At 51.1% G+C, this 56,485-nt stretch carries 65 protein-coding genes (2 of these 65 only partly in view); 23 read left to right on the top strand and 42 right to left on the bottom strand.

Annotation, left to right across the window (positions count from 1 at the left end; genetic code table 11):
* Positions 1-453, top strand: partial view of a transcription-repair coupling factor gene (gene mfd / locus D9736_RS10720; RefSeq protein WP_130258305.1) — the 3' portion only. Its footprint begins 2,994 nt before the window's first position; 453 of the gene's 3,447 nt are visible here — the last part of the coding sequence; its start codon lies beyond the left edge, outside the window; it ends in the stop codon at positions 451-453.
* Between the two features lie 144 nt (positions 454-597).
* A complete protein-coding gene (ldtC, locus tag D9736_RS10715; protein ID WP_165383154.1) occupies positions 598-1,560 on the top strand; it encodes a L,D-transpeptidase LdtC in 963 nt (320 codons plus the stop codon).
* An 80-nt stretch (positions 1,561-1,640) separates the two neighbouring features.
* On the opposite strand, the gene bhsA is transcribed toward ldtC, so the two are convergent.
* Positions 1,641-1,898 (bottom strand): multiple stress resistance protein BhsA, encoded by a 258-nt coding sequence (gene bhsA / locus D9736_RS10710; RefSeq protein WP_000800147.1) that lies wholly within the window; start codon positions 1,896-1,898, stop codon positions 1,641-1,643.
* Positions 1,899-2,138: 240 nt separating this feature from the next.
* Between bhsA and comR the strand changes: the two genes are divergently transcribed.
* Complete coding sequence (comR, locus tag D9736_RS10705; RefSeq protein WP_130258304.1) at positions 2,139-2,771, top strand: TetR family copper-responsive transcriptional repressor ComR; 633 nt, start codon at positions 2,139-2,141, stop codon at positions 2,769-2,771.
* 62 nt (positions 2,772-2,833) lie between these two features.
* On the opposite strand, the gene D9736_RS10700 is transcribed toward comR, so the two are convergent.
* The 22 genes from D9736_RS10700 to yceD all read right to left on the bottom strand — a co-directional run bounded on the left by D9736_RS10700 (position 2,834) and on the right by yceD (position 22,111).
* Positions 2,834-3,373: a glycine zipper 2TM domain-containing protein gene (locus tag D9736_RS10700; protein ID WP_130258303.1), complete on the bottom strand. Its 540-nt coding sequence runs from the start codon at positions 3,371-3,373 to the stop codon at positions 2,834-2,836.
* Positions 3,374-3,599: 226 nt separating this feature from the next.
* The gene (gene ndh / locus D9736_RS10695; RefSeq protein ID WP_130258302.1) at positions 3,600-4,904 is read right to left on the bottom strand and encodes an NADH-quinone dehydrogenase; all 1,305 of its coding nucleotides are present in this window, start codon (positions 4,902-4,904) and stop codon (positions 3,600-3,602) included.
* Positions 4,905-5,301: 397 nt separating this feature from the next.
* Positions 5,302-5,844 carry an alpha/beta hydrolase YcfP gene (gene ycfP, locus D9736_RS10690; protein ID WP_075331716.1) on the bottom strand — a complete coding sequence of 181 codons (543 nt, stop codon included), beginning with the start codon at positions 5,842-5,844 and terminating at the stop codon, positions 5,302-5,304.
* A gap of 22 nt (positions 5,845-5,866) precedes the next feature.
* Complete coding sequence (nagZ, locus tag D9736_RS10685) at positions 5,867-6,892, bottom strand: beta-N-acetylhexosaminidase (RefSeq protein WP_130222875.1); 1,026 nt, start codon at positions 6,890-6,892, stop codon at positions 5,867-5,869.
* 10 nt (positions 6,893-6,902) lie between these two features.
* Positions 6,903-7,727, bottom strand: a complete 825-nt coding sequence (gene thiK, locus D9736_RS10680) for a thiamine kinase (RefSeq protein ID WP_130258301.1) — start codon at positions 7,725-7,727, stop codon at positions 6,903-6,905.
* Positions 7,708-8,349, bottom strand: coding sequence for a penicillin-binding protein activator LpoB (lpoB, locus tag D9736_RS10675; RefSeq protein WP_130205559.1), 642 nt, complete (start codon positions 8,347-8,349; stop codon positions 7,708-7,710). Before lpoB ends, thiK begins: the two co-directional genes overlap by 20 nt.
* Positions 8,350-8,362: 13 nt before the next feature.
* Positions 8,363-8,740: a YcfL family protein gene (locus D9736_RS10670; RefSeq protein WP_130258300.1), complete on the bottom strand. Its 378-nt coding sequence runs from the start codon at positions 8,738-8,740 to the stop codon at positions 8,363-8,365.
* Positions 8,741-8,742: 2 nt separating this feature from the next.
* Positions 8,743-9,102: a purine nucleoside phosphoramidase gene (gene hinT, locus D9736_RS10665; protein ID WP_054445830.1), complete on the bottom strand. Its 360-nt coding sequence runs from the start codon at positions 9,100-9,102 to the stop codon at positions 8,743-8,745.
* Between the two features lie 498 nt (positions 9,103-9,600).
* Entirely contained in the window at positions 9,601-11,034 is a 1,434-nt protein-coding gene (gene ptsG / locus D9736_RS10660) for a PTS glucose transporter subunit IIBC (protein ID WP_000475698.1), read from the bottom strand.
* Between the two features lie 294 nt (positions 11,035-11,328).
* Positions 11,329-12,126, bottom strand: coding sequence for a metal-dependent hydrolase (locus D9736_RS10655; protein ID WP_130205555.1), 798 nt, complete (start codon positions 12,124-12,126; stop codon positions 11,329-11,331).
* A gap of 10 nt (positions 12,127-12,136) precedes the next feature.
* Positions 12,137-13,141: a DNA polymerase III subunit delta' gene (gene holB, locus D9736_RS10650; RefSeq protein ID WP_130258299.1), complete on the bottom strand. Its 1,005-nt coding sequence runs from the start codon at positions 13,139-13,141 to the stop codon at positions 12,137-12,139.
* Positions 13,138-13,779: a dTMP kinase gene (gene tmk, locus D9736_RS10645; protein WP_130205551.1), complete on the bottom strand. Its 642-nt coding sequence runs from the start codon at positions 13,777-13,779 to the stop codon at positions 13,138-13,140. Before tmk ends, holB begins: the two co-directional genes overlap by 4 nt.
* Positions 13,769-14,791 carry a cell division protein YceG gene (yceG, locus tag D9736_RS10640; protein ID WP_064528577.1) on the bottom strand — a complete coding sequence of 341 codons (1,023 nt, stop codon included), beginning with the start codon at positions 14,789-14,791 and terminating at the stop codon, positions 13,769-13,771. The genes tmk and yceG overlap by 11 nt, the downstream gene beginning before the upstream one ends.
* Before the next feature lie 2 nt (positions 14,792-14,793).
* Positions 14,794-15,603 (bottom strand): aminodeoxychorismate lyase, encoded by an 810-nt coding sequence (pabC, locus tag D9736_RS10635; RefSeq protein ID WP_130215902.1) that lies wholly within the window; start codon positions 15,601-15,603, stop codon positions 14,794-14,796.
* Positions 15,604-15,722: 119 nt separating this feature from the next.
* Positions 15,723-16,964 carry a beta-ketoacyl-ACP synthase II gene (gene fabF, locus D9736_RS10630; RefSeq protein ID WP_130205545.1) on the bottom strand — a complete coding sequence of 414 codons (1,242 nt, stop codon included), beginning with the start codon at positions 16,962-16,964 and terminating at the stop codon, positions 15,723-15,725.
* A gap of 89 nt (positions 16,965-17,053) precedes the next feature.
* Complete coding sequence (gene acpP, locus D9736_RS10625; RefSeq protein WP_000103754.1) at positions 17,054-17,290, bottom strand: acyl carrier protein; 237 nt, start codon at positions 17,288-17,290, stop codon at positions 17,054-17,056.
* A 210-nt stretch (positions 17,291-17,500) separates the two neighbouring features.
* Positions 17,501-18,235, bottom strand: coding sequence for a 3-oxoacyl-ACP reductase FabG (gene fabG / locus D9736_RS10620; RefSeq protein ID WP_001008542.1), 735 nt, complete (start codon positions 18,233-18,235; stop codon positions 17,501-17,503).
* A gap of 12 nt (positions 18,236-18,247) precedes the next feature.
* Positions 18,248-19,177: an ACP S-malonyltransferase gene (gene fabD, locus D9736_RS10615; protein ID WP_130215900.1), complete on the bottom strand. Its 930-nt coding sequence runs from the start codon at positions 19,175-19,177 to the stop codon at positions 18,248-18,250.
* Positions 19,178-19,192: 15 nt separating this feature from the next.
* Positions 19,193-20,146, bottom strand: a complete 954-nt coding sequence (fabH, locus tag D9736_RS10610; RefSeq protein ID WP_130205541.1) for a beta-ketoacyl-ACP synthase III — start codon at positions 20,144-20,146, stop codon at positions 19,193-19,195.
* Between the two features lie 67 nt (positions 20,147-20,213).
* Positions 20,214-21,284 carry a phosphate acyltransferase PlsX gene (gene plsX, locus D9736_RS10605; protein ID WP_074399521.1) on the bottom strand — a complete coding sequence of 357 codons (1,071 nt, stop codon included), beginning with the start codon at positions 21,282-21,284 and terminating at the stop codon, positions 20,214-20,216.
* An 80-nt stretch (positions 21,285-21,364) separates the two neighbouring features.
* Positions 21,365-21,538, bottom strand: coding sequence for a 50S ribosomal protein L32 (gene rpmF, locus D9736_RS10600; protein ID WP_000290727.1), 174 nt, complete (start codon positions 21,536-21,538; stop codon positions 21,365-21,367).
* A gap of 51 nt (positions 21,539-21,589) precedes the next feature.
* On the bottom strand, positions 21,590-22,111 hold the full coding sequence (yceD, locus tag D9736_RS10595; protein ID WP_001174481.1) for a 23S rRNA accumulation protein YceD: 522 nt from the start codon (positions 22,109-22,111) through the stop codon (positions 21,590-21,592).
* A 198-nt stretch (positions 22,112-22,309) separates the two neighbouring features.
* Between yceD and yceF the strand changes: the two genes are divergently transcribed.
* Positions 22,310-22,894, top strand: coding sequence for a 7-methyl-GTP pyrophosphatase (gene yceF / locus D9736_RS10590; protein ID WP_064528833.1), 585 nt, complete (start codon positions 22,310-22,312; stop codon positions 22,892-22,894).
* Positions 22,895-23,005: 111 nt separating this feature from the next.
* Here the strand turns inward: yceF and rluC are convergent, their stop codons facing one another.
* The gene (rluC, locus tag D9736_RS10585) at positions 23,006-23,965 is read right to left on the bottom strand and encodes a 23S rRNA pseudouridine(955/2504/2580) synthase RluC (RefSeq protein WP_130258298.1); all 960 of its coding nucleotides are present in this window, start codon (positions 23,963-23,965) and stop codon (positions 23,006-23,008) included.
* A gap of 572 nt (positions 23,966-24,537) precedes the next feature.
* Here rluC and rne point away from each other — a divergent pair.
* The 3 genes from rne (at position 24,538) to D9736_RS10565 (ending at position 28,639) form a co-directional block, all read left to right on the top strand.
* Positions 24,538-27,723 (top strand): ribonuclease E, encoded by a 3,186-nt coding sequence (rne, locus tag D9736_RS10575; RefSeq protein ID WP_130258297.1) that lies wholly within the window; start codon positions 24,538-24,540, stop codon positions 27,721-27,723.
* Positions 27,724-27,857: 134 nt separating this feature from the next.
* Positions 27,858-28,151: a DUF1778 domain-containing protein gene (locus tag D9736_RS10570; RefSeq protein ID WP_130258296.1), complete on the top strand. Its 294-nt coding sequence runs from the start codon at positions 27,858-27,860 to the stop codon at positions 28,149-28,151.
* Complete coding sequence (locus D9736_RS10565; RefSeq protein WP_130205533.1) at positions 28,148-28,639, top strand: GNAT family N-acetyltransferase; 492 nt, start codon at positions 28,148-28,150, stop codon at positions 28,637-28,639. The genes D9736_RS10570 and D9736_RS10565 overlap by 4 nt, the downstream gene beginning before the upstream one ends.
* A gap of 98 nt (positions 28,640-28,737) precedes the next feature.
* On the opposite strand, the gene flgL is transcribed toward D9736_RS10565, so the two are convergent.
* The 11 genes from flgL to flgB all read right to left on the bottom strand — a co-directional run bounded on the left by flgL (position 28,738) and on the right by flgB (position 38,678).
* On the bottom strand, positions 28,738-29,691 hold the full coding sequence (gene flgL / locus D9736_RS10560) for a flagellar hook-associated protein FlgL (protein WP_130215892.1): 954 nt from the start codon (positions 29,689-29,691) through the stop codon (positions 28,738-28,740).
* An 11-nt stretch (positions 29,692-29,702) separates the two neighbouring features.
* The gene (gene flgK, locus D9736_RS10555) at positions 29,703-31,346 is read right to left on the bottom strand and encodes a flagellar hook-associated protein FlgK (protein ID WP_130258295.1); all 1,644 of its coding nucleotides are present in this window, start codon (positions 31,344-31,346) and stop codon (positions 29,703-29,705) included.
* A gap of 65 nt (positions 31,347-31,411) precedes the next feature.
* Positions 31,412-32,353, bottom strand: a complete 942-nt coding sequence (gene flgJ, locus D9736_RS10550) for a flagellar assembly peptidoglycan hydrolase FlgJ (protein WP_130258294.1) — start codon at positions 32,351-32,353, stop codon at positions 31,412-31,414.
* Entirely contained in the window at positions 32,353-33,450 is a 1,098-nt protein-coding gene (gene flgI / locus D9736_RS10545) for a flagellar basal body P-ring protein FlgI (protein WP_130258293.1), read from the bottom strand. Before flgI ends, flgJ begins: the two co-directional genes overlap by 1 nt.
* An 11-nt stretch (positions 33,451-33,461) precedes the next feature.
* Positions 33,462-34,157: a flagellar basal body L-ring protein FlgH gene (gene flgH, locus D9736_RS10540; RefSeq protein WP_130222889.1), complete on the bottom strand. Its 696-nt coding sequence runs from the start codon at positions 34,155-34,157 to the stop codon at positions 33,462-33,464.
* Between the two features lie 43 nt (positions 34,158-34,200).
* Positions 34,201-34,983 carry a flagellar basal-body rod protein FlgG gene (flgG, locus tag D9736_RS10535; protein WP_000625837.1) on the bottom strand — a complete coding sequence of 261 codons (783 nt, stop codon included), beginning with the start codon at positions 34,981-34,983 and terminating at the stop codon, positions 34,201-34,203.
* Between the two features lie 158 nt (positions 34,984-35,141).
* Positions 35,142-35,897, bottom strand: a complete 756-nt coding sequence (gene flgF, locus D9736_RS10530; protein ID WP_130258292.1) for a flagellar basal-body rod protein FlgF — start codon at positions 35,895-35,897, stop codon at positions 35,142-35,144.
* Positions 35,898-35,916: 19 nt separating this feature from the next.
* Positions 35,917-37,122 carry a flagellar hook protein FlgE gene (gene flgE, locus D9736_RS10525; protein ID WP_130258291.1) on the bottom strand — a complete coding sequence of 402 codons (1,206 nt, stop codon included), beginning with the start codon at positions 37,120-37,122 and terminating at the stop codon, positions 35,917-35,919.
* Between the two features lie 24 nt (positions 37,123-37,146).
* A complete protein-coding gene (gene flgD / locus D9736_RS10520; RefSeq protein WP_064528545.1) occupies positions 37,147-37,842 on the bottom strand; it encodes a flagellar hook assembly protein FlgD in 696 nt (231 codons plus the stop codon).
* An 11-nt stretch (positions 37,843-37,853) separates the two neighbouring features.
* On the bottom strand, positions 37,854-38,258 hold the full coding sequence (flgC, locus tag D9736_RS10515; protein ID WP_001196460.1) for a flagellar basal body rod protein FlgC: 405 nt from the start codon (positions 38,256-38,258) through the stop codon (positions 37,854-37,856).
* A 3-nt stretch (positions 38,259-38,261) separates the two neighbouring features.
* Positions 38,262-38,678, bottom strand: coding sequence for a flagellar basal body rod protein FlgB (gene flgB, locus D9736_RS10510; RefSeq protein ID WP_130216143.1), 417 nt, complete (start codon positions 38,676-38,678; stop codon positions 38,262-38,264).
* A gap of 153 nt (positions 38,679-38,831) precedes the next feature.
* Here flgB and flgA point away from each other — a divergent pair, with 153 nt between their 5' ends.
* The 3 genes from flgA to flgN all read left to right on the top strand — a co-directional run bounded on the left by flgA (position 38,832) and on the right by flgN (position 40,280).
* Positions 38,832-39,491 (top strand): flagellar basal body P-ring formation chaperone FlgA, encoded by a 660-nt coding sequence (flgA, locus tag D9736_RS10505; protein ID WP_130258290.1) that lies wholly within the window; start codon positions 38,832-38,834, stop codon positions 39,489-39,491.
* Between the two features lie 74 nt (positions 39,492-39,565).
* Positions 39,566-39,859 (top strand): flagellar biosynthesis anti-sigma factor FlgM, encoded by a 294-nt coding sequence (flgM, locus tag D9736_RS10500; RefSeq protein ID WP_130258289.1) that lies wholly within the window; start codon positions 39,566-39,568, stop codon positions 39,857-39,859.
* A 4-nt stretch (positions 39,860-39,863) separates the two neighbouring features.
* On the top strand, positions 39,864-40,280 hold the full coding sequence (gene flgN / locus D9736_RS10495; RefSeq protein ID WP_130205509.1) for a flagella biosynthesis chaperone FlgN: 417 nt from the start codon (positions 39,864-39,866) through the stop codon (positions 40,278-40,280).
* Between the two features lie 39 nt (positions 40,281-40,319).
* Here the strand turns inward: flgN and murJ are convergent, their stop codons facing one another.
* From murJ to rimJ, 4 genes are all read right to left on the bottom strand, one after another.
* Positions 40,320-41,855: a murein biosynthesis integral membrane protein MurJ gene (murJ, locus tag D9736_RS10490; protein WP_130205507.1), complete on the bottom strand. Its 1,536-nt coding sequence runs from the start codon at positions 41,853-41,855 to the stop codon at positions 40,320-40,322.
* Between the two features lie 109 nt (positions 41,856-41,964).
* On the bottom strand, positions 41,965-42,888 hold the full coding sequence (locus tag D9736_RS10485) for a Gfo/Idh/MocA family oxidoreductase (protein ID WP_130215874.1): 924 nt from the start codon (positions 42,886-42,888) through the stop codon (positions 41,965-41,967).
* A gap of 1 nt (position 42,889) precedes the next feature.
* Entirely contained in the window at positions 42,890-43,537 is a 648-nt protein-coding gene (locus D9736_RS10480) for a YceH family protein (RefSeq protein WP_064528533.1), read from the bottom strand.
* 10 nt (positions 43,538-43,547) lie between these two features.
* On the bottom strand, positions 43,548-44,132 hold the full coding sequence (gene rimJ, locus D9736_RS10475) for a ribosomal protein S5-alanine N-acetyltransferase (RefSeq protein WP_130205501.1): 585 nt from the start codon (positions 44,130-44,132) through the stop codon (positions 43,548-43,550).
* Between the two features lie 235 nt (positions 44,133-44,367).
* Between rimJ and mdtH the strand changes: the two genes are divergently transcribed.
* From mdtH to D9736_RS10425, 10 genes are all read left to right on the top strand, one after another.
* Entirely contained in the window at positions 44,368-45,576 is a 1,209-nt protein-coding gene (mdtH, locus tag D9736_RS10470; protein WP_130215870.1) for a multidrug efflux MFS transporter MdtH, read from the top strand.
* Positions 45,577-45,639: 63 nt separating this feature from the next.
* On the top strand, positions 45,640-46,287 hold the full coding sequence (grxB, locus tag D9736_RS10465) for a glutaredoxin 2 (protein WP_064670262.1): 648 nt from the start codon (positions 45,640-45,642) through the stop codon (positions 46,285-46,287).
* Positions 46,288-46,420: 133 nt separating this feature from the next.
* Positions 46,421-46,981 (top strand): lipoprotein, encoded by a 561-nt coding sequence (locus D9736_RS10460; RefSeq protein WP_032183927.1) that lies wholly within the window; start codon positions 46,421-46,423, stop codon positions 46,979-46,981.
* Between the two features lie 105 nt (positions 46,982-47,086).
* Positions 47,087-48,133, top strand: coding sequence for a dihydroorotase (pyrC, locus tag D9736_RS10455; RefSeq protein WP_130215868.1), 1,047 nt, complete (start codon positions 47,087-47,089; stop codon positions 48,131-48,133).
* Between the two features lie 73 nt (positions 48,134-48,206).
* Positions 48,207-48,452, top strand: coding sequence for a DNA damage-inducible protein I (gene dinI, locus D9736_RS10450; protein WP_001217771.1), 246 nt, complete (start codon positions 48,207-48,209; stop codon positions 48,450-48,452).
* A gap of 283 nt (positions 48,453-48,735) precedes the next feature.
* Positions 48,736-48,990, top strand: a complete 255-nt coding sequence (gene bssS, locus D9736_RS10445) for a biofilm formation regulator BssS (RefSeq protein ID WP_000414435.1) — start codon at positions 48,736-48,738, stop codon at positions 48,988-48,990.
* 114 nt (positions 48,991-49,104) lie between these two features.
* Positions 49,105-50,223, top strand: coding sequence for an N-methyl-L-tryptophan oxidase (gene solA / locus D9736_RS10440; protein ID WP_130258288.1), 1,119 nt, complete (start codon positions 49,105-49,107; stop codon positions 50,221-50,223).
* Between the two features lie 47 nt (positions 50,224-50,270).
* Entirely contained in the window at positions 50,271-50,384 is a 114-nt protein-coding gene (locus tag D9736_RS10435; RefSeq protein ID WP_001253741.1) for a YceO family protein, read from the top strand.
* 261 nt (positions 50,385-50,645) lie between these two features.
* Positions 50,646-51,212: a cytochrome b gene (locus D9736_RS10430; protein WP_130258287.1), complete on the top strand. Its 567-nt coding sequence runs from the start codon at positions 50,646-50,648 to the stop codon at positions 51,210-51,212.
* A 3-nt stretch (positions 51,213-51,215) separates the two neighbouring features.
* Positions 51,216-51,791 carry a YceI family protein gene (locus D9736_RS10425; RefSeq protein ID WP_064528519.1) on the top strand — a complete coding sequence of 192 codons (576 nt, stop codon included), beginning with the start codon at positions 51,216-51,218 and terminating at the stop codon, positions 51,789-51,791.
* A 41-nt stretch (positions 51,792-51,832) separates the two neighbouring features.
* Here D9736_RS10425 and D9736_RS10420 read toward each other — a convergent pair whose 3' ends face one another.
* Positions 51,833-52,885 carry a rhodanese-related sulfurtransferase gene (locus D9736_RS10420; protein WP_130222911.1) on the bottom strand — a complete coding sequence of 351 codons (1,053 nt, stop codon included), beginning with the start codon at positions 52,883-52,885 and terminating at the stop codon, positions 51,833-51,835.
* A 223-nt stretch (positions 52,886-53,108) separates the two neighbouring features.
* Between D9736_RS10420 and lpxL the strand changes: the two genes are divergently transcribed.
* The 3 genes from lpxL to D9736_RS10405 all read left to right on the top strand — a co-directional run bounded on the left by lpxL (position 53,109) and on the right by D9736_RS10405 (position 55,884).
* Positions 53,109-54,029 (top strand): kdo(2)-lipid IV(A) lauroyltransferase, encoded by a 921-nt coding sequence (gene lpxL, locus D9736_RS10415; RefSeq protein ID WP_130258286.1) that lies wholly within the window; start codon positions 53,109-53,111, stop codon positions 54,027-54,029.
* Between the two features lie 171 nt (positions 54,030-54,200).
* Positions 54,201-55,427, top strand: coding sequence for a multidrug efflux MFS transporter MdtG (gene mdtG / locus D9736_RS10410; RefSeq protein WP_130215860.1), 1,227 nt, complete (start codon positions 54,201-54,203; stop codon positions 55,425-55,427).
* A gap of 82 nt (positions 55,428-55,509) precedes the next feature.
* The gene (locus tag D9736_RS10405) at positions 55,510-55,884 is read left to right on the top strand and encodes a MysB family protein (protein WP_130205483.1); all 375 of its coding nucleotides are present in this window, start codon (positions 55,510-55,512) and stop codon (positions 55,882-55,884) included.
* Here D9736_RS10405 and D9736_RS10400 read toward each other — a convergent pair whose 3' ends face one another.
* Positions 55,885-56,112 carry a YceK/YidQ family lipoprotein gene (locus D9736_RS10400; protein WP_130205481.1) on the bottom strand — a complete coding sequence of 76 codons (228 nt, stop codon included), beginning with the start codon at positions 56,110-56,112 and terminating at the stop codon, positions 55,885-55,887.
* Between the two features lie 172 nt (positions 56,113-56,284).
* On the bottom strand, positions 56,285-56,485 hold the 3' portion of the coding sequence (gene mdoH, locus D9736_RS10395) for a glucans biosynthesis glucosyltransferase MdoH (RefSeq protein ID WP_130222068.1). 2,343 nt of this gene lie beyond the right edge of the window; 201 of the gene's 2,544 nt are visible here — the last part of the coding sequence; the start codon falls outside the window, past its right edge; its stop codon occupies positions 56,285-56,287.

Below are 56,485 nucleotides of genomic sequence, written 5' to 3'. Positions count from 1 at the left end.
AGCCAGCAAACAGAAGTCGAGCTGCGGATGCCGTCGCTATTGCCAGATGATTTCATCCCTGACGTGAACACGCGTCTGTCGTTCTACAAACGTATTGCCAGCGCCAAAACGGAAAACGAACTGGAAGAGATCAAAGTCGAGCTTATCGATCGCTTCGGCCTGCTGCCTGATCCGGCGCGTACCCTGCTGGATATTGCCCGTCTGCGCCAGCAAGCGCAGAAACTGGGGATCAGGAAGCTGGAAGGTAATGAGAAAGGCGGCGTGATCGAATTTGCCGAGAAGAATCACGTAAATCCAGCCTGGCTGATTGGTTTACTGCAAAAACAGCCGCAGCATTATCGCCTTGATGGCCCGACGCGCCTGAAGTTTATTCAGGATTTGAGCGAGCGGAAAACGCGTATCGAATGGGTTCGCCAGTTTATGCGTGAACTGGAAGAGAACGCGATCGCTTAATGGTGAGATCGGGGGCGTTTCTGCGCCCCCATCTGCAACATTTACAAATTCTTTGCACTTCCCTGCACTATCCGACACTGTCACCATCCATAATTCAGGCTTATCTTTTTATTACAATAACCTTATATTTATTATGGATTTTTGGTGATGATCAAAATGCGTTTTTCTCGCTGGCTGACGTTTTTTACGTTCGCTGCTGCCGTGGTGCTGGCACTACCGGCAAAAGCCAATACCTGGCCGCTGCCGCCAGCGGGCAGTCGTCTGGTTGGCGAAAATAAATTTCATGTAGTGGAAAATGACGGTGGGTCGCTGGAAGCGATCGCCAAAAAATATAACGTCGGCTTTCTCGCTCTGTTACAGGCTAACCCCGGCGTTGATCCTTACGTGCCACGCGCGGGTAGCGTGTTAACGATCCCATTGCAAACCCTACTACCAGACGCGCCGCGCGAAGGCATTGTGATCAACATTGCGGAGCTGCGTCTCTATTACTACCCACCGGGTAAAAATTCAGTGACCGTGTATCCCATCGGCATTGGTCAGTTGGGTGGTGACACGCTGACACCGACAATGGTGACCACCGTTTCTGACAAGCGTGCAAACCCAACCTGGACGCCAACGGCAAACATTCGCGCGCGGTATAAAGCACAGGGAATTGAGTTGCCTGCGGTAGTTCCGGCTGGACCAGATAACCCTATGGGCCATCATGCGATTCGTCTGGCGGCCTATGGCGGCGTTTATTTGCTTCACGGTACGAACGCCGATTTCGGCATTGGCATGCGGGTAAGTTCTGGCTGTATTCGTCTGCGTGATGACGATATCAAAACACTCTTTAGCCAGGTCACCCCAGGCACCAAAGTGAATATCATCAACACGCCGATTAAAGTCTCTGCCGAACCAAACGGTGCGCGTCTGGTTGAAGTGCATCAGCCGCTATCAGAGAAGATTGATGATGATCCGCAGCTATTGCCGATAACGCTGAATAGTGCAATGCAATCATTTAAAGATGCAGCGCAAACTGACGCTGAAGTGATGCAGCATGTGATGGATGTCCGTTCCGGGATGCCGGTAGATGTGCGCCGTCATCAACTGAGCCCACAATCGCTGTAACTCCCGGATAAAAAAATCCCCGCGGCACAGTATTCGCGGGGAAAAAAGCAGCAATAGCGGGCATTAATGAGGGTTAATGCTTATTTATAAATGACTGCCGTTCCGTGGAGGGTATTCGGACCGGTTACTGAAGTAATACGGAAAGATTTTGCGCCCATCTCATCCGCTTTTTGTGCCAGCTGTTCTTCCAGCGATCCCAGATTTGTCCCCGCGTTAGCACTAATAGTACCCACTTTTTGTTGGCCTTCTGGTGTTGCCTGAACTTCGACAGCCGCAAAGCTGGCAAATGACATGGAACTTAAAATCGCCGCAGCGATGAGGGTTTTTACGTTTTTCATAATAGTGGCCTTATGCAGGTGAATGGCGTCGCAAGAAATTACTTAACGATCGATAACTAAATGATAGATGTGATCTGGATCACATACAAGAAGTTTTTTATAACAATCATTAATTAAATTAAAAAACTTTAAATTTCAGTTAAATAGAGAGTTTTTATTTTTCTATTTTCTGGACTGGTGAAGGGAGGTGATTATTTTTATAATAACCATTCATTCACAGCCACCAGGTACAATGGCATCATGGCAACAGACTCAACACATTGTGTAAAAAAAAGCCGTGGCCGCCCAAAAGTGTTCGACAGGGAAGCCGCGCTTGATAAGGCCATGAAATTGTTCTGGCAGCACGGTTATGAAGCGACTTCCCTTGCGGACCTCGTTGAAGCGACCGGAGCCAAAGCGCCAACGCTCTACGCGGAATTTACCAACAAAGAGGGGTTATTTCGCGCCGTACTCGACCGTTATATCGATCGCTTTGCCGCTAAGCATGAAGCGCAGTTGTTTTGTGAAGAAAAAAGCGTGGAGTCTGCACTGGCGGACTATTTCGCTGCCGTTGCCAGCTGCTTTACCAGCAAAGACACCCCCGCGGGTTGCTTTATGATTAACAACTGCACCACGCTTTCAGCGGATTCGGGCGATATTGCTCATACGGTGAAATCACGTCACGCAATGCAAGAACGCACCTTGCAGCAGTTTTTAAGTCAACGCCAGGCACGCGGGGAAATTCCCGCCCACTGTGACGTAACGCATCTTGCGGAATTTCTTAATTGTATTATTCAGGGGATGTCGATAAGCGCCCGTGAAGGCGCATCGCTGGAAAAACTGATGCTGATTGCCCGGACAACGCTGCGTTTATGGCCTGAACTGGTGAAGTAAGACGCAAAAAAAAGCCCCTCAGCCTGAGCGAATGAGGGGCTAAATTGCAGAGTACAGCCTTGTTATACTTTGTTATTCAGAACCAGTTGCCCATTGTTATCTAATGGGATTTGCGTACCCGGATCGCTGTTCATCCGAATTTTGCCCTGCTGATCGCCAATCTTATAGGTCACATCATAACCGAGCATTTTTTCTGACTTGTCATACACCGTTTTACAACGCTGCTGCGTGGTAGTGTAAGTATCGCTTTCCTGGAGAGAGCCCTGGATCTGGTTACCGGCATATCCACCACCCAGCGCCCCCACAACAGTGGCGACATCTTTACCGCGACCACCGCCAAACTGATGCCCTATCACCCCGCCAGTGACGGCCCCGAGGACCGAACCAGCAATGCGGTTTTCATCCTGCACCGGTCGGCGATGGGTCACCGTGACATTGCGACACTCCTGACGCGGTGTTTTAACCGTTTCCTTGATTGGGGTTGCTGAGACAACCTGAGCGTATTGCGGGCCACGTTCAAACACGTTCAGACTGGCCACTGCCGCTACGCCAAGCGCAGCCGCTACACCAATCCCGATACCCGCCAACATTGATTTATTCACGGGAACACCTCCTTCTTTGCAGTTATGACAATCATGCAAGCGAAGGGGAAAAGCAGCTATCAGACAGAAGATGAAAAGCGTGGGAATAGCTGGAAATACTTAAGGATTCGGAGGAGTCTGAAGGAATGCCTGATGCGACGCTTAACGCGTCTTATCAGGCCTACCGCTCGTACCATTTGTCCAGGGCGGATGAGGCGTTTACGCCACATCCGCCAGTGTACGTCGATTAATGCAACTTCAAACGCGGACGGATAACGCGGTTGATACTGCCCACCAGCATCATTAATCCGGTTTTAAAGTAGCCATGCAGCGCAATCTGATGCATTCGGTATAGCGAGATGTACACAAAGCGCGCAATTCGTCCTTCAATCATCATTGAACCGCGCGTCAGGTTACCCATCAGGCTACCGACGGTGGAGAAGTTGGACAGTGATACCAACGAACCGTGATCCTTATACTGATAATTTTTCAGCGGTTTACCGTTCATCTGCGCCAGAATGTTGTTCATTGCGCAGGTCGCCATCTGATGTGCGGCCTGAGCGCGCGGCGGTACAAAGCCCCCTTCCGGACGCGGGCATGACGCACAGTCGCCAATAGCGTAAATGTCTGGATCGCGCGTGGTTTGCAGCGTCGGTTCCACCACCAGTTGGTTGATACGGTTGGTTTCAAGACCACCAATATCTTTCAAGAAATCTGGTGCTTTTATCCCGGCAGCCCACACCATCAGATCGGCCTGAATATATTCACCATCTTTAGTGTGCAAACCGCCTTCATCGGCACTGGTAACCATAGTTTGCGTCAGCACGCGAACGCCCAGTTTCGTTAACTCATTGTGAGCCGCAGCAGAGATACGCGGCGGTAACGCTGGCAAAATTCGCTCTCCCGCTTCCACCAGAGTAACGTTCAGAGCTTCGTTGGTCAGCCCTTTGTAACCGTAACTGTGCAGTTGCTTGACCGCGTTGTGCAATTCGGCAGAGAGCTCTACGCCGGTCGCGCCGCCGCCAACAATCGCAATATTCACTTTGCCATTGGCGCCCAGGTTAGCAGAAAACTTCAGGAACAGATTCAGCATCTCCTGATGGAAACGACGTGCCTGATGCGGGTTATCAAGGAAAATGCAGTTCTCTTTTACGCCCGGCGTGTTGAAATCGTTAGAGGTGCTACCCAGCGCCATCACCAGCGTGTCGTAAGCAATTTTCCGCTCTGGAACTAACAATTCACCTTTTTCGTCGCGCAGTTCAGCAATGGTGATTGTTTTCGCTTCACGAACGATATCAACCACAGACCCCAGCTGAAACTGGAAACCATGATTACGCGCATGGGCCAGATAGCTCAGCGCATCAACGCCTTCATCGAGCGATCCGGTCGCCACTTCGTGCAGCAACGGTTTCCACAGGTGACTATGGTTACGATCGACCAACGTTATTTTGGCTTTTTTCTTGCGCCCCAGCTTATCTCCAAGCTGTGTTGCCATTTCCAGCCCACCAGCACCGCCGCCGACAATCACAATTTTTTTCAATGGCGTAGTCAACGTGACCCCCTTAAATTTATTAACCAATTGTTAACTAATAGTTATTAATATAGCTCTTAATTAACAACAGGTTACAGCAATGAAAATGTTCTTCGCTATTGAGAATAACATGAATGGTGCATTGGTCATACCAAAATTGATGTTAATCAAGTTTTGTTGCTGAAAAGATAGGCGGATTTACCTGTTGAGATCAAAAAACAGATTTTATTGTTTACTATTCGAGCTAATTCAGGAGAGTGATGCGTATATGGAGGGCGTTTGGTAGGCCTGATAAGACGCGAACGGCGTCGCATCAAGCACATTGCCAGTGTCGGATGCGGCGTGAACGCCTTATCCGACCTACAGAATCCGGGGTCGCATCAGGTACCGACAAGGTTACCTGATGCGACGATGCCAATTAACCGAGGGTTTTGAATGCTTTAATGCGCTGCAAATGCGGAGAGATATTTTTGAATTTGTGTGTCTGCTCTTCGTCCCAGACAATCTCGTAATAATGATGCAACTCTTCAGATGTCCGCTGACTGTTAAGCGCTTCATCGTGACGCGACAAAATCACCAGGCAACGATCGCGATTCTTCTCACGGAAGTTGGTCACACACTTGGTGGCAATATCGGCATACTCTTCCGGGCGATCAATCTTCCCTTCCATGTTCTCATAAGGGAACAAATTGGGATTGAAGATCACCTGGCGAATATCACAGAGAAAACCAATCCGCTCTGCCCAATAACCGCCCAGACCAACACCACAAATGAGCGGGCGCTCGTCGACGTTCAGTTGCAGCATTTTGTCCACTTCTTTGAGCAAATGCTGCATATCATGTTTCGGATGCCGCGTACTGTAGCTTATTAGCCGTACATCCGGGTCAATAAACTGCAATTGTAAGACTTTCTCGTGGTTACCCGGACTGTTAGAGTCAAAACCGTGCAAATAGATAATCATCGCTTCCTCACATAAGCCAGGGTTAATGACCTGCCTTCTCTTCCTGCCAGCGTTCATGTAACTGATTCAGACGGGCGCTGATCTCTTTCCAGCGAGCCGAGTCCATCAGTTCCTGTCGCGAAAATGAACCTTTATGATACAAACGTGTAACACGTTCTGCCTTGATCGGTGACAGATTATCTAACACGCTGACGGCCCCTTTACGATTATTGCAGACCAGGATCATATCGCAACCTGCATCCAGTGATGCCTGTCCACGCTCGGCATAACTGCCCATAATCGCGGCACCTTCCATCGATAAATCGTCAGAGAAAATCACGCCGTCAAACCCCAGCTCCTGACGTAAAACAGTTTTCAACCAGTGGGGAGAACCGCTCGCCGGACGCGGATCAACATCGCTGTAGATCACATGCGCGGGCATAATGGCATCGAGTTTATTTTCGCGAATTAACGTACTGAAAACCGACATATCTTTGGCACGAATTTCCGCTTGCGGGCGTGGGTCGCACGGCGTCTCTTTGTGTGAATCTGCAGTTACGGCACCGTGGCCAGGAAAATGTTTACCGGTGGTTTTCATTCCGGCTTCATGCATCCCATCAATAAACCGACTGGCGATTGCGAGGGCTTTTTCTGGGTCGGCATGATAAGAACGTTCACCAATCGCCGCGCTGATATGTCCTACGTCCAGCACTGGTGCAAAGCTGATATCAATATCCATAGCGATCATTTCGCTGGCCATCAGCCAACCAGCCTCTTGCGCCAGTTTGCCCCCCTCTTCCATTCCTAACAGCGCAGCGAATGATTGCGCTGCCGGTAAGCGGGTAAAACCGTCACGAAAACGCTGCACACGTCCACCTTCCTGATCCACCGCCACCACCAGGTGATTGCGTGAAGCTGCGCGGATCTGGCGTACCAGTTCGCGCAACTGTGCTGGATCATGATAGTTACGTGTAAAGAGAATCAGCCCTCCCACCAGCGGATGCGCAAGTATTTCGCGCTCTTCCGCGTCCAGTTCATAACCTTCAACATCCAACATTACTGGACCCACACTGCTCTCCTTATTGTTTTATTGATAGCTGCCGCCAGGTGTCATTGGCCAGCCTGATAAATTGTTGATCGCCGGTTTGTTGCCAGCGGTACTCAAACCACCCTGCTTTCAGCATCAGTAACCAGGGAAACCAGCGCCTGACCTGATGCCACAAATGCGCCGGATTAATATTTGCCCGCACGGCATAGTCATTAACTAATTGCCGATGCTGCTCACTATTTTCCACCCACACCGCCGCCAGTTCCAGAGCGATATCGCCATCACCGGCATACTCCCAGTCGATGAGTTTTAGCCCTGACGAGGTATAGACTAAGTTCCCTGCATGAACATCCATATGCAACGGACTTAATCGTAACGGTTGTGGTTCGCGCGCTTTACGCAGACGTTTTAACAGTCGCAACCATCCCGCTGTTCGCCGCGCCGGATCGCTTCGCTGCCAGTACCGTTCCAGTAACGGCAGCAGGGTTATTCGCCAGCCAAAACGCGGTTGTTGATGCAGATAATACAGCAAGCCTGCCAGTTCGTCGGTATCCGGCAATTGCGTTTTTACCTCGCCGGGCAAATAGTCGACCACCATCCAGCCACGGAGATAGAGATGTGGCTTTGGTGCAAGGTATGCCGGTAATCGTGATAACGCCCGGTACTGGCGCAGAAACACGGACTGCGGCGCATCAGGATCGTGAGTCTGACGCACAACAAAACGCTGATCCTGATGTTCAATGAGAAAACTCCCGCCGCTAAGTCCACTGTTAAACGTCGCGACGGGGTGATACTGCGGGAAATAGCGCGACCATAACTCGTCGCGCGTGATGGGATTATTGTTGCTGAACGGCACCTTTACCTGACCAGATAATTTCGCCCGTCTGCACCAGCATCAACTGCATTTGCAGGGTCGGAGCGTTAACGTTGCCAGAGGCGCTGGAGTACAGCACGTAATGAGCCCCCACGTTGCGAGCAATACCAATGGCTTTACTACGGGTGCCTAAGCTATCCTGCGGCGACAAACCTAACTGCTGCTTGGCCATCGAAAGCTGCTGGGCGGAAACGAGGGTAAATTTACCGTTATTAGCCAGTGCATTGCGCAGCGTTTCTGTCGCTTCCCCGGTATTCAAAGAACCATTGGTGCGGTTATTGACGCTATCAACCAGCAAGACGCTACCTGCGGTCACGCCATCGGCCCCAAGCATCTTACCGACCATCGGCTGCATTGCGCCATTCCAGTCATAATGACGAATATGCGGCGCAGGCGGTGCGGTTTGGTCTTCGTGCTCAATTGGCCCTGGCTGCTCCGGGATCGTCGGCACTGATGGCACTGTGGGTACTGGCTGTTGCGGCTCAGCCGGTTGCTCCGGCGCAGGTTTTACTTCTTCTACCGGTGCGGGTTCACGTGGCCCCACACACCCGGCAAGAAACATCGCCAGCGCGGTGATTAAAGCGTAGCGACTCATTTTTGTCATCAAGATTCACCCCTTACAAATAAAGATAAAGTCTGACTTTGTGCGCTCCAAGAAAATTGGCGCTACCGTACAGAGTCACCGCTGAACGTGCGGGAATGGTGACGCTGCGCGGCGTTTCCAGAGGGTGCATCTCAAGCCCCCTGGCGTCATACCAGTAAAAACGATAATGAACGGTAACGGGTTCTTGCCTTTCGTTATAAAGCGTCGAGGATGCTGAAGGCTGAATATCAGACGTTGAAAGAACGGGCTTTTCTGCGCTAATGCCCGCTGCCAGCAAAGATGACTCCATCACCAGTGACTGTTCATCATTCACCGGAATTTCCGGATGTGAGCGACAACCGACCAGCAATAGCAACGCCAGAGACGCCAGTCCAAAGCCCCTTTTTCTCATCGTTACAGGCCTTTATGCGCCAGCATTGGTCCCAACGGACGGCCACCCAGCAGGTGCATATGAATGTGATAGACCTCTTGCCCGCCATGACGGTTGGTATTCATGATCAAACGATAGCCATCTTCGGCAATGCCTTCTTGCTCGGCGATTTTTGCCGCTACGGTGATCATACGCCCCAGTGCCTGCTCATGCTCGGCAGACACGTCGTTCACGGTAGGGATAAGGATATTTGGAATGATCAGAATATGCGTTGGCGCTTGCGGCGAAATATCGCGAAACGCCGTTACCAGCTCATCCTGGTAGACGATATCGGAGGGGATCTCACGACGAATAATTTTGCTGAAAATAGTTTCTTCTGCCACGACATTTTCCTTTTTCAAATTGCCATGCGTTGCGCCATGCTACGCCGCGCTACACTGCGAGTATAGAGTATGGTCGAGTTAAACCTGCTCTTTCAACCTTAAGCCACGATTTATAAGCAAAAAATCGTTTTACTGCCGTATACATCGCCATTATTCCCATTTTTGCCTATGAATGGGCCGAAAACACCTTTTCTCTTTGGTTTAGATAATAACAGGGATATCGGCTACCAGGCCCTTCCTGCTACCACCAGCATTGCTTTGACAGTTTCCTTCCACTGCCGGGCAAAATTGCTATTCGCAGGTGGAGCTGTTCGCCTGTTATCAGATAACCAAAAACGTCTCATTGCTGGAAATAATCTGCTCGACAAAACCTACGATATCGACGTGAAAGGAACTATCGTCCCGGGCGCAACACGCAATTTAATGATGACCGATCTGATTAGCGGCTGTAAAAAAGGCAGCCATTCGGCTGCCTTAGTCTCCCCAACGTCTTACGGATTAGTTGTTGCGGATGTACTCATCCATTTCGGTTTTCAGGTTATCGGATTTCGTACCGAAAATCGCCTGAACACCGGAACCAGCAACCACTACGCCCGCTGCGCCCAGTTTCTTCAGGCCAGCCTGATCCACTTTGGACACATCAGCGACGCTAACACGCAGACGGGTAATACATGCGTCAAGGTTAGTGATGTTTTCTTTACCACCAAATGCAGCAACCAGAGCCGGTGCCATTTCGCTGGTGCCGGTAGCTTTCGCATCTTCAGTTGCGTCTTCACGGCCCGGGGTTTTCAGATCCAGAGCTTTAATCAGCACGCGGAAGATGGTGTAGTAAACGATCGCATAACCGATACCGACAATCGGGAACAGCCACAGCTTGCTGCTGTTACCAGACAGGACGATGAAGTCGATCAGACCGTGCGAGAACGACGTACCATCGCGCATACCCAGCAGGATACAGATCGGGAATGCCAGACCTGCCAGAATCGCGTGGATGATGTACAGGATCGGCGCAACGAACATAAAGGAGAACTCGATTGGCTCGGTAATACCGGTCAGGAACGAGGTCAACGCCGCGGAAATCATGATACCGCCCACTTTAGCGCGGTTTTCTGGTTTAGCAGAGTGCCAGATAGCAATCGCGGCAGCCGGCAGACCGTACATTTTGAACAGGAAGCCGCCAGACAGTTTACCCGCGGTCGGGTCACCCGCCATATAACGCGGAATGTCACCGTGGAATACCTGACCTGCGGCGTTGGTGTATTCACCAATCTGCATCTGGAAAGGTACGTTCCAGATGTGGTGCAGACCAAACGGTACCAGGCAGCGTTCGATGAAGCCGTAAATGCCAAACGCAACTACCGGGTTCTGGTAAGCAGCCCACTGGGAGAAGGTCTGAATGGCGGAACCAATTGGCGGCCAAATAAAGGACAGCACAACGCCAGTAAAGATGGCAGCCAGGCCAGAAATGATCGGCACAAAGCGTTTACCGGCAAAGAAGCCAAGATACTCAGGCAGCTTAATACGGTAGAAACGGTTAAACATGTACGCTGCGATCGCACCGGAGATGATCCCCCCGAGTACGCCCGTATCCGCCAGGTGTTTAGCGGCGATTTCTTCAGCAGGTAAATGCAGTACCAGCGGCGCAACCACGGCCATGGTTTTTACCATGATGCCATAGGCAACAACTGCGGCCAGCGCGGATACGCCATCGTTATTGGTAAAGCCGAGGGCGACACCAATTGCAAAAATCAGTGGCATGTTTGCAAAAACGGAACCGCCCGCTTCTGCCATAACATGCGATACAACGGCGGGCAGCCAGCTGAAATTCGCGGAACCGACGCCAAGCAGAATACCTGCGATAGGCAGTACGGATACCGGCAGCATCAGCGATTTACCGACCTTTTGCAGGTTAGCAAATGCATTCTTAAACATAATTGAGAGTGCTCCTGAGTATGGGTGCTTTTAACGTTCTCACGCGTGGCAAGGGGGGGAGAACCTTGCCGTGTACAGGGCGTCTAAGCGCCCTTTATTTATTACACAGAGTAAAATAATTCATGGCCGATTTGTTTGACGGCTATCACGTTTCAACTTCGGACCTTTAGCGAAGTTGCACGTATTGACAAAATAAATGCCATAATGCGTCAAACATGGTTATTCACCGCCCAATTTGCGGCGGTGAACTTTACTCGTTTTAGTAATTAATTACGAGCCTTAAAATAAACTCATTTAACGGATGGATTGAAGGCGGGAAGCGTCGATGTGAAACAGGCGGGCGAAGTTATCGGTGGTTACCTGCGCCAGCTCTTCAACGGCAACACCTTTCAACACAGCCATGTATTCAGCAACATCACGAACCATTGCAGGTTGATTCTCTTTTCCTCGATGCGGCACAGGTGCCAGATAAGGCGCGTCAGTTTCGACCAGTAACCGGTCGAGCGGCACATAACGCGCGGCATCACGTAGTTGTTCTGCATTACGGAAGGTCACAATGCCGGAGAAGGAGATGTAAAATCCAAGATCCAGTAATTTGCCTGCCGTTTCTCTGTCCTCTGTAAAACAGTGTAGTACGCCACCGCAATCCGTCACCTTTTCTTCGCGCAGAATTGCCAGCGTATCGGCGCGGGCGTCACGCGTATGGACAATAACCGGCTTGTTCAGTTCACGACCAATCTGGATATGGTGGATGAAAGACTCTTGCTGACGCACTTTAGTTTCCGGCGTGTAATAATAATCCAGCCCGGTTTCCCCAAGGGCAACAACGCCCTCTTCCGCCGCAAGGCGGCGTAAATCTTCCACATCATAGGGATCGTTCTGGTTGAGCGGATGCACACCGCAAGAAAATACGACATTGTCACGTTCGCCTACCAGATCCCGCATATGCAGATAACCCGGTAATGTCGTGGCGACCGCCAGACAAAATTTCACATCGCGCGCAGCGGCTTTTGCCAGAACGTCATCCACGTCCTTATGCAAAGATTCATAATCCAGACCATCGAGATGGCAGTGTGAGTCGACTAAAAACATGATGTCTCTCTTAAAGATGAGGAACCGGTAGCACAACGCCCGGTTGCAGGTAATGCTCAATACGCAGTAAAAGATCGGTGATGAGAAGCTCGCGGTTTACGCCAGTGACAGAAATTAACTGCTCACGGGTGTGACAAACATCCCCCAGTATAGCCTGCAGGCGCGCGGGAGAAAGCTGGTTTGCCAGCGCAGCAACAACGCCCGGCACATCAACATTGGTAACCTGCGAAGCGCCATACTTGCGCTTGAGCGCGTCCATCATCAGGGTTGCCAGCCAGTGCAGACGCGCCGGAGCTTGTTCATGATTAAGTGTCGGCAACAGGGAATACCAGTCGCCAGATTGCACACTGTGAGCCAACGCCTGGCAAAGTGTTTCGCGGGCCTGCCAGGTATCTCCCTGAAACAACGCCAACTCCGCGCCAGGCGAACCGGCGCTTAAGCGCAGTGCGGCAAGTAACGCGTCCTGTGACATTGTCACTTCACGTGAAAGCCAGGTCACGGCGTACTGTTCTGGCGGTGGTGCGAGGTAATGTAGCCGACAACGACTACGTAATGTCGCCAGTAAACGTTCAGGCTCCCGGGTAGCAAGGAAAAACCAGGTTTCTGCCGGCGGCTCTTCCAGTGTTTTTAGCAAAGCGTTCGCCGCAGCGTCGGTCAGCAAGGCGGCATCGGTTATCCAGACAACCTTAGCACCGCCTAAACGCGCGTGTTCATTCAGTTTTTCAGTGACTTCACGCACCGCATCAATGCCCAGCGCGTTCTTCCCTTTTTCGGGAGCAAGGGTGTAATAGTCGGGATGAGTTCCCGCCTGCATCAACTGACATCCACGACAGTGGCCGCAGCTTTTATGCCCCTCTGGTTGTTGGCACAGGAGGTAACGGCTTAAAGCGTAGATTAAGGCGTCATCGCCCATGCCAGGTAACGCCTGAATGAGTAGCGCATGGTGCCCCCTTCCGGCCTGATAGTTGGCTACCAGTTTCTCGAAATCGGGTCTTAACCACGGATACCATCTCATGCGTTATGTTCCTTAACCCAGTGAGTCACGGTGGTGCGAATCGCCTCCATCACTGATTCCAGTGGCTGAGTGGCATCAATGGTGTAAATGCTTTTATCCTGTGCCGCCAGTTCAAGATAGCGGGCGCGAGTACGATTAAAGAAATCGAATGACTCTTGCTCAATGCGATCCAGTTCGCCACGCGCACGGGCACGTTTTAGCCCCACTTCTGGGGTCACATCAAGATAAAGCGTCAAGTCAGGACGAAAATCCCCCAGAACAGCATCACGCAGCGTTGCCAACATATGCTGGTCAATTCCACGACCGCCGCCCTGATACGCCTGAGTGGAGAGATCGTGCCGATCGCCAATCACCCAGGTGCCTTTCGCCAGCGCCGGTTTGATGACAGTTTCCACCAGCTGAACGCGCGCGGCATAAAACATCAGTACTTCGGCTTTATCGGTAATGACTTCATCGCCTACCGATTTGATATCCAGCACCAGGCTTCTTAATTTTTCCGCCAGCTGCGTACCGCCGGGTTCTCGAGTGAAAACCATGTCGCGGATCCCCAGTTGCTCAAGCGTCTCAACCACCACGTTTCGCGCGGTGGTTTTGCCTGCGCCTTCCAGCCCTTCAATGACGATATACTTACTGCGCATTTTTTTCCTTAAGCACTTTCAGGTAATCCTGCACAGACTTGTTATGACTGGCAAGATTGGTATTAAACGTGTGACCGCCTTTACCATCGGCCACAAAATAGAGATACGGCGTTTTCGCCGGATGCGCAGCAGCCTTCAGCGAATCCGCCCCCGGCGTAGCAATCGCGCCTGGCGGCAGACCAGTAATGGTGTAGGTGTTATACGCTGTCGGCGTTTCCAGATCTGCACGAGAAAGTTTGCCATTATAACGCTCTCCCATCCCGTAAATCACCGTCGGGTCGGTTTGCAGGCGCATGCCGATACGTAAACGGTTGATAAATACTGAGGCAACCTGATCGCGCTCGCTGGCAACGGCGGTTTCTTTTTCGATTATCGACGCCATCGTTACCAACTGGTTTTTATCTTTATACGGCAGACCATCCGCTCGCCCATCCCAGGCGCTATCGACCGCTTTCACCATTTTCTTGTGCGCTCGTTTGAGTAACGCGACATCAGTGGTATTAGCGGTATACATCCAGGTGTCTGGCCAAAACCAGCCTTCAATCCACTCTGGATTTTCAAGTTCCAGGGCCTGCGCCACGGTAGCGTATTTATCGTCGCTTAACGTGTGCGTGATATAGGGTGCCTCACGCAATTGTTTGAGGTAGTCGCTCAGACGCATCCCTTCTACCAGACGTAGCGGAAACTGCGCTTCTTTCCCGCTTTTCAGCAGCTGTAACATTTCGCGCACGGTCATCTGCGGCGTAAAGCGATAAGTCCCGGCTTTGAAATGGGAAAGGTCCGGCTCAATACGCAGCAACCACTGAAAGACGCGGGGGCGATTGATGATTTTATCGGCATACAATTGTTCACCGAGAGCCATTCTTCCGGTTCCAGGTTTCAGGGTGAATATCGTCTCTTCTTTAATAAGTAATTTGCTGTCGGCAAGATGGCGAACCTTCCAGACGCCCACACCAGCGGCGATACCCAGTACCATCAGCAATAACAGGATAATCAATAACACTTTTTTCATGACTAATTCGGGTGCTCACAAAGTGGGGCTAAATATTCATATAGCGTTGTTGACGAAAAGAAGACATCATCACAGGCACGCACAGGCATAACTGGCATCAGCGCATTACAAACCATCACTTCATCTGCCTGCATCACGTCTTCCAACGAGGCTTGCACTTCGGCAATCTGATAGGAGGATTGTGCCAGTAAACGGATACAGAATTGTCGCATAATACCGTTAACTCCAGCCTGATCCAGACGCGGCGTGTAGACCACGTTGCCTTTACGCCAGAACAAATTAGCTGCACAGCATTCCGTAACCCACCCTTCACTGTCAAGAACCAGCGCCTCGTCGGCGTTTGTCTGCTCAAGATGAGAGCGAATCAACACTTGCTCAAGACGATTAAGATGTTTAATTCCCGCAAGATGAGGATTGCGTCCCAGGCGTACCGGGCTTAGTGCCAGCAGCATTCCCTCTTTGCGTAAGCGGTCGTAATGCGTTGGGTAAGCCGTAACTGAGAGCATGCGCGTTGCCGGTCCGCTGTTTAACGTACTGTAACCTCGCCCACCACTGCCACGACTGATCACCACTTTCAGCACTCCATTCTGCTGCTCTGCCGCCAGAGTCGCCATCTCGTGCTCAAGCTGCACCCAGAAGTCACAAACGATCATTAACCGCTGACAGGCTTCCTGTAGTCGCGTAATGTGCGCGGATAATAAGCTGACTTTACCGTCGATAATTCTGGCTGTCGTGAAACAGCCATCGCCAAATTGTATGGCCCGATCGCTTGCTGCCAGCGAATCCTGTTTATGACCGTTAATTAAGAACATACCGGCTCCTTATAATAGGATTGTAAGTGTGGCAGCATGTTCACTGCGGAACAAGTCTGAATAAAATCTAAGAAAAAAGGCCCGCAAGCGGACCTTTTATGTAGGTGGGAAATGGCGACTTAGATCTTTTTGAAGATCAAAGAACCATTGGTGCCACCGAAGCCGAAGGAGTTACACAGAGTGTATTCCATTCCGCTGACCTGACGCGCTTCATGCGGCACAAAATCCAGATCGCAACCTTCATCCGGGTTATCCAGGTTGATGGTCGGCGGAACAGCCTGATCGCGCAGCGCCAGGATGGAGTAGATAGACTCTACTGCACCTGCTGCACCTAACAGGTGACCGGTCATGGATTTCGTGGAGCTTACCAGCACACGGCTTGCAGCTTCACCGAAGATAGTTTTCACGGCCTGCGCTTCAGCTTTATCGCCAGCTGGCGTAGAAGTACCGTGCGCATTCACGTAGCCAATCTGGCCAGGCTCAATTCCTGCGTCACGCAGAGCATTTGCCATTGCCAGTGCTGCGCCTGCGCCGTTTTCCGGCGGCGACGTCATATGGTAAGCATCGCTGCTCATACCAAAGCCGACGAGTTCAGCGTAAATTTTCGCACCGCGTTTTTTCGCGTGTTCGTACTCTTCAAGTACCAGCATACCGGCGCCATCGCCCAGTACGAAACCATCACGCTCTTTATCCCACGGACGGCTAGCCGCTTGCGGGTTATCATTGCGGGTAGATAATGCACGTGCCGCGCCAAAACCACCAACGCCCAGCGGCGTACTGGCTTTCTCTGCGCCACCTGCAACCATCACGTCAGCATCGCCATACGCGATAATACGCGCAGCTTGACCGATGTTGTGCACGCCAGAAGTACAGGCGGTCGCGATAGAGATGCTTGGGCCACGCAGGCCATACATGATAGTCAGGTGACCTGCCACCATGTTCACAATCGTTGACGGAACGAAGAATGGGCTGATCTTACGCGGACCACCGTTCATCAGAGATGTGTGGTTTTCTTCGATCAGTCCGAGGCCGCCAATCCCGGAGCCAATTGCGGCACCAATGCGGGTTGCGTTCTCTTCCGTTATTTCAAGGCCAGAATCCTGCATGGCCTGAACGCCAGCGACAATTCCATATTGAATGAAGGCATCCATCTTGCGCTGTTCTTTGCGCGAGATAATGTCCTCACAGTTAAAATCCTTTACTAAGCCAGCAAATTTCGTTGCATAGGCGCTAGTATCGAAATGGTCGATTAGGCTGATGCCACTCTGACCGGCAAGCAGAGCTTTCCAGGTAGACTCTACGGTATTGCCGACAGGAGACAACATGCCCAGTCCGGTCACAACTACACGACGCTTAGACACGTTTGTCCTCCAGGGAGGGAAAAAAATGATTCTAGTGGGACAAAAAAGAAAAAACTCAGGCGGTCGAACGACCGCCTGGAGATGTTCACTTACGCCTGGTGGCCGTTGATGTAATCAATGGCAGCCTGAACGGTGGTGATTTTCTCAGCTTCTTCGTCCGGAATCTCAGTATCAAACTCTTCTTCCAGAGCCATTACCAGCTCAACGGTGTCAAGAGAATCCGCGCCCAGGTCTTCAACGAAAGAAGCATTGTTGGTAACTTCTTCCTGCTTAACGCCCAGCTGTTCGCCGATAATTTTCTTAACGCGTTCTTCGATAGTGCTCATACTCTTAAATTTCCTATCAAAACTCGCTTTCGCGATGGTTTTCGTAGTGTATAAAATGTTGAAAAATTTGCAACTAAATCCCGGCAGGTCTTACCACGATTTTGCGTTATTTTGAGGCCATACCCCCCAACAACGCAAATCATTTTGCACTTATTATTACTCATAACCACGCAGACTGCGCGCAACATGAGCATTTTGTGCAAATCGCGGTCAGACCATGTACATCCCGCCGTTCACATGCAAAGTTTCACCCGTGATGTAAGCTGCTTCGTCGGATGCCAGGAATGCAACCGCGTTGGCGATTTCCTGTGCGCCGCCGAGGCGACCCGCAGGAACCTGCGCCAGGATACCCGCACGCTGGTCATCGCTCAGCGCACGTGTCATGTCCGTTTCAATAAAGCCCGGAGCAACAACGTTTACAGTAATACCGCGTGACGCAACTTCGCGCGCCAGTGATTTACTGAAGCCGATCAAGCCCGCTTTCGCCGCAGCGTAGTTGGCCTGACCGCCATTTCCCATGGTACCAACCACAGAACCGATAGTGATAATACGACCATGACGCTTTTTCATCATAGCGCGCATTACCGCTTTTGACAGACGGAAAACAGATGAAAGGTTGGTTTCGATAATATCGTTCCACTCATCATCTTTCATTCGCATTAACAGGTTATCACGAGTGATACCGGCATTATTGACCAGGATATCGACTTCACCAAATTCTGCGCGAATTTTTTCCAGAACAGATTCGATAGATGCCGGGTCGGTCACATTCAACATCAGACCTTTACCGTTGGCGCCTAAATAATCACTGATCGCCTGAGCGCCGCTTTCACTGGTCGCAGTACCGATAACTTTCGCGCCACGAGCCGCGAGCGTTTCAGCGATTGCACGGCCAATCCCGCGGCTAGCACCGGTTACCAGTGCGATTTTTCCTTCAAAATTCATGTTGTTCCTCTTTTAAAGCTCGAGCGCCGCTGCCATCGCTGAAGGTTCGTTCAGCGCCGAGGCGGTCAGGGTGTCGACAATACGTTTCGTCAGGCCGGTAAGCACTTTGCCCGGCCCCACTTCATAAAGATGCTCAACGCCTTGCGCTGCCATGTATTCAACAGATTTTGTCCATTGAACCGGGTTATACAACTGACGTACCAGTGCATCACGAATGGCATCGCCATTGGTTTCGCATTTGACATCAACGTTATTCACAACCGGAACGGTCGGCGCGTTAAAGGTGATTTTCGCTAATTCAACCGCCAGTTTGTCGGCAGCAGGTTTCATCAGCGCACAGTGAGAAGGTACGCTCACCGGCAACGGCAGCGCACGTTTCGCGCCCGCAGCTTTACAGGCAGCGCCAGCACGTTCAACCGCTTCTTTGTGACCAGCAATAACCACCTGGCCTGGAGAGTTGAAGTTTACCGGAGAAACGACCTGACCTTCTGCTGCATCTTCACAAGCTTTCGCAATAGACGCATCATCCAGACCGATGATTGCCGCCATTGCGCCAGTTCCTTCCGGTACGGCTTCTTGCATGAACTTGCCGCGCATCTCAACCAGACGTACCGCATCAGCAAAATCAATCACACCAGCGCAAACCAGCGCGGAGTATTCACCCAGGCTGTGACCGGCCATCATCGCCGGTGCTTTACCGCCCTGCTGCTGCCATACACGGTACAGTGCAACAGAGGCAGTTAACAGTGCTGGCTGAGTTTGCCAGGTTTTATTCAGTTCTTCGGCTGGCCCCTGCTGGGTCAGCGCCCACAGGTCATAGCCCAGCGCCGCAGAAGCTTCAGCAAAGGTTTCTTCGACAATTGGATAGCTCGCCGCCATATCAGCCAGCATGCCAACGGTTTGAGAACCCTGACCAGGGAACACAAATGCAAATTGCGTCATGTTTAAATCCTTATCCTAGAAACGAACCAGCGCGGAGCCCCAGGTGAATCCACCGCCAAAGGCTTCAAGCAGAACCAACTGCCCCGGCTTAATACGCCCGTCGCGTACGGCTTCATCCAGCGCGCACGGTACAGAAGCGGCAGAGGTATTACCATGGCGGTCCAGCGTCACGACGACATTGTCCATTGACATGCCGAGTTTTTTCGCCGTTGCGCTGATAATACGCAGGTTCGCCTGATGTGGAACCAGCCAGTCCAGTTGGGAACGGTCAAGATTATTTGCTTCCAGCGTCTCATCAACGATGTGCGCCAGCTCCGTTACCGCAACTTTGAAGACTTCGTTGCCCGCCATGGTCAGATGAATTGAATTCTCTGGATTCACGCGGTCGGCGTTTGGCAGCGTCAGCAATTCACCATAACTACCGTCGGCATGCAGATGGGTAGAGATGATTCCCGGCTCTTCAGAGGCAGCCAACACCGCAGCGCCCGCGCCATCGCCAAAAATGATAATGGTCCCACGATCTGTGGGATCGCAGGTGCGCGCCAGTACATCGGAACCGACGACCAGAGCATACTTCACCGCACCAGATTTCACGTATTGATCGGCCACACTCAATGCATAGGTGAAACCTGCGCAGGCTGCGGCAACGTCAAACGCCGGGCAGCCTTTGATGCCCAGCATGCTTTGGATCTGACATGCTGCGCTCGGGAAGGCGTGGGTGGCAGAAGTCGTTGCCACAACAATCAGGCCAATCTGGTCTTTATCGATGCCTGCCATTTCAATTGCACGCGTTGCCGCTTCAAAACCCATGGTTGAAACGGTTTCATTTGGCGCAGCAATATGGCGTTCGCGAATACCGGTACGAGTAACAATCCACTCGTCAGAAGTATCCACCATTTTTTCCAGATCGGCGTTTGTCCGCACTTGTTCGGGCAGATAGCTGCCAGTACCAATAATCTTCGTATACATGTACGCTCAGTCACTTTTCGGTTATATACCGTCACTTGCAAACTGCGAGTTCGCTGGCAGCGTCCTGCTACCGCAGAGTTCCGCTTTTGCCATCGTCCAGCAGCTCAAAACCAGCTGGGTATACAGATTTCAGGCGAGCGGCAATTCGCTGAGGAACTTGTCGCTGCACCGCCTGCACTGCCTGTTCAATCGCGACCGCAAAAGCTCGCTGATTGGCCGCACCATGACTTTTTATCACCGTGCCGCGCAATCCTAACAGACAGGCGCCGTTATACTGGTCGGGGTTGAGGTGACTGAATCGCCTCGTCAGGCTCTTTTGTAGCCAACGCTTTAATAACAGTAGCCACCACGACCGTTTTTTTCCTTCACCCTGAGATTTCAGCAGAGAAAGGAACATCCTGACAACACCTTCCATCGTCTTTAATGTGACATTTCCTGTAAAGCCGTCACAGACCAGCACATCTGTCTTGCCAGTTAATAACTCATTGGCTTCAAGATAGCCGATGTAATTGATAGAAGGGATTGTTTTCAGCACAGCTGAGGCATCCTGAATGCTGTCAAGACCCTTCACTTCTTCTTCACCAATATTGAGCAACGCCACGCGAGGGTTGGGAATTTCCACCACCTCTTCAGCCAAAACAGAGCCCATAATGGCGAATTGCACCAACATCGTGCTATCACAATCGACGTTGGCCCCTAAATCAAGGACCACCGTTTTGCCCTTTTGCTGATGCGGCAGCACCGTCACCAACGCAGGACGCTCAATCCCCTCAAGGGGCTTGAGTAATAATTTTGCCAGTCCCATCAACGCTCCGGTATTACCAGCGCTGACGCAGGCTTGTGCTCTACCTTCTTTAACCAGCTCCAGCGCCACGCGCATTGAGCTACCGCGACTGGCGCGAATAGCTTGCGAAGGCCGGGCATCACTGGCGATAACTGACTGCGCAGGGATAATCTGCAGACGCGAACGTTGTTCAAAGTCAGCTTTAGCAAGTAATGGCGTGATGGCGTCGGGATTACCGACTAAAAGAAGAGTGAGTTGCGAATTAGAATTCAGTGCCTGCAAAGCTGCAGGCACTGTCACGGAAGGACCGAAATCCCCTCCCATGACATCTAACGCCAGGGTTAGACGTGTCAAGGTATCGTCGCCGCCCGGTTTGGTCTTTCCCCAGTTGCCTGGGGAAAATCCTCACTAAGCTTCATCACGCAGACGCGTGATTACTTAGCGATGACCTTGCGGCCGCGGTAGTAACCGTCGGCAGTGATGTGGTGACGCAGGTGTTTTTCACCAGAAGTTTTGTCTACAGACAGGCTGGTGACTGCGGTCAGCGCGTCATGGGAACGACGCATGCCACGTTTGGAACGGGTTGGTTTATTCTGTTGTACGGCCATGGACCTTACTCCTCAATTACGGTTTATCCCCGATCCAACGGGGAGCACCAATTACTTACGCTTTAAGCTGGCTAATACGGCAAATGGGTTTGGCTTTTGCGCTTCTTCAGGCAGTTCACCAAAGACCATGTCCGCTTCGGACACTTCACAGTGTTCAGAATCATGCACCGGAACTACCGGCAAGGCGAGGATGATTTCATCTTCAACCATTGCAAGCAGATCGATTTCACCGAATTCGTTAACCTCAATCGGTTCATACGCTTCCGGCAGTGCTTCAGCCTGTTCGTCTGAACGCACAGGACTAAAACAATACGTTGTGTAGACCTGATGAGTAAACGGCTTCCCGCAACGCTGACACTCGAGCGTTACCGTCACCTTCGCATCGCCGTTTAACACCGCGAGACGTTGGTTATCGATAGCGAACGACATGGAGCATTCCACATCACTGTCCACACTGACCACAGATTCGGCGACGCGCTCAACCTGATCAGGAGTATAAATACCCTGGTAATCAAGGCGTTTTTGAGCCGTACGAACCGGATCGAGAGTCAGGGGTAATTTTACCTTTTGCATAGGGCGCGCATATTAACTTTGTAACGTCATAGAGTCAAAGAAAAAGGCAGCCTGTGGTTGCCTTTTGCCAATAATTCGCACACATTGCGGGTTACTGCTTTATTTTCGTTCAGTGCTGACAACGAACATCAACCTGCAAAACGAAGCGCATAGTTTAAAATGGCTATCATCAATACGCTATATCTGATGGAAAAAAATATGCCTAAACTTATTTTAGCCTCCACATCGCCCTGGCGCCGCGTCCTACTGGAAAAACTGCAAATCTCTTTCGAATGTGCCGCGCCGGAGGTCGACGAAACCCCGCGCAGCGATGAATCACCGCGCCAGTTGGTGCTTCGACTGGCGCAGGAAAAAGCGCAATCCCTGGCGTCACGTTATCCGGATCATTTAATTATTGGTTCTGATCAGGTGTGTGTACTGGACGGTGAAATCACTGGCAAACCGTTAACGGAAGAAAATGCCCGTCTGCAATTACGTAAAGCCAGTGGCAATATTGTCACCTTCTATACCGGGCTGGCGCTGTTTAATTCGGCGAATGGGCATCTGCAAACAGAAGTTGAACCTTTTGACGTCCATTTCCGTCACCTGAGCGAGGCGGAGATTGATAATTACGTGCGTAAAGAACATCCCCTGCACTGCGCAGGCAGCTTTAAGAGTGAAGGGTTTGGTATTACGCTGTTTGAGCGCTTAGAGGGGCGCGACCCTAACACGCTGGTTGGTTTGCCGCTTATCGCGCTCTGTCAGATGTTGCGCCGGGAAGGGCAAAACCCGCTGATGGGATAATTTTATGGGCCGGACGCGTTTACGCCGCATCAGGCAGTCAGCACCAATTGCCGGATGCGGCGTAAACGCTTTATCAGGCCTACCGCCGACTACCAGGTTTATATGCTCGCATTAACGCGTGTTACGCAGTTTCTGCAAACAACGCTTCAAACCATCATCCATTGGCGCTTCGATACGCATCACCTCACCGGTCCCCGGATGCGTAAACTTCAACGCCGCCGCATGCAGGAACAAACGATTTAACCCCGTTCCCGATTCAGTTAGTTGTTTATCGAATTCACGGTCGCCGTAACGATCGTCAAACGCTATCGGATGACCGGCATACTGAGTATGCACACGGATCTGATGAGTACGTCCGGTAACCGGGCTACAACGCACCAGGGTGGCAAACGCATAGCGTTCCTCCACTTTAAAACGCGTTTCGGATGGTTTACCTTCCTGACTCACACGCACAATACGCTCACCGCTTTGCAAAATATTCTTCAATAACGGCGCTTGTACACTCTTCACGTGTGACTGCCACTGGCCGCGCACCAGCGCCAGGTAATCTTTCTGCATGCCTTTTTCACGTAACTGCTCATGCAGCGAACGTAACGCCGAGCGTTTTTTCGCCACCAGCAGCACGCCTGAAGTGTCTCTGTCGAGTCGATGCACCAGTTCGAGGAACCGCGCTTCAGGGCGCAACGCCCGCAAACCTTCAATAACGCCGAAACTTAAACCACTGCCGCCATGTACCGCCGTGCCGGACGGTTTATTCAGCACCAGAATATGATCATCTTCATATAAGATGACATCCGCCAGCGCCGCCACTTTTTGCAGATGTGGCGACACCGCATCTTCTTCCCGTTCGGCAACGCGAACTGGCGGAATACGCACTTCGTCGCCAGCTTCGAGTTTATATTCAGGTTTAATACGTTTTTTGTTCACCCGTACTTCACCTTTACGCAAAATACGGTAGATCATACTTTTTGGTACGCCTTTCAGTTGGGTACGCAAAAAATTATCGATACGTTGCCCTGCTTCGTCAGCAGTGATAGCAACGATTTTTACGGATGGAGTCTCTGTTTTCATGGTGGGCGATTCTAAATAGCCAGCAGGATTCGCGCCACTCATTTTTCTATGCTTATATTTAGTTTTGCACCTTATTACTTCGCAGGGTGATCACCTAATTGGTGGTTATTAAACCAATCGCCAGCAAGAAGTGAAAAAACTGTGAGTAAGTGGGTGATAAATGGTAAAAGTCATCTTGCTATAACAAGGCTTGCAATGGAATAATGAGAACGTTTCCGTGTCCAACCTTGTTAAAACAAGAAATTTTACGGAATAACCCATTTTGCCCGACCGATCATCAACGCAGCAATGGCGTAAGACGTATTGATCTTTCAGGCAGTTAGCGGGCTGCGGGTTGCAGTCCTTACCGGTAGATGGAAATATTTCTGGAGAGTAATACCCAGTCTGTTTCTCTGATAATTGCGCTGTTTTTCCGCATGAAAAACGGGCAACCGACACTCTGCGCCTCTTTGAGCTGACGATAACCGTGAGGTTGGCGACGCGACTAGACACGAGGCCATCGGTTCACACCCGGCAAGGCGTTACTTTGCCCGCAGCTTAGTCGTCAATGTAAGAATAATGAGTAAGTTACGATGAAAAGAATGTTAATTAACGCAACTCAGCAGGAAGAGTTGCGCGTTGCCCTTGTAGATGGGCAGCGTCTGTATGACCTGGATATCGAAAGCCCGGGGCATGAGCAGAAAAAGGCTAACATCTACAAAGGTAAAATCACCCGCATTGAACCGAGTCTGGAAGCTGCTTTTGTTGATTACGGCGCTGAACGTCACGGTTTCCTCCCTCTTAAAGAAATTGCCCGCGAATATTTCCCAGCTAACTACAGTGCTCATGGTCGCCCCAACATTAAAGATGTGTTGCGTGAAGGCCAGGAAGTTATTGTTCAGATTGATAAAGAAGAGCGCGGCAACAAAGGGGCTGCGCTGACCACCTTTATCAGCCTGGCGGGTAGCTATCTGGTTCTGATGCCAAACAACCCGCGCGCGGGTGGCATTTCTCGCCGTATTGAAGGCGACGACCGTACCGAATTAAAAGAAGCACTGGCAAGCCTGGAACTGCCGGAAGGCATGGGGCTTATCGTGCGTACCGCAGGCGTCGGCAAATCTGCCGAGGCGCTACAATGGGATTTAAGCTTCCGTCTGAAACACTGGGAAGCGATCAAAAAAGCCGCTGAAAGTCGCCCTGCTCCGTTCCTGATTCACCAGGAGAGCAACGTAATCGTTCGCGCATTCCGCGATTACTTACGCCAGGACATCGGCGAAATTCTTATCGATAATCCGAAAGTGCTCGAACTGGCGCGTCAGCATATCGCTGCATTAGGTCGCCCGGATTTCAGTAGCAAAATCAAACTGTACACCGGTGAAATTCCGCTGTTCAGCCACTACCAGATTGAATCCCAGATTGAGTCCGCCTTCCAGCGTGAAGTCCGTCTGCCGTCTGGTGGCTCCATTGTTATCGACAGCACCGAAGCGTTAACCGCCATCGATATCAACTCCGCACGTGCAACTCGCGGCGGCGATATCGAAGAAACTGCGTTTAACACCAACCTGGAAGCTGCTGATGAAATTGCTCGTCAGCTGCGTTTGCGTGACCTCGGTGGTCTGATTGTTATCGACTTCATCGACATGACGCCAGTACGCCACCAGCGTGCGGTAGAAAACCGTCTGCGCGAAGCGGTGCGTCAGGACCGTGCTCGTATTCAAATCAGCCATATTTCTCGCTTCGGCCTTCTGGAGATGTCCCGTCAGCGCCTGAGCCCGTCGCTGGGTGAATCCAGTCATCACGTTTGTCCGCGTTGTTCCGGTACTGGCACCGTGCGTGACAATGAATCCCTGTCGCTCTCTATTCTGCGTCTGATTGAAGAAGAAGCGCTGAAAGAGAACACCCAGGAAGTCCACGCCATTGTTCCTGTGCCAATCGCTTCTTACCTGCTGAACGAAAAACGTTCTGCGGTAAATGCTATTGAAACGCGTCAGGACGGCGTGCGTTGTGTGATTGTACCTAACGATCAGATGGAAACCCCGCACTACCACGTGCTGCGCGTACGTAAAGGGGAAGAAACGCCGACCTTAAGCTACATGCTGCCAAAACTGCATGAAGAAGCGATGGCGTTGCCGTCTGAAGAAGAGTTTGCTGAACGTAAGCGCCCGGAACAACCTGCACTGGCAACCTTTGCAATGCCGGATGTGCCACCAGCGCCAGCTCCGGCTGAACCTGTAGCGCCTGCAGCAGCCCCGGCACCTAAAGCGGCACCAGCAACGCCAGCAGCTCCGGCACAACCGGGTCTGTTGAGTCGCCTTTTCAGTGTACTGAAATCGCTGTTCAGTGGCGGTGAAGAAAGCAAATCGGTCGAGCAACCTGCACCAAAAGAGGAAGCGAAACCGGAACGCCAACAGGATCGCCGTAAGCCTCGTCAGAACAACCGCCGTGACCGTAATGAACGCCGCGACACGCGTAGCGAACGTACGGAGGGTAGCGATAATCGCGAAGAGAACCGTCGTAATCGTCGCCAGGCGCAGCAGCAAACGGCTGAGACGCGTGAGAGCCGTCAGCAGGCTGATGTAACGGAAAAAGCGCGTACCACTGACGAACAGCAAGCGCCGCGTCGTGAACGTAGCCGCCGCCGTAACGATGATAAACGTCAGGCGCAACAAGAAGTGAAGGCGCTGAATGTTGAAGAGCAATCTGTTCAGGAAACCGAACAGGAAGAACGTGTACGTCCGGTTCAGCCGCGTCGTAAACAACGTCAGCTGAATCAGAAAGTGCGCTATGAACAAAGCGTTGCAGAAGAAGTGGTAGCCGCACCTGTGGTTGAAGAAACTGTCGCTGCCGAGCCTGTTACTCAGGAAGCACAAGCCCCGAGCACTGAACTGGTGAAAGTACCGCTGCCAGTCGTAGCGCAAACTGCGCCGGAACAGCAAGAAGAGAACAACGCCGATAACCGTGACAACGGTGGCATGCCACGTCGTTCTCGCCGTTCGCCTCGTCACCTGCGCGTGAGTGGTCAGCGTCGTCGTCGCTATCGTGATGAGCGTTATCCAACCCAGTCGCCAATGCCGTTGACCGTAGCGTGCGCGTCTCCGGAACTGGCCTCTGGCAAAGTCTGGATCCGCCATCCAATTGTACGTCCGCAAGATGTACAGGTTGAGGAGCAACGCGAACAGGAAGAAGTGCAGGTGCAGCCGATGGTGACAGAAGTCCCTGTTGCTGCCGCCGTCGAACCAGTTGTTGCTGCGCCGGTTGTTGAAGAGGTGGCTGAAGTTGTAGAAACACCTGTTCAGGTTGCAGAACCGCAACCAGAAGTTGTTGAAACAACGCATCCTGAAGTGATTGCCGCAGCGGTAACAGAACAGCCTCAGGTGATTGCCGAGGCCGATGTTGCCGTAGCGCAGGACGTTGCAGAGCACGCAGAACCGGTAATTGAACCGCAGGAAGAGACGGCAGACATTGAAGAAGTTGCCGAAACTGCCGAGGTTGTAGTTGCCGAACCTGAAGTTGTCGCTCAACCTGCCGCCCCGGTCGTCGCTGAAGTCGCAGCTGAAGTTGAAACGGTAGCTCCTGTTGTATCCGAGGTAATCGTTGAACATAACCACGCTACCGCGCCGATGACACGCGCTCCGGCACCGGAATATGTTCCGGAAGCACCGCGTCACAGTGACTGGCAGCGCCCAAGCTTTGCCTTTGAAGGTAAAGGTGCCGCAGGTGGTCATGCAGCAACACATCATGCATCTGCTGGCCCTGCGCGTCCGCAACCTGTTGAGTAAAACTTAACTCAAAGTGATCAAGCCCTGGCAACCGCCAGGGCTTTTTTATTTCAGGGGCAGTGCCTTTGCTGTAATGACATTAGCGTTACATATGTTGTATGATTATTATCCATATAAAGCTGAAGGATTTTTTTATGCCAGCCGCCAACAACATTCCAGCCAGGCGCGAATCTTTAAATCTGCGCATAAAACCCGCAGATCGCGATCTTATCGACCGGGCCGCTAAAGCCCGAGGAAAAAATCGCACCGAATTTGTCCTTGAGGCCGCCAGAGCCGCAGCTGAAGAGGCGCTCATTGAGCAGCGAATTTTCAGGATGGATTCTGATGATTATCAGCTATTTTTGAATCGGCTGGATCAGCCACCCGCGCCCAATTCTGCATTACGCAAAACCATGCAAACACCCGCGCCGTGGGAACAGAAAAAATGATTCAGGCCCCCGAACCACTCCAGGCAAAGCATCAATTCACCTCTTTTTGCTCGGGGGTAGAAACGATGGATAACTGGCTAAAGCAGAGGGCCCTAAAAAATCAGCTTGCAGGTGCATCACGTACATTTGTTGGCTGCGATACTCATAGCAACGTTTTGGCTTATTATTCGCTTGCCTCAAGCGCCGTCGAAATGCATGTCGCAACAGGACGATTTCGCCGTAATATGCCAGAACCGATCCCTGTTGTAGTACTTGGTCGTTTGGCAATAGATAAATCATTACAGGGTCAGGGTATCGGTCGCGCGATGGTCAGAGATGCCGGTCTACGAGTACTACAGGCAGCTGAAGTCATTGGTATTCGCGGAATGTTGGTCCATGCGTTATCAGACCAGGCCCGCGAGTTTTATCTGCGAGTGGGTTTTGAGCCGTCACCTGTCGATTCTATGATACTGATGGCAACATTGGCTGATTTGCAGGCATGTCTGTAATCGTTCTTTATGCCTCATAGCAAAAAAATGCCCGCCCCGGCGATCCCAGAGCAGGCAGACAAAACATACCCAGTTTCAAGATATGCTTAAATACGAGCTTATTTGTTGAGCTGGAAAAGCGACAATCCTTGCATATCTGTAAACGCTTTGTACGACGCCTGCAATGCCGTTTGCTGCATGATGTAAGAGGAAATAGTTGCATTCCAGTCCACATCAACCAGATCACTCATCTGCTGCGTTTGCCCTAAAGCGCGATCGCTACCTAATGAATCCAGCGACTCCAGTTCATTCAGTTGCGTGCCGAGTTCAGCACGTACGGTCAGGACATTATTCAGTGAGTTTTTCAGGCCACGGTTGGTTTTATCCAATGCCGCAGCGGCGGTTTCTTTATCCGCTTCGCTATCTGCGACTGGCGTTTTTAGCGCCGCGATGGCGCTATCCAGCATAGCAAACAGGTTAGTTTCAGAATCGCTACCGTCAGGTTCCGCTACCGCGTTGCTGGTGATGCTGTTGAAAATTTTGTCACCGGTATGCCCTATCACCATTGAGCGAGAGGCATCGACCTGCTGCTTAATACTTTCTGTTCCGCCGACATAATCACCGTCAGCCTCACTAAACGGCGCGGATTCTGTTTTATAACCGGCAAAAATGTAGCGCCCGTTCCCATCCGTGGTATTCGCCAGATTTAACAACTGGTCGCGGATCCCCTGAATATCCGTTGCCAACGATGCCCGGTCATCATCACTTAACGTGCCGTTGCTGGCATAAACAATTTTTTCCTGGGCATTCTGGATTGCCGTCGTCACCTGGCCAAGCACGCTTTCTTCCAGCGACACCTTTTGGGTTGCAAAAGTCCGCGCCAGTGTGTACTGGCTGTTTTGCGCCTGCGCCTGGGAGAGAACTACGGCTTGTGATGCTGCAATGGGATCGTCAGAAGGGTTAACGACTCGCTTACCCGTCGACATCTGTTCGCCGTACTTCATCCATTCCGCCTGAGAATTGGTGATACCACGCATATTTTGCTGGTACATCATCTGGGTACTGAAACGCATCTTATCTCCCCTTAGCGAATGTTAATCAGCGCATCAAAAATGGCATTCGCCGTCTGCAGAACCTGTGCATTGGCCAGGTAATACTGCTGAAAACGTTGCAGATTGCCGTACTCTTCGTCGAGATTGACGCCAGAGATAGACTGCTGCTGATTAGAAAGTTGCGTCACCACATTACTTTGAGTAGTGCTGCTGGTTTTCAACGTGGCGGTTTTATTCCCGATATCGCTAACCAACGAGGCATAGGCATCGTTAAAGGATTTCCCCCCGCCGACCGTTTTGCCATTAGTTTGCAAATCCAGCAGCGCCTGACCATTGCGGTTGTCGCTTTCACCGGCAGTTTCGTCGCTGGCCATGGCGATTTTCGCTTCGTCAGTGATTAGTACATCCATATTGACGATGGCATCGCTTACCGGTTTCAACGTGAAGCTGTCGTTTGGTTTTGGCGTTCCGGTGAAGGTCAGTTCCAGACCATCAAATGAGACTTTACCGTCGGCATCAGGCACCACCGTAAAAGTGGTATTGCTGGCCAGACGGGTGACCTGCCACTGATTATCTTGGAACGTGATTTTGTAATCTGTCGCCAGCACAGCGGAACTATCGGTCACCGTAGCACCGATCGCGGAGCTACCTTTGTTTTTGCTATTTTCCAGAACAGCGGGCTTACCAATAGCAAAGAAATCCCCCCCTTCTTTACCATTGGCATCATACCCCTTGTTATGTTGGGCATTGAAAGCCTCGGCAAATGCCAGCGCCAGTTGCCCGAGCGTATTGCGCGTCTGATCAAGATCCTGAGAACGAAATGTCAGAATGCCGCCCAGCGACCCCGTATTCAGCAATTTCTCCGGGATCTCGATATGTTCCGCCGTCCCATCAACATAAGCGACTGTCGTACGAGAAGGATCGGCGCTGGATGGGACTGCTGCAAGCTGACGTGCCGAACTGCCCTGAACCAGCGAATACCCATTGGCCATGGTGATATTGTAAGTACCGCCATCCTGAACGCTGACCTCAACACCAACGATCTGGTTTAATTCACTCACCAGTTGATCGCGTTGATCAAGGAGATCGTTGGGTGAAGCCCCTGCTCCCACGCCTGTTAAACGGGAGATCTGATCGTTCAGGCTGGCGATTTGTTTGGCATAATTATTGATCTGGTCGACGCTGGCACCTATCGCGATATTGACCTGTTTGTCCTGGTCGCGCAGATACTGGTCGGTGGTTTTAAACTGATTTACCAGACCTTCCGCCTTGCCAATCAGCGCCTGCCGCGCAGCCGGATCTTCTGCGTTACTGACCAGCGTTTGCAAACTGGTAAAGAAGTCCTGCATTTGCGTTGCCAGCGACGTGGTGCTGCCAGAGAGCATATTGTCGATTTTCGACATTTGCTCATAACGGGAAGTCAGGCCGCTACTCTGGGTCTGAGCCGCACGTAACTGATTGGTAATAAACGCATCGTATTCACGCTGCACGCCAGAAACATAGACGCCATTGCCTCCCCAACCGCCCGCACCTAACGTACTGTTAGCCTGCGCCATAATGGTGGTTTGTCGGGTATATCCGGCAACGTTATAGCTGGAAATATTATTACTCGCCGTATTTAACGCCGCCTGGGCAGCGTTAAGTCCGCTCATGGCGTTATTAATCAAGCTGGACATGGAGGTTCCTTGTAAGCCTTCAATTACAGAGCATTATCGGCAGACACCCGCCGGACTTGAATTATTCAGAACAGATTATCGATACTCATACTGTAGGTTTTGCTCACCTTGTCGCTTACCGATTTCAATTGCTGAATCATATTGGTGAGTTTGCGGGCATACTCAGGATCGGTAGCATAGCCCGCGTCCTGTAATGCCTGCGCCCCCAACTCGGCGCTGGCAGCGCGAGTCACGGCGGCGTAGCGTGGATTACGGGTTAACAGCCCAACGTAATCTGACAATGCTTCGAAATAAGAACTGTAAACACGAAACTTCGCCTTTACTTTCTTCGCTTCGCCGTTTTCATATTCGGTAGTAGTGATTTCAGTAACTGGCCCTTTCCAGTTACCTGACGCTTTTACGCCAAACACGTTGTAGCTCGGCTCGCCATTTTCGCGACGAATTTGTCGTTGTCCCCATCCTGATTCCAGTGCAGCCTGGGCGAGAATCAGGTGATGTGGCACACCGCTTTGCTGACTTGCCAATTGAGCTGGGTGCGAGAGCTGTGCAAGGAACGCTTTGCTGTCACCAGGCAACAAAGCATCGAAATTGTGCGGTAAAGCTTTTTGCACCATCTGCTTGAGCGCTTTATTTTGAAAACTCATCACTGTTTCAAGTGGGAATTTCATCGGTCCGGCAGGCATTTCTTCTGCTGATAATGGCTGCTCTGGCGTCATCTGTTTTACCATCATCTCCGCAAGTCCCAGACCTTTGCCTGCTGTCATCTGTTGGGCTATCTGCTGGTCATACATGCTGGTGTAGAGCCGGGTATTCTCGCTGCTGAACAGGCCATCTTTCGGTAAGGCTTCACGCATACTTTTTAGCATCATCTGCACAAACATCCCTTCCACCTGGCGAGCTACCGGGCGAATATTTGCTGCTGGATCTTCGCCCGCTTTCGCTTTCAGATCGTTAAGTGATTGTGCATCCCAGGCGGCGCTCGCCAGCAGTTTGCTGTCGCTAATCATCAGATGATTTCCAGTTTTGCCCGCAGACATCCCGCGCTTTGCATAGATTGCAGTATGGACATTAAATCCATCGGGGTGGCTCCCAAGGCGTTGAGCGCGCGCACCACGTTATTGAGGCTGGCGCTGGAACGCACGCTTTGCAGCGAACCGCCGCTCTGGCGTAAGTCGATCTGTGTTTGTGGCGTTACCACGGTCTGCCCGCCACCAAACGGCGTATCTGGTTGGCTGACATTGGCCTGACGATTTACCGTAACCGAGAGATTGCCCTGCGCCACCGCGCAGCTGTCGAGGGTCACTTCACGATTCATCACCACCGAACCGGTGCGCGAGTTAATCACTACTTTGGCGTCCTGCGGGGTGACATTGACCTGCATATTCTGGATATCGGCAAGGAAACGCACCTGGGAACTATTACCGTTCGGCACGCGAACCTGAATAGTCCGCGCATCTAACGCCGTGGCACTGCCGAATCCTCGGGTGCGGTTGATGGTATCGGCGATCTGCTGCGCCATCGCGAAGTCTTCGTCATTTAGCTGCAAATTGAGGGTATTGCCAGCGCCGAATTGGCTGGGCAATTCGCGCTCAATAATCGCACCGTTGGTGATCCGCCCGCCATTCAGTTGGTTAACCTGAACACTGCTGCCTCCCGCTGATGCCCCCGCGCCTCCGACCAGAATATTGCCCTGCGCCAGCGCATAAACCTGGCTGTCGACGCCCTTAAGCGGTGTCATCAACAACGTACCGCCACGCAAGCTTTTGGCATTACCCATGGAAGAAACCACCACATCGATGGTTTGCCCCTGGCGTCCAAACGGCGGAAGTGACGCCGTCACCATTACCGCAGCGACGTTTTTTAGCTGCATATTGGTGCCTGTCGGAACGGTAATTCCCAACTGTGAGAGCATGTTATTAAGCGTTTGAGTGGTAAACGGTGTCTGGGTCGTCTGATCGCCCGTACCGTCAAGGCCAACAACAAGACCATAACCAATCAGCGAGTTTTGTCGTACGCCCTGTACGCTGGTGAGATCGCGGATGCGGTCAGCCTGTGCAACGGTCGCTACCAGCAGAAGAATGAATACAGAGAGAAATTTAATCACCACAGCCTCACTTACATTGGCGACAGGTTAAGGAAGAAACGCTGTAACCAGCCCATGTTTTGTGCTTCGTTAATGTAGCCATTGCCAACGTACTCAATGCGCGCGTCTGCCACCTGGGTTGACGGTACAGTGTTGCTGCCACTGATGGTGCGTGGATTGACCACGCCGGAGAAACGAATAAATTCCGTACCCTGATTAATGGCTATCTGTTTTTCGCCCACCACATGCAGGTTGCCGTTGACCAGCACCTGATCAACCGTCACGGTCAAGGTACCGCTAAAGGTATTGCTGGCATTTGCCCCGCCTTTACCATTGAAGCTATTACCGCCAGAGGCATCGACGTCGGCACGGGCATTACCAAACAGCCCCTGCAAATAGCGCGGCACAGTATCAAACCCGAAGTTGGTTTTTCCGTCGCGGCTGGCATTAGCAGACGAACTCTTGCTGGCGCTGACGTTTTCCTGCAACACAATAGTCAGCGTATCGCCGATATTGCGTGGTCGGCGATCTTCAAATAACGGCTGATAGCCATAATTAATCGGCTGGGCAGACTGAAAAATGGAACCATTGGCGACGGGCGTCGGGCCGGGTACAGGTTGTGCCGTGGTCACCCCCTGCACCAGCGGGGTAGACGGGATCCAGGCGCAGCCGGTCAGTGAAAGCACCAACAAGGTGGAAATGCCGTATTTTTTTCGCATGGCTATCATCTTCAAAAATCAATAAACCGGTAAGTTGCCCTACCGGTATGCTTTAGAGTTGCGTCAGTTTTTGCAGCATCTGGTCGGTGGTGGATACCGCTTTACTGTTGATTTCGTAGGCGCGCTGTACCTGAATCATGTTGACCAGTTCCTCCGCCACGTTGACGTTAGACGTTTCAACATATCCTTGATACAACAGCCCAGCGCCGTTCAGACCTGGCGTGCTTTCGTTCGGTGCGCCGGAGGATTGTGTTTCGGTGTAGAGGTTTTCGCCAATGCTCTCCAGGCCAGTGTCGTTCATAAACGTGGTCAGATTGAGTTGTCCAACCTGAACCGGAGCAGCCTGGCCTTGCTGGGTAACGCTGACCACGCCATCACGGCCAATGGTAATGCTTAACGCATTCGCCGGAATGGTGATTGCTGGCTGCACCTGAAAACCGCCCGCCGTCACCAGTTGCCCGTTCTGATCCACCTGAAAAGAGCCGTCGCGGGTATAGGCTGATGAGCCATCCGGCAGCATGACCTGGAAAAAGCCCTGTCCTTTAATCGCCACATCTTTGCTGTTATTGGTTTGCGACAGGTTGCCCTGGCTGTGTAAGCGTTCAGTGGCGACCGGACGCACCCCCGTACCGATTTGTAACCCGGATGGCAAGGTAGTTTGTTCGGAAGACTGTGCGCCAGGCTGGCGAATAGTTTGATAAAGTAAATCTTCAAACACCGCCCGCTGGCGCTTGAAACCATTGGTACTGACGTTTGCCAGGTTGTTGGCAATGACGTCCATATTGGTTTGCTGGGCGTCAAGGCCCGTTTTGGCGATCCATAATGAACTGATCATAAAATGTCCTGTAGTGGATTGCTGACAAATCGCATATGTCTTCTTGCCGGATGCGGCGTAAACGCCTTATCCGGCCTACAAGAGCTCGCAAAATCAATAAATTGCGAATCATCCCGCAGGCCCGTCGGGCAACTTATGTTTGTCATGTATCCTTTCAATTAACTCATCGACAGCAGTTGGTTGGCGCGACCAGCGTTATCATCGACGCTGCTTATTACCTTCATCTGCATTTCAAAACGCCGCGCACTGGCAATCATGTCGCTCATTGCCGAAACGGCATTGACGTTGCTACCTTCCAGCACGCCCGACATCACCCGTAACGTCGGGTCAGCCTGTAACACCGGACCACGCGCGGCCTGACTTTCCGCACTCAAACGAAAGATCCCGTCATCACCACGCTGCACTTCACTGCCCATGGCTTTCACCAGTTTCAATCGTCCTACTGGCGCAACGGTATTTGCCGGATCGCCCGGATTGAGCGCCGAAATGGTGCCATCGGCGGCGATAGTAATTTCCGCCCCTTCCGGCACGGCAATCGGCCCCGCCTCGCCAATCACCGGATACCCCTGAATCGTCAGTTGTCCACCTGGATCAACCTGAATGCTGCCATTACGCGTATACCCTTCGCTGCCGTCAGCGGTCTGCACGGCCAGCCAGCCATCCTGCTGCAACGCAACATCCAGGGGGCGCGAGGTGTAATCCATCTTGCCGGACGTCATATCTGCACCTGGCGTAGATGCCGTCACCAGAGTGCGTGTGGGCAGAGAAAGCCCTTCCACCGGCACCGCGCGCAAGGCGTTTAACTGCGCGCGAAAACCGGGCGTGGAGGCATTCGCCAGATTGCTGGCGGTCACCGCCTGTTGATTCAGCGTCTGGCTGGCGGCGCCCATCGCGGTATAGATTGCGTGATCCATCGAGCTATCCCGTCAGCAATTAGCGTAAGTTAACCAGCGTGTTGAGGATCTGGTCCTGAGTTTTGATGGTCTGGGCGTTAGACTGATAGTTACGCTGGGCGACAATCATATTGACCAGTTCTTTGCTGAGATCGACGTTGGACGCTTCCAGGGCGCCGTTGGTCAGTGCGCCAAAATTGCCAGTCCCGGCGGTTCCCAGCAGCGCGACACCAGAAGATTGCGTTGCAGACCAGACGTTGTCCCCCTCTGATGCCAGCCCTTCGTTGTTGGCAAAGTTGGCCAGCACAATCTGCCCCAGCAATTGGGTTTGTTCGTTCGAATAGTTCCCGACTACCGTGCCGTCATCGTTGATTTGATAACTCACCAGATCGCCCGGTTTGTAACCGTTCTGGGTGGTTGCCACAATATTGTTAGCGCCGGTGTTTTGCTGCATAGAGTTGAGAAAGCTGAGGGAGAATGTCGCAGGATCCGCGCCGTTAATCGCGCCAGTGGTAATATCCTTTGTTGGATCCGACGTCAGAAGACCATTGGCATCAAATTCCAGTGTTGTCGCTATCGTTGCAATGCTGTTTGGAGCACTACTATCCTGGGTGTAGACATCCCAGGTATTATCTTGCGTCTTCACAAAGTAGACGCTCATGTCATGGGCATTACCCTGACTGTCATACACCGTTACCGAACCTTTTTTGTTATAGCTATCGGCATCACTGGCGCTGAATGGCGTAACGGTAGGAAGCGTATCACTGGAGTTAAGGTTAATCTGCATGGACGCCGTGGTCGTGGTCTTCGCCGCCATCAAGGTATTTGGAATCGAAATATTGCCCGGATTCGCCCCTTGCTGGATGGTCGGAGGCGTACCAGTTGCCGGATACCCGGTCAACTGTAAACCTTGCATATTCACAAGGTTACGGTTTTCATCCAGTTTGAATTGTCCGTTACGGCTGTAAAACACCGAACCGTTACTGTCTACCAGACGGAAAAAACCGTTCTGGCTGATAGCAACGTCCAGCCCACGACCAGTATTTGTGGTAGTGCCATCGGTAAAATCCTGAGTGATGCCTGCAACTTTTACTCCCAGTCCCACTTTCGAACCAGCAAACATATCAGCAAAAGAAGCCGTGCCGGATTTAAAGCCATAGGTGGCGGAGTTGGCGATATTGTTGCCAATGACATCGAGATTGGTGGCGGCAGCGTTTAATCCGCTAACCGCTTGAGAAAAGGCCATGACTGACTCCTGAAATGTGAAGGCTTAAATTATCTGCCGTACTTCGTCGAGGGTGGTGGTGCCGTAAGTGCCGAGATCCAGCGTGTTACCGTTATTGCCGCGAATCACGCCCTGTACCAGCGCAAACTGCAATGGCTGGGCAACCAACTGCGTACCGCCGTTGCTGGCACTAATTGCCACGTTATAAGAACCGTTCGGCGCGGTCGTACCATCAGTCAACGTGCCGTCCCAGGTGAAACTGTGGACTCCGGCGCTGAGCTCACCAATATCAATGGTGCGCACAACTGCGCCATTTTTATCGGTTATGGTTGCGGTTACTTTATCTGCAGCCTGTTGCAGCTCAACACCAAACGGCGTGGTGGTGGTCACCGCCCCTTCTTCACTGCCAGTACCGGCAAGAATGGTGGTGCCGGGGATCATCACGCCGTGACCAATCAGGTTGCTGGCCTGTAGTGACTGGCTGTTATCAATCTGCCCGGAAATCGAACCGAGTGTGGTGTTGAGCTTTTCAATCCCGCTGACCGTGCTGATTTGCGCCAGTTGTGACGTCAGCTCGTTGTTTTCCATTGGATTGGTCGGATCCTGGTTTTTCAGTTGCGCCACCAGCAAAGTCAGAAAGCTGCTCTGTAAATCGGCGGCGTTACTGCCCGTAATCGAACTACTGCTGGTAGTGCTGACGCCGGTATTTGTCGGATCGGTGGTGGTTACCGCAATGGACATGACTTTCTCCTTTATTGACCGAGCGTGAGGGTTTTCAGCATCATGCTTTTCACCGTATTGAGTACTTCAACGTTGGCCTGATAGCTGCGCGACGCCGACATGGTGTTAACCATCTCGCCTACCACATCGACGTTTGGCATTTTCACGTAGCCCTTCGCGTCCGCCAGCGGATTACCCGGTTCATAGACCAGTTTGTCCGGGGCCTGGCTTTCAATCACGTCAGCCACTTTGACTCCGCCCGTCGCTGCCCCTGGCGCGGCGTTCACCTGGAACACCACCTGTTTTGCCCGATACGGCTGACCATCTGGCCCCGTCACGCTGTCGGCGTTGGCCAGGTTGCTGGCAGCCACGTTCAGACGCTGAGACTGAGCGGTTAACGCCGATCCGGCGATATCAAAAATATTCAGCAGTGCCATCCGTTAATTTCCGCTTTGTAATACGTTCATCATGCCTTTGATTTGTCCGCTCAACGCGCTAAGGCTCATCTGGTATTGCAGGCTGTTATCGGCAAACTGGGTGCGTTCGCGATCCATATCCACGGTATTGCCGTCCAGTGAAGGCTGGTCCGGAATACGGTATTGCAATTCTGTGGCAGGAGGTGACAACGCCTGTGCTGGAATATGCTGCGACGAGGTCAACGTCAGCGCGACCACGCTGGTTTCATCTCTCCCGCGCTGCATCACTTTTTTAAGTTCACTGGCAAAATCCATATCGCGCGCCTGATAACCAGGGGTATCGGCATTGGCGATATTTGCCGCCAGCACTTCCTGACGCTGGGCGCGCAGATTGAGTGCCTCTTGTTGAAAACGTAAGGCGGCGTCGAGCTTATCGAGCATATCTCCTCCGCAGATATCAAAATTCTGCCGTCAGCTTAAAGGCTTTACGCGCGCGTTATCGGCGGAATAAAAGCAAAATGGGTTGCTATTTATGCCGTTGATGGTCATTGCGTACGGGTACAATTCAGGCTGTGAAAATGGCCGGGGGCAAAAATGCTGACAATAATGCGCTGTGTGGCGATCATCTCGATGTTGTTCAGTCCACTTAGTGCGGCTGGCGATTTTCCCTCACAATTGCAAACCTTTTTCGTTGCACAACTGGCAGGGCTAAGTGATGAGGTCAACGTCTCTATTCGTACTGCTCCCAATTTATTGCCGCCATGCGAACAGCCGCTGCTTTCCATGACTAATAACGCCCGCCTGTGGGGCAATGTGAATGTGCTGGCACGTTGTGGCAACGATAAGCATTACGTGCAAGTGAATGTACAGGCGACAGGGAATTATGTTGTTGCAGCAATGCCGGTTGTGCGTGGGGGAAAGCTTGACGCAGGCAGTGTAAAACTTAAACGCGGCAGACTGGATACACTACCGCCGCGTACCGTTCTGGATGCTAATCAACTGGTTGATGCGGTTAGCCTGCGCGATTTGGTCCCCGGACAACCTATACAGCTGACTATGCTGCGTCAGGCCTGGCGGGTAAAAGCAGGACAACGCGTTAACGTGATTGCCAGTGGCGATGGGTTCAGTGCAAATGCTGAAGGTCTGGCGCTGAATAACGCTTCCGTCGCGCAAAAAGCCCGCGTGAGAATGATATCGGGTCAGGTAGTCAGTGGCGTAGTGGATGCCGATGGGAATATTCTTATAAACCTGTAAGCTATTAAAGATTGCCCGTCCATTGCCGATAAATAAGCAACAAATGATAAAGCGCCCTCAATGAGGAATAAACCATGAGTATTGACCGCACTTCCCCCCTGAAGCCTGTAAGCACCGTTCAGCCACGTGAAACCAGTGACGCTCCGGTAGCCAATAACCGCGCAGCAAAAACGACGGCTACCGCCAGTACTAACGTCAAGTTAAGCGATGCGCAGGCAACACTGATGCAACCGGGCAGCAGTGATATCAATCTTGAACGCGTTGAAGCATTAAAATTGGCGATTCGTAATGGTGAACTAAAAATGGATGTCGGCAAAATTGCCGATGCGCTGATCAACGAAGTGCAACAAGATTTAATGAGTAAATAATCAGATGCCGCGTCTTGCTGAGATTCTCAACCAGATGTCTGTGGTGCTTAACGAGCTTAATATAGTGATGGTCCAGGAGCAGCAACATCTCTCTATGGGGCAGTTCACCGGTAGCCAGTTGCAACATATTACAGAACAAAAAAGCTCAATGCTGGCGACTCTGGATTACCTGGAACAGTTGCGTCGACAGGCACCGGATACAGAAATAAGTGAAGATATTGCGCAATGCTGGCAGGAAATCACCGAGAAAACGCAGCAATTGCGCCAGTTAAATCAGCATAACGGCTGGCTACTGGAAGGGCAGATTGAGCGCAATCAACAGGCACTGGAAATGCTGAAACCGCATCAGGAGCCAACACTGTACGGGGCGAACGGTCAGACCTCAACACCCTGGCGCGGTGGTAAAAAGATTTCTATTTGAAGATTTTCTCCGGCCTGCGATGCAGGCCGGAATTCTACGTTAAGCAGTGCGACGAGCAAATTCTTTTACTTTGAAGCCCAACACGGCCAGTGCGGCAAAGTACGCTGCAATTCCCGCAACAACGACCGCCATCAAACGCAGTAAACGCCAGGGCATAGTGCCTAACGACCAGTCCGGCATAATATGCAACATGCCTAAAAGCACACCAGACATCACCAGAACCGCCACGAGTAAACGCAGCAGAAACGCAGTCCAGCCGGGTTGTGGAGTAAAGATTTTCTGCTTACGCAACTGCCAGTAAAGCAGCGAAGCATTCAGACACGCCGCCAGACCAATGGAAAGCGACAGTCCGGCATGTTTCAACGGGCCGATAAATGCAAGGTTCATCAATTGCGTCAAAATCAGCGTGACGATGGCAATTTTCACCGGCGTTTTAATATCCTGCCGTGAATAAAAGCCCGGAGCCAGCACTTTCACCACAATCAGGCCAATCAAACCTACCGAGTAGGCAATTAACGCCCGCTGGGTCATCAACGCATCAAAGGCGGTAAATTTACCGTACTGGAACAGCGAAACAGTTAACGGACCGGAGAGGATGCCCAGCGCCACCGCACTTGGCAGCGCCAGCAGGAAACAAAGACGCAGCCCCCAGTCCATCAGACGGTTGTATTCATCGTGATTACCGCTGGCAAAACTTTTCGACAACGACGGCAGCAAAATGGTCCCCAGCGCCACGCCCAGTACACCGGACGGAAACTCCATCAAACGGTCGGCATAATACATCCATGACACCGAGCCGGAGGCAAGAAATGAGGCAAAAATAGTGTTGATGATTAAGGAAATCTGGCTAACAGAGACGCCAAGAATCGCCGGCCCCATCTGTTTCACTACGCGCATCGCCCCGGCATCGTGGAAGTTAATGCGCGGCAATACCAACATACCAATCTTCTTCAGATGCGGTAGCTGATAAACCAGTTGCAGGATGCCGCCCACCGTAACTGCCCACGCCAGCGCCAGCACTGGTGGATTAAAGTACGGCGCTGCAAACAGCGCAAAGCCAATCATGCTGATGTTGAGTAACGTTGGGGCAAATGCCGGAATCGAGAAACGGTTCCAGGTATTCAGAATTGCCCCCACCAGCGATGCCAGTGAAATCAATAAGATATAAGGAAAAGTAATCTGTAATAACTGGCTGGTAAGTGCGAATTTGTCGGCAGTATCCGCAAAGCCCGGCGCGGTCACCATGATCACCCACGGCGCGGCGAGCATACCGGCAACCGTCACAACCGCCAGCGCCAGTGTCAGCAGGCCAGAGACATAGGAGACAAAGACCCGCGTGGCGTCTTCGCCCTGCTTGCTTTTATATTCCGCCAGAATCGGCACGAAAGCCTGGGAGAATGCCCCTTCAGCAAAGATACGGCGTAACAAGTTAGGAAGTTTGAACGCGACAAAAAAGGCGTCGGTTGCCATCCCTGCGCCAAATATTCTGGCGACAATAGCGTCGCGTGCGAAGCCAAGCACTCGCGAAAACATGGTCATCGAGCTGACGGCGGCCAGCGATTTTAATAAATTCATCGGTGTTCTAATCCAGACCCACGGGCAAAACGCCTGCAAGGCAGGCGCTGAAAGAGGCGAATAGTCTACCTGGATTATGGTGAATTACTACCGCCAGATGTTACAGGGTTTATTCACTCATCGCATCGCGCCAGATCTTATCAACGATGCGCTGCGCCAGCACCGCCTGTTCACCCGCGGTTTGCGGAACTGTCTGATTTTGCACGCATTCAATGAAATGGCGCGCGCAACCGACAAATCCACGCTGCTCGAGGGTACTTTGCCAGCCAGGAATCGGTTTATGCACCACGCCCTGACCACGCTCCTCACGCCATTCACGCATATCGGTGATGTCGATTAATGCCCCTTCAGTCACTGCCAGCACCGCTTCACGCTGACTTCCGGCACGACGATGCATACAGGTGGTGATTTGTAACTGACCTGCCGAAAAATGGTGCTCGGCAAACAGCATTTCGCCAGACTCATTGGTCAGCAACGTACCGCTTTCGAGAGTTGCATTGCCGCCAGACAACCACAGCGCGGTATCAACCACATGCAGATAATCATCCAGCAAGGTGAAATAAAGATCGTGTGGCCCGACGCTATTGGTACGATGTTTATCCATTCTTAGCGAGGACGCGCTGGCAAGCTGGGTTTTTAACTCACAGTACAGCGGCGCGAAACGGCGGTTAAAGCCGACCATCAATGTCAGTTTTTTGCGCGCTGCGAGTTCCACCAGTCGCTCGGCATCGCGCAGATTTTCCGCCAGCGGTTTATCGACACAGACATGTACACCAGCATTTAATAACGCACTGACCACCTCAAAATGACTGGCGGTGCTGGAGTGGACAAATACCGCATCGCAACTGGCGGCAAGGTTAGATAACGAATCGGCGTAAGGAATGCGCCAGCTTTCACAAATTGAGATGGCTTTCTCACGCGTTGGCGACCACGCCCCTTGTAGCGTCCAGTCAGACGCCGCTGCCAGCACTGGCAGCCACGCTTTTTGCGCGATGCCGCCTAAACCCACTACGCCGATACGTAATTTTTTCACGTTAATCTCCCAGATGGGCCAGCAACGAATCAAGACGCTGTTTCAGTTCTGCCACCTCGATTTCCAGGGCTTCGACGCGGGATTGTAAATCACCGCCAACCGCGTCCGACGTTTCCGTAAGCACAGGCTGATCATCCACCTCGCCACTGAAAAGATGCATATAGCGGCTTTCGCGTTTACCCGGTTCGCGAGCCAGACGAACGACAAAAGGCCCATCTTCGCGATTAGCCAGTTGTTCCAGCGTCGTTTCTACTTCCGTCATATCGCTGAATTCATACATCCGCGCCGCGCGACTGCGCAGTTCACCTGGCGTCTGAGCACCGCGCAACAACAAGGTGGTAATTAATGCGACTTCTGCGGCGCTAAGTTTCAGGTCACCAAACTCAGAGTTGCAGAAACGCTGTTCATATTTGGTGACTCGATTACCAAAGCCACTCACCGTGCGCAGATAATGGCGTTTTACCAGATTATCCAGTTGCTCCTGTACCTCGGATTCGCTCAGATTCATTACCGGTTCACGGTTTGTTTTCTGGTTACAGGCCGTTACCACGCCATTCACGGAAAGCGGGTATTGCTCCGGCGTCGTCACCTGTTTTTCCAGCAAACAGCCAATCACACGGGCTTCCAGTGCGGTAAGTTGATACTTCATGAAATTCTCCTTAGCGGCCGGGCGTCCAGTCCGGGGTGGTTAATGCCGTCAGTACGTGATCGCGCCATTTTCCATCAATCAACAAATAATCTTTCGCATAGCCTTCTTTTTCAAACCCCAACCGCGCCAGCAAATCACCGCTGCGTTTATTGTGCGGCATATAGTTGGCCATAATGCGATGAATATGTTGGGTACGTTGCATATAGCGAATGGCGGCGGTCAGAGCTTCAAACATCAGTCCTTTACCCTGCCATTTTTGTCCGATCGAATAACCGAGATAACAGGCGTGAAAAGAGCCGCGTACCACATTGGAAAAATTGGCTACGCCAATAATCTCTTTCTCATCTGGATCAAATAATCCAAAGTAAAAGGCTGAGCCCTGTTTATGAAATTCGTTAATCATGCTTAACCTGGCCTGCCAGCCTGAAGGATAGCAGTGGCTTTCATCGCGCACCGGCTCCCAGGGCTTCAGGAAATGGCGATTCTCTGCGTAATAATCCGCCAGTCGCCAGGCATCACGTTCATGCACCAGACGCACGACCAGTCGGTCGGTGGTTAAGCGCACTTTTGGCACGTTACTGCGATAGCCAAACATTCTATACCTACTCCTTCCCGTAACGTCTTTAATACGCTGTAAGTATTACTATACCTGCGCAACCAGAGCCTGTGAAAAGTCCAAAATGCCATTTTCTGCATTATTCACATATTGGATAAAAATTCTCTATCAAAGCGACGTTTTGATAAAAAAATATTGTCCCCGATATGATGGGAAAAATCTTAGCAGCAATGCAGAATAGAAAGTGCTCATCTTTTATTTCCCGGGAGGGGAAATGTCGCGCGTGTCGCAGGCGAGGAACCTGGGTAAATATTTCCTTCTCGTCGATAATATGCTGGTCGTGCTGGGGTTCTTTGTTGTCTTCCCGCTGATCTCTATCCGCTTCGTTGATCAAATGGGCTGGGCCGCCGTAATGGTCGGTATTGCCCTCGGTCTGCGTCAGTTCATTCAGCAAGGATTAGGCATTTTCGGCGGTGCTATTGCCGACCGTTTTGGCGCTAAACCGATGATCGTTACCGGTATGCTGATGCGCGCCGCCGGATTCGCCACCATGGGCATCGCCCATGAGCCCTGGATGCTGTGGTTTTCTTGTTTGCTCTCGGGCCTTGGCGGTACGTTATTTGATCCGCCGCGTTCGGCGCTGGTGGTGAAATTAATTCGTCCGGAACAACGGGGCCGTTTTTTCTCCCTGTTGATGATGCAGGACAGTGCCGGTGCGGTCATTGGCGCGCTGTTGGGGAGTTGGTTATTGCAATACGATTTTCGCCTGGTCTGCGCCACGGGGGCAATTCTGTTTGTATTGTGTGCAGCGTTTAACGCCTGGCTGTTGCCCGCATGGAAACTCTCTACCGTGCGCACGCCAGTCCGCGAAGGCATGACCCGCGTGATGCGCGATAAACGTTTTGTCACCTATGTCCTGACACTCGCGGGCTACTACATGCTGGCTGTGCAGGTGATGTTGATGCTGCCGATTATGGTCAACGACGTTGCCGGAGCGCCCTCTGCCGTTAAATGGATGTATGCCATCGAAGCGTGTCTGTCGTTAACGTTGCTCTACCCTATCGCCCGCTGGAGCGAAAAGCGTTTTCGTCTGGAACACCGGTTGATGGCGGGGCTACTGGTGATGTCATTAAGCATGATACCCGTGGGCATGGTCAGCGGCCTGCAACAACTTTTCACCCTGATTTGTCTGTTTTATATTGGCTCGATCATTGCCGAACCTGCGCGTGAAACTCTTAGCGCCTCGTTAGCGGATGCACGAGCGCGCGGCAGTTATATGGGATTTAGTCGGCTGGGCCTGGCAATAGGCGGCGCTATTGGCTATATCGGCGGCGGCTGGCTGTTTGACCTGGGTAAATCCACGCAACAACCGGAGTTGCCGTGGATGATGTTGGGCGTTATTGGCATCATCACCTTCCTTGCGTTGGGCTGGCAATTTAGCCATAAACGTGCCGCGCGTCGGTTGCTGGAACACGACGCCTGATTTGATACTCCCCCCTGACTCCTCCATACTGAAAGTGAACTGACAGCCAAATGGAGGAGTCACGTGAAGCTATATATTTACGATCACTGCCCTTACTGCCTCAAAGCCCGCATGATTTTCGGCCTGAAAAATATCCCCGTCGAATTACACGTTCTGCTCAACGACGATGCAGAAACACCCACCCGGATGGTCGGTCAAAAACAGGTTCCCATTCTGCAAAAAGATGACAGCCGCTATATGCCAGAAAGCATGGACATTGTTCACTATGTTGATAAGCTCGACGGCAAACCGTTACTGACGGGTAAACGCTCCCCTGCCATTGAAGAGTGGCTGCGCAAGGTCAACGGCTATGCCAATAAACTGCTGTTGCCGCGTTTTGCCAAATCGGCTTTTGATGAGTTTTCTACTCCCGCCGCACGCAAATACTTCATCGACAAGAAAGAGGCCAGCGCGGGTAATTTTGCCGAGCTTCTCTCTCATTCTGATGGGTTAATTAAAAATATCAGCGATGATTTACGTGCACTGGATAAACTCATCGTCAAGCCAAACGCCGTGAATGGCGAGCTTTCGGAAGATGACATTCAACTTTTTCCGCTGCTGCGTAATCTGACGCTGGTTGCAGGAATAAACTGGCCAAGCCGCGTCGCTGATTACCGCGATAACATGGCCAAACAGACGCAAATCAATTTGCTATCATCAATGGCGATTTAATCCTGGCCTGCCGCGGCAGCCTGTATTCGCGGGTTGCCGCTGTTTTCAGTTTTTTCTGCTGGCGAGTTTATCGCTGGTGACACATGCTGCGTTGTGTCAGGATATTGACGCAGATTTCATGTCGAGGACTACCATGAACAAGTTTTTATTTGCCGCTGCATTAATCGTCAGTGGCCTGCTCGTTGGCTGTAATCAACTCACCCAATACACCATCACCGAACAAGAGATTAACCAGTCGCTTGCGAAACATAATAATTTCTCAAAAGATATCGGTTTGCCCGGCGTGGCTGACGCCCATATAGTTCTGACAAACCTGACCAGCCAAATTGGTCGTGAAGAACCTAATAAGGTTACCCTAACCGGGGACGCCAATCTGGATATGAACTCTCTGTTCGGTAGCCAAAAAGCAACCATGAAACTGAAGCTGAAAGCGCTGCCTGTGTTTGATAAAGAGAAAGGCGCCATCTTCCTGAAAGAGATGGAAGTGGTCGACGCGACCGTGCAGCCGGAAAAAATGCAAACCGTGATGCAAACGTTACTTCCCTATTTGAATCAGGCATTACGCAATTACTTTAACCAGCAGCCGGCTTACGTCCTGCGCGAAGATGGCAGCAAAGGCGAAGCAATGGCTAAAAAACTGGCAAAAGGCATTGAAGTGAAACCAGGTGAAATAGTCATTCCGTTCACTGATTAATTACGAGGGCGTATTTGCGCCCTTTATTTTTCGTGCAAAGGAAAACGTTTCCGCTTATCCTTTGTGTCCGGCAAAAACATCCCTTCAGCCGGAGCATAGAAATTAATGACTGCACCATCCCAGGTATTAAAGATCCGCCGCCCAGACGACTGGCACCTTCACCTCCGCGATGGCGACATGTTAAAAACTGTCGTGCCGTATACCAGCGAAACCTATGGTCGGGCCATCGTTATGCCCAATCTGGCACCGCCTGTAACAACAGTTGAGGCTGCTGTGGCTTATCGCCAACGTATCCTTGACGCCGTACCGGACGGACACGATTTCACCCCGCTGATGACCTGTTATTTAACAGATTCACTGGACCCCAATGAGCTGGAGCGTGGATTTAACGAAGGCGTGTTCACCGCCGCAAAACTTTACCCTGCGAACGCCACCACCAACTCCAGCCACGGTGTGACGTCGGTTGACGCTATCATGCCAGTACTTGAGCGCATGGAAAAAATCGGCATGCCGCTGCTGGTGCATGGTGAAGTGACCCATGCTGACATCGACATTTTTGACCGTGAAGCGCGCTTTATTGAGACGGTCATGGAGCCGCTACGCCAGCGCCTGACCGCGCTGAAAGTCGTTTTTGAGCACATCACCACCAAAGACGCTGCCGACTATGTCCGTGACGGAAATGAACTATTGGCTGCCACCATTACTCCCCAGCATCTGATGTTTAACCGTAACCATATGCTGGTTGGCGGTGTGCGTCCGCATCTCTACTGTCTGCCGATCCTCAAACGCAATATTCACCAACAGGCGCTGCGTGAGCTGGTCGCCAGTGGTTTTGATCGCGTTTTTCTGGGTACCGATTCCGCGCCTCATGCTCGTCATCGTAAAGAGAGTAGCTGCGGCTGTGCAGGTTGCTTTAATGCGCCATCGGCACTGGGTAGCTATGCAACCGTATTTGAAGAGATGAATGCACTACAGCATTTTGAAGCATTCTGTTCTTTAAACGGGCCGAAATTCTATGGATTACCGGTCAACGACACATTCATCGAACTGGTACGTGAAGAGCAACAGGTTGCTGAAAGCATCGCACTGACTGATGACACACTGGTGCCATTCCTCGCCGGGGAAACGGTACGCTGGTCCGTTAAACAATAAAAATCGTAGCTTCCTGTTGTCATTAGGTTATTTTACCTGTATAAATAACCAGTATATTCAACAGGGGGCTATTATGCGAATTGAAGTCACCATAGCGAAAACTTCTCCACTACCCACTGGGGCCATTGACGCTCTGGCGGGTGAACTTTCTCGTCGCATTCAGTATGCGTTTCCGGACAATGAAGGTCACGTATCGGTACGATATGCTGCGGCAAATAATTTATCGGTTATTGGCGCAACAAAAGAAGATAAACAGCGCATTAGCGAAATTCTACAAGAAACGTGGGAAAGCGCCGATGACTGGTTTGTTAGCGAATAATATGCAGTGATGTTTGTTTTGCCGGGTCGCCCCGGCTTTTTTATATTTTAAGATTGTTCGTACAAATTTTACACTTCCTCAAAATAATTGCACAATATGCTAAAAAAATATGAATGACATGCTGTTTTATTGTTCATATAAATCTTAAAAGCAAAAAAATATCTCACTACCCCTTTAAAATTTCGGTGAATAGCCATATTTATTGATATACTGAAGTTGCTTCAGATAAAAACGCATTGAACCTCGAATAACGTTGTCTAGTAACACGAATTAGGGGGCCATGATGGAAAAAAACAATGAAGTCATTCAGACTCATCCGCTCGTAGGGTGGGACATCAGCACCGTTGATAGTTATGATGCGCTGATGTTGCGTTTGCACTACCAGACCCCAAATAAGTCCGAGCAGGAAGGGACTGAAGTTGGTCAGACACTCTGGTTAACTACTGATGTTGCCAGACAATTTATTTCGATATTAGAAGCAGGAATCGCCAAAATTGAATCTGGTGATTTCCATGTCAATGAGTATCGTCGTCATTAACATGACATGACCATCCACCCAAAAGGCACCTTAACGGTGCCTTTACCATTTCTGGGTTGTATATCGTTTGTTACTTATTTACTCTGCTTAAACCATGAGAGCAGAGAGAAAAAAATGAAATACGATCTCATCATTATTGGCAGCGGTTCCGTAGGCGCTGCAGCCGGGTATTATGCCACCCAGGCCGGTTTGAAAGTGCTGATGACCGACAGCCATATGCCGCCACATCAACACGGCAGTCACCATGGAGATACGCGATTAATTCGTCATGCTTATGGCGAAGGCGAAAAGTATGTCCCGCTAGTACTCCGTGCGCAAACCCTGTGGGATGAACTCTCCCGTCACAACGAAGAAGACCCCGTTTTTGTGCGCTCCGGCGTCATCAACCTCGGCCCTGCCGACTCCGAATTTCTCGCCAATGTCGCCCACAGCGCGGAACAATGGCAACTCAACGTCGAAAAACTGGATGCACAGACAATTATGGCTCGCTGGCCGGAAATACGCGTCCCTGACAATTACATCGGCTTGTTTGAGGCCGATTCCGGTTTTTTACGCAGCGAACTGGCGATTAAAACCTGGATCAAACTGGCGAATGAAGCTGGCTGCGCGCAACTGTTTAACTGTCCGGTCACCGCAATTCGTCATGATGATAACGGCGTAACTATTGAAACGGCGGACGGCGAGTACCAGGCGAAGAAAGCGATCGTCTGTGCGGGTACCTGGGTAAAAGAGCTGCTACCAGAACTGCCCATCCAGCCCGTACGTAAAGTATTCGCCTGGTATCAGGCCGATGGCCGCTATAGCGTGAAAAATAAATTCCCGGCCTTTACCGGTGAATTGCCCAATGGCGATCAATACTACGGTTTTCCGGCGGAAAACGATGCTCTGAAGATTGGGAAACATAACGGTGGTCAGGTCATTCATTCAGCGGATGAACGTGTTCCGTTTGCGGAAATTGACAGTGACGGTTCCGAAGCTTTCCCATTCTTACGTAGTGTGTTGCCAGGTATCGGCTGCTGCCTGTATGGCGCGGCTTGCACCTATGATAATTCGCCTGACGAAGATTTTATTATCGATACCCTACCAGGACACGCTAATACGCTACTGATTACCGGCCTGAGTGGGCATGGTTTTAAATTTGCTTCGGTATTAGGGGAAATAGCCGCTGACTTTGCGCAAGACAAAAAAATCGATTTTGATTTAACGCCATTCCGGCTTTCCCGCTTCCAATAATCATCTTCACGGCCTCCAAGTTGAGGCCGTTTTTACAGGAGCTTTTAATGCGTCGCCTGGTGAACTATCTCATCAATAATATTCGCGAACATCTCATGCTTTATCTTTTTCTCTGGGGGGTATTGGCGATTATGGATCTGATCTATGTGTTTTATTTTTAATCGCCAGGCGCTGACACAAACTGACAAAAATTTAATTTCCCTTTCATTTGGCGTGAAAATTTGAATAAGCTTATTCCAGTCGCAACAGCATTCACCAGACATCCCTCAGCCTGGAACCACTAAACTTATGAAGATTCTTTCATTATTAAATCAAAATTATTGAAATAAAAATAAATATCATTCGGATTGTTGTTTTTAAGTTGCAATTCATCTCGTGACAGGCCATTTTCATTACCTCGTGAATATGTTCTGGATGCAGTTATGCAATTCATAAATTCCCCTCAACGCTATGGTGTTATTTCTGCCGCTTTACATTGGCTAACGGCAATTACTGTCTATGGCATGTTTGCTTTAGGTTTGTGGATGGTAACGTTAAGTTATTACGACCGTTGGTATCATAAGGCGCCAGAGTTGCATAAAAGCATCGGTATTCTATTAATGATGGGGCTGGTTATTCGCGTTCTCTGGCGTTTAATTTCTCCTCCGCCTGGCCCACTGAAAAGCTATTCCCCCGGTATACGTTACGGAGCGAAAGCAGGCCATCTGGCACTTTATCTTTTGCTCTTTGCTATTGGCTTGAGCGGCTACCTTATTTCGACCGCCGATGGCAAACCCATCAGCATCTTTGGTTGGTTTGAAATACCCGCAACGCTTGCCGACGCAGGCACGCAAGCTGACTTAGCAGGAGCTCTACATTTCTGGTTTGCCTGGAGTGTCGTCGTCCTGTCAGTTATGCACGGATTTATGGCGCTGAAACATCATTTCATCGATAAAGACGACACCCTGAAGCGCATGCTGGGAAAGTCGTCATCTGACTATGGAGTATAAAAAATGAAAAAAAGCCTGCTTGGTTTAACCTTCGCTTCCCTGTTGTTCTCTGCCGGTTCAGCTATCGCTGCCGATTACAAAATTGACAAAGAAGGCCAGCACGCCTTTGTCAATTTCCGCATTCAACATTTGGGCTACAGCTGGGTTTACGGCACTTTTAAAGATTTCGACGGTACTTTTACGTTTGATGAAAAGAATCCGGCGGCCGATAAAGTCAATGTCACCATTAATACCACCAGCGTGGATACCAACCATGCCGAGCGCGATAAACATCTGCGCAGCGCGGATTTCCTCAACACAGCAAAATATCCGCAGGCAACCTTTACGTCCACTAGCGTAAAAAAAGACGGTGACGAGCTGGATATCACAGGTGATCTGACACTGAATGGCGTAACTAAACCAGTAACGCTGGAAGCGAAGTTGATTGGTCAGGGCGACGACCCATGGGGTGGTAAACGTGCAGGCTTCGAAGCTGAAGGTAAAATTAAGCTGAAAGACTTCAATATCAAGTCAGATTTAGGTCCGGCCTCTCAGGAAGTTGATCTGATTATTTCGGTGGAAGGTGTACAGCAGAAATAATGCTGAAATGTTGCCGGATGACGCGCATCCGGCAATGATGTTTATTCCGCAGGATCAGGTATGCCCAGTGTCGTATTCAGGCGTCCCCGCGACTTATTGAAGATTTTATTGCCATTTTCTCGCCCGGCTCGACGGCGTCGTTGTTCTTCTGGCGGTAATGCGCTCTCTTCGCAGCAAATCTCACTACAACACCCCTTGAATTTCTCAGCACACGTCGGACACTGGATAAACAGCAAGTGACAGCCATCATTTTTACAGTTGGTATGGCTGTCGCATGGCGTGCCGCACTGATGGCAATGTGCAATAATTTCATCAGAGATGCGCTCGCCCATCCGTTCGTCAAAAACGAAATTTTTGCCAACAAAACGCACTGGTAAGCCTTGTTCACGCGCCTTACGGGCGTATTCAATAATGCCGCCTTCAATATGCCAGACTTTATTAAAGCCGTTATGCTTCATCCAGGCACTGGCCTTTTCGCAACGAATGCCACCAGTGCAGTACATGACGATTTTTTTATCTTTATGCGTCTGCATCATCTCAACCGCTTTCGGCAGTTGTTCACGAAAGGTATCAGCCGGAATTTCCAACGCATTTTCGAAATGACCGACTTCATATTCATAGTGGTTGCGCATGTCGATAAACAGCGTATCGGGATCATCAAGCATGGCATTCACTTCCGCCGCTTGCAGGTATTCCCCGACATTAGTGGCATCAAATTGAGGATCGTCAATCCCGTCAGCGACAATCCGCTCGCGGACCTTCATGCGCAGCACCCAGAAGGATTTCCCGTCATCATCCAACGCAATATTCAGGCGTAAACCCTCTAACGCAGGATCAAAAGCATAAAGCTGTGCGCGAAATGTCTCGACGTTGCTCGCTGGTACACTAATTTGCGCGTTGATCCCCTCATGAGCCAGATAGACCCGGCCAAAAACATTCAACGAAGCAAATAGCTGATATAAAGCATCGCGGGTCACTTTAGGATCGGCAATATGGAAATATTTATAAAACGAAATGGTGGTGCGCGGTTCACTCTCGGCCAGCATTTTGGCTTTCAGTGCGTCGTTGGAAATTCGGTTGTGTAACACTGGCATGGTGTACGGTTCCTGCGAGGTGGGAAAGTAAAATCCGGCGCATGATATAGCAATAATCGCAAATTAACATCCACACATTTTACGCTACATTTGCGCATTAAAAATTATTAATGGTTTACATGCGCGACATTTTCGCCCAGTCTTCAGCCTCAAATTTTGGTTGAGGGCGAAAAAATGCGACAATACATACAATTGCCCGTATAGGTTGAAAGACAGGATTGATATGACGAATCTACCCAAGTTCTCCACCGCACTGCTTCATCCGCGTTATTGGTTAACCTGGTTGGGTATTGGCGTACTTTGGTTGGTCGTGCAATTGCCCTACCCGATTATCTATCGCCTCGGCTGTGTGACAGGACGACTGGCGTTACGTTTTATGAAACGACGCGCCAAAATTGTGCATCGCAACCTGGAACTGTGCTTCCCGGAAATGAGCGAACAAGAGCGCCAGCAGATGGTGATTAAGAATTTTGAATCCGTTGGCATGGGACTGATGGAAACCGGCATGGCATGGTTCTGGCCAGAAAGTCGGGTTGCCCGCTGGACGGAAGTTATCGGCATGGAGCATGTCCGTGACGTGCAGGCGCAAAAGCGTGGCATCCTGTTAGTTGGCATCCATTTTCTGACGCTGGAACTCGGTGCACGACAATTTGGAATGCAGGAACCGGGGATCGGGGTTTATCGCCCAAATGACAATCCATTGATCGACTGGCTGCAAACCTGGGGCCGCCTGCGTTCGAATAAATCAATGCTCGATCGCAAAGATTTAAAAGGGATGATTAAAGCACTTAAAAAAGGTGAAGTCGTCTGGTATGCGCCGGATCACGATTACGGTCCGCGCTCAAGCGTTTTTGTGCCATTGTTCGCCGTTGAGCAGGCGGCAACCACTAGCGGCACCTGGATGTTGGCACGAATGTCCGGCGCATGTCTGGTGCCATTTGTCCCTCGTCGTAAGCCGGACGGCAAAGGTTATCAGTTGATCATGCTACCGCCAGAGTGTTCACCGCCTCTGGATAACGCTGAAACCACCGCCGCGTGGATGAACAAAGTGGTCGAAAAATGCATCATGATGGCGCCAGAACAGTACATGTGGCTGCATCGCCGCTTCAAAACGCGCCCGGAAGGCGTTCCTTCACGTTACTAACCTTCTTTATGCCGGATGCGCAGCATCGCATCCGGCACTTCAGCATCAAATCCCCTGATTTAGCGATAAAAGCTCTCTGCATTGCGTCACTTATAAGTCAGGCGCATAATTAGTGTGCTTATCTTTTATTCTCTTGTTCACCGCGCCCTGGCGCACCAACAGCGGATTGCTATGTCACCCTGTGAAAATGACACTCCCATAAACTGGAAACGAAACCTGCTCGTTGCCTGGCTTGGCTGTTTTCTTACCGGCGCCGCCTTCAGTCTGGTTATGCCGTTCTTACCCCTCTACGTTGAGCAACTTGGCGTTACGGGCCACTCGGCGCTAAATATGTGGTCAGGGATTGTCTTCAGTATTACCTTTCTATTTTCCGCCATTGCTTCTCCGTTCTGGGGAGGATTAGCTGACCGCAAAGGTCGAAAAATTATGCTCCTGCGCTCTGCCCTCGGGATGGGTATCGTGATGGTGCTGATGGGGGTAGTGCAAAATATCTGGCAATTTCTGATCCTGCGAGCATTGCTGGGTCTGCTCGGTGGATTTGTCCCTAATGCCAACGCACTAATCGCCACTCAGGTCCCACGCAATAAAAGCGGCTGGGCGCTGGGTACGCTCTCTACCGGTGGGGTTAGCGGCGCGCTGCTCGGCCCCATGGCTGGCGGCTTGCTTGCCGATAACTACGGCTTACGTCCGGTATTTTTTATTACCGCCAGTGTGCTAATACTCTGCTTTTTCGTCACTCTGTTTTGTATCAAAGAGAAATTCCAGCCAGTCAGCAAAAAAGAGATGCTGCACATGCGGGATGTCGTGACATCGCTTAAAAACCCGAAGCTGGTACTTAGCCTGTTTGTCACAACATTAATCATCCAGGTCGCCACCGGTTCAATCGCGCCAATCCTGACACTCTATGTCCGCGAACTGGCGGGGAATGTCAGTAATGTTGCTTTTATCAGCGGCATGATTGCCTCGGTCCCCGGCGTGGCTGCGCTACTTAGCGCGCCACGACTTGGCAAACTGGGGGATCGTATCGGGCCAGAGAAGATCCTGATAACGGCGCTGCTCTTTTCTGTGCTGCTGTTAATCCCTATGTCTTACGTCCAGACACCATTCCAACTGGGGGTTTTACGCTTTTTACTCGGGGCCGCCGATGGTGCGTTACTCCCCGCAGTACAAACGCTACTGGTCTATAACTCAACAAACCAAATCGCCGGACGAATTTTCAGCTACAACCAGTCATTTCGTGATATTGGCAACGTTACGGGACCATTGATGGGCGCGGCTATCTCGGCAAACTATGGTTTCCGCGCAGTGTTTCTGGTCACCGCAGGAGTTGTGTTGTTTAACGCGGTTTATTCCTGGAACAGTTTGCGTCGCCGCCGATTGCCCCAAGTGACAGGCTGATTTTTCGCCTTTCATACTTGCGAAAGCGCATAATCAGCTATTCTTTCCCTGAATACATCATCAAATCAAAGGGAGAATCGTGATGACTATGTACGCAACGCTTGAAGAAGCCATTGATGCCGCACGGGAAGAATTTCTTGCTGACAACCCCGGAATCGATGCAGATGAAGCAAATGTGCAACAGTTCAATGTCCAGAAATACATTCTGCAAGATGGCGACATTATGTGGCAGGTTGAGTTTTTTGCTGATGAAGGCGAAGAAGGTGAATGTCTGCCAATGTTCAGCGGTGAAGCTGCACAAAGCGTCTTTGACGGCGATTATGATGAAATTGAAATCCGCCAGGAATGGCAGGATGAAAATACGCTGCATGAATGGGACGAAGGCGAATTTCAGCTTGAGCCGCCTCTGGATACTGAAGAAGGACGCGCTGCCGCCGATGAATGGGATGAGCGTTAATTACTCATATGGCCCATGTTGAATATCAATGGGCAGGAGTAAGGTATCAAAGACGAGGGAGAACGGCAGATCGAGGATCGTAACATAGCGCCATGCGGAGTCACGAACATCCCATTGCACTCCGGGATAATATTGGTTGCCATGCCCCTGCCCCGGTAAAGTGCGGCTAATGATGCTGCCACAGCCACTCAGTAAGGTAACCATGATGCCTACCACAATGAAACGCATTTGATACCTCTTTCCTAAAAAAATACCGGCATTATGCCGGTATTTTTATTGGCTCGTTGTTTTTGCCGGATGCGGCATGAATGCCTTATCCGACCTACAAAATCTTGCAAACTCAATATATTGCAGGAACGATGTAGGCCTGATAAGCGTAGCGCATCAGGCAACTACGTTTTTATTGCGAAGCCGCATCCGGGTTACGCAATGCCTGTGGATTCAGCTTTATCCCTTCATAGTAACTCACCCATGAAGAATATTTCTCCGGAGAGTTCCATACGCGGAAATGCAAACGTGCCATCGTTACCGGATCGCTCAAAAGCACCAGACGACGATCGCGGTTCAGCTTCTCTGGCGTCTCGTTCAGCGCCTGTTCAAC

This window comes from Escherichia sp. E10V10 (assembly GCF_004211985.1).
In the GTDB taxonomy this organism is placed as follows: domain Bacteria; phylum Pseudomonadota; class Gammaproteobacteria; order Enterobacterales; family Enterobacteriaceae; genus Escherichia.
The sequence above is the reverse complement of the archived record's forward strand: the minus strand, read 5'-3'. Positions and strand labels throughout refer to the sequence as shown.

Excerpts from the sequence above, each read along its gene's own strand:
- bhsA (WP_000800147.1), bottom strand. The coding sequence starts at position 1,898 with ATGAAAAACGTAAAAACCCTCATCGCTGCGGCGATTTTAAGTTCCATG.
- comR (WP_130258304.1), top strand. The coding sequence starts at position 2,139 with ATGGCAACAGACTCAACACATTGTGTAAAAAAAAGCCGTGGCCGCCCA.
- ycfP (WP_075331716.1), bottom strand. The coding sequence starts at position 5,844 with ATGATTATCTATTTGCACGGTTTTGACTCTAACAGTCCGGGTAACCAC.
- lpoB (WP_130205559.1), bottom strand. The coding sequence starts at position 8,349 with ATGACAAAAATGAGTCGCTACGCTTTAATCACCGCGCTGGCGATGTTT.
- D9736_RS10670 (WP_130258300.1), bottom strand. The coding sequence starts at position 8,740 with ATGAGAAAAAGGGGCTTTGGACTGGCGTCTCTGGCGTTGCTATTGCTG.
- ptsG (WP_000475698.1), bottom strand. The coding sequence starts at position 11,034 with ATGTTTAAGAATGCATTTGCTAACCTGCAAAAGGTCGGTAAATCGCTG.
- D9736_RS10655 (WP_130205555.1), bottom strand. The coding sequence starts at position 12,126 with ATGTTTTTAGTCGACTCACACTGCCATCTCGATGGTCTGGATTATGAA.
- holB (WP_130258299.1), bottom strand. The coding sequence starts at position 13,141 with ATGAGATGGTATCCGTGGTTAAGACCCGATTTCGAGAAACTGGTAGCC.
- tmk (WP_130205551.1), bottom strand. The coding sequence starts at position 13,779 with ATGCGCAGTAAGTATATCGTCATTGAAGGGCTGGAAGGCGCAGGCAAA.
- yceG (WP_064528577.1), bottom strand. The coding sequence starts at position 14,791 with ATGAAAAAAGTGTTATTGATTATCCTGTTATTGCTGATGGTACTGGGT.
- pabC (WP_130215902.1), bottom strand. The coding sequence starts at position 15,603 with ATGTTCTTAATTAACGGTCATAAACAGGATTCGCTGGCAGCAAGCGAT.
- acpP (WP_000103754.1), bottom strand. The coding sequence starts at position 17,290 with ATGAGCACTATCGAAGAACGCGTTAAGAAAATTATCGGCGAACAGCTG.
- fabG (WP_001008542.1), bottom strand. The coding sequence starts at position 18,235 with ATGAATTTTGAAGGAAAAATCGCACTGGTAACCGGTGCTAGCCGCGGG.
- fabD (WP_130215900.1), bottom strand. The coding sequence starts at position 19,177 with ATGACGCAATTTGCATTTGTGTTCCCTGGTCAGGGTTCTCAAACCGTT.
- fabH (WP_130205541.1), bottom strand. The coding sequence starts at position 20,146 with ATGTATACGAAGATTATTGGTACTGGCAGCTATCTGCCCGAACAAGTG.
- rpmF (WP_000290727.1), bottom strand. The coding sequence starts at position 21,538 with ATGGCCGTACAACAGAATAAACCAACCCGTTCCAAACGTGGCATGCGT.
- yceD (WP_001174481.1), bottom strand. The coding sequence starts at position 22,111 with ATGCAAAAGGTAAAATTACCCCTGACTCTCGATCCGGTTCGTACGGCT.
- yceF (WP_064528833.1), top strand. The coding sequence starts at position 22,310 with ATGCCTAAACTTATTTTAGCCTCCACATCGCCCTGGCGCCGCGTCCTA.
- rluC (WP_130258298.1), bottom strand. The coding sequence starts at position 23,965 with ATGAAAACAGAGACTCCATCCGTAAAAATCGTTGCTATCACTGCTGAC.
- rne (WP_130258297.1), top strand. The coding sequence starts at position 24,538 with ATGAAAAGAATGTTAATTAACGCAACTCAGCAGGAAGAGTTGCGCGTT.
- D9736_RS10570 (WP_130258296.1), top strand. The coding sequence starts at position 27,858 with ATGCCAGCCGCCAACAACATTCCAGCCAGGCGCGAATCTTTAAATCTG.
- D9736_RS10565 (WP_130205533.1), top strand. The coding sequence starts at position 28,148 with ATGATTCAGGCCCCCGAACCACTCCAGGCAAAGCATCAATTCACCTCT.
- flgL (WP_130215892.1), bottom strand. The coding sequence starts at position 29,691 with ATGCGTTTCAGTACCCAGATGATGTACCAGCAAAATATGCGTGGTATC.
- flgK (WP_130258295.1), bottom strand. The coding sequence starts at position 31,346 with ATGTCCAGCTTGATTAATAACGCCATGAGCGGACTTAACGCTGCCCAG.
- flgJ (WP_130258294.1), bottom strand. The coding sequence starts at position 32,353 with ATGATTAGCGACAGCAAACTGCTGGCGAGCGCCGCCTGGGATGCACAA.
- flgH (WP_130222889.1), bottom strand. The coding sequence starts at position 34,157 with ATGATAGCCATGCGAAAAAAATACGGCATTTCCACCTTGTTGGTGCTT.
- flgG (WP_000625837.1), bottom strand. The coding sequence starts at position 34,983 with ATGATCAGTTCATTATGGATCGCCAAAACGGGCCTTGACGCCCAGCAA.
- flgF (WP_130258292.1), bottom strand. The coding sequence starts at position 35,897 with ATGGATCACGCAATCTATACCGCGATGGGCGCCGCCAGCCAGACGCTG.
- flgE (WP_130258291.1), bottom strand. The coding sequence starts at position 37,122 with ATGGCCTTTTCTCAAGCGGTTAGCGGATTAAACGCTGCCGCCACCAAT.
- flgD (WP_064528545.1), bottom strand. The coding sequence starts at position 37,842 with ATGTCCATTGCGGTAACCACCACCGATCCGACAAATACCGGCGTCAGC.
- flgC (WP_001196460.1), bottom strand. The coding sequence starts at position 38,258 with ATGGCACTGCTGAATATTTTTGATATCGCCGGATCGGCGTTAACCGCT.
- flgB (WP_130216143.1), bottom strand. The coding sequence starts at position 38,678 with ATGCTCGATAAGCTCGACGCCGCCTTACGTTTTCAACAAGAGGCACTC.
- flgA (WP_130258290.1), top strand. The coding sequence starts at position 38,832 with ATGCTGACAATAATGCGCTGTGTGGCGATCATCTCGATGTTGTTCAGT.
- flgM (WP_130258289.1), top strand. The coding sequence starts at position 39,566 with ATGAGTATTGACCGCACTTCCCCCCTGAAGCCTGTAAGCACCGTTCAG.
- flgN (WP_130205509.1), top strand. The coding sequence starts at position 39,864 with ATGCCGCGTCTTGCTGAGATTCTCAACCAGATGTCTGTGGTGCTTAAC.
- murJ (WP_130205507.1), bottom strand. The coding sequence starts at position 41,855 with ATGAATTTATTAAAATCGCTGGCCGCCGTCAGCTCGATGACCATGTTT.
- D9736_RS10480 (WP_064528533.1), bottom strand. The coding sequence starts at position 43,537 with ATGAAGTATCAACTTACCGCACTGGAAGCCCGTGTGATTGGCTGTTTG.
- rimJ (WP_130205501.1), bottom strand. The coding sequence starts at position 44,132 with ATGTTTGGCTATCGCAGTAACGTGCCAAAAGTGCGCTTAACCACCGAC.
- mdtH (WP_130215870.1), top strand. The coding sequence starts at position 44,368 with ATGTCGCGCGTGTCGCAGGCGAGGAACCTGGGTAAATATTTCCTTCTC.
- D9736_RS10460 (WP_032183927.1), top strand. The coding sequence starts at position 46,421 with ATGAACAAGTTTTTATTTGCCGCTGCATTAATCGTCAGTGGCCTGCTC.
- pyrC (WP_130215868.1), top strand. The coding sequence starts at position 47,087 with ATGACTGCACCATCCCAGGTATTAAAGATCCGCCGCCCAGACGACTGG.
- dinI (WP_001217771.1), top strand. The coding sequence starts at position 48,207 with ATGCGAATTGAAGTCACCATAGCGAAAACTTCTCCACTACCCACTGGG.
- bssS (WP_000414435.1), top strand. The coding sequence starts at position 48,736 with ATGGAAAAAAACAATGAAGTCATTCAGACTCATCCGCTCGTAGGGTGG.
- solA (WP_130258288.1), top strand. The coding sequence starts at position 49,105 with ATGAAATACGATCTCATCATTATTGGCAGCGGTTCCGTAGGCGCTGCA.
- D9736_RS10435 (WP_001253741.1), top strand. The coding sequence starts at position 50,271 with ATGCGTCGCCTGGTGAACTATCTCATCAATAATATTCGCGAACATCTC.
- D9736_RS10430 (WP_130258287.1), top strand. The coding sequence starts at position 50,646 with ATGCAATTCATAAATTCCCCTCAACGCTATGGTGTTATTTCTGCCGCT.
- D9736_RS10425 (WP_064528519.1), top strand. The coding sequence starts at position 51,216 with ATGAAAAAAAGCCTGCTTGGTTTAACCTTCGCTTCCCTGTTGTTCTCT.
- D9736_RS10420 (WP_130222911.1), bottom strand. The coding sequence starts at position 52,885 with ATGCCAGTGTTACACAACCGAATTTCCAACGACGCACTGAAAGCCAAA.
- lpxL (WP_130258286.1), top strand. The coding sequence starts at position 53,109 with ATGACGAATCTACCCAAGTTCTCCACCGCACTGCTTCATCCGCGTTAT.
- mdtG (WP_130215860.1), top strand. The coding sequence starts at position 54,201 with ATGTCACCCTGTGAAAATGACACTCCCATAAACTGGAAACGAAACCTG.
- D9736_RS10405 (WP_130205483.1), top strand. The coding sequence starts at position 55,510 with ATGACTATGTACGCAACGCTTGAAGAAGCCATTGATGCCGCACGGGAA.
- D9736_RS10400 (WP_130205481.1), bottom strand. The coding sequence starts at position 56,112 with ATGCGTTTCATTGTGGTAGGCATCATGGTTACCTTACTGAGTGGCTGT.